37 protein-coding genes and 1 pseudogene are annotated in these 53897 nt (G+C 70.5%); 20 read left to right on the plus strand and 18 right to left on the minus strand.

All coding sequences use genetic code 11. The annotated features are described in order from the left end of the window. The first annotated feature begins 161 nt into the window (after window positions 1-161). Window positions 162-2513, plus strand: a complete 2352-nt coding sequence (locus tag ACF1G2_RS33905; protein WP_391801997.1) for an arylsulfatase — start codon at window positions 162-164, stop codon at window positions 2511-2513. 130 nt (window positions 2514-2643) lie between these two features. On the opposite strand, the gene ACF1G2_RS33910 is transcribed toward ACF1G2_RS33905, so the two are convergent. Continuing rightward, a complete protein-coding gene (locus ACF1G2_RS33910) occupies window positions 2644-3570 on the minus strand; it encodes a LysR family transcriptional regulator (RefSeq protein ID WP_391801998.1) in 927 nt (308 codons plus the stop codon). Between the two features lie 137 nt (window positions 3571-3707). On the opposite strand from ACF1G2_RS33910, the gene ACF1G2_RS33915 reads away from it, so the two are divergent. The 3 genes from ACF1G2_RS33915 to ACF1G2_RS33925 all read left to right on the plus strand — a co-directional run bounded on the left by ACF1G2_RS33915 (window position 3708) and on the right by ACF1G2_RS33925 (window position 6958). After that, window positions 3708-4526 (plus strand): inositol monophosphatase family protein, encoded by an 819-nt coding sequence (locus ACF1G2_RS33915; RefSeq protein ID WP_391801999.1) that lies wholly within the window; start codon window positions 3708-3710, stop codon window positions 4524-4526. 40 nt (window positions 4527-4566) lie between these two features. Continuing rightward, window positions 4567-5163 (plus strand): NADPH-dependent F420 reductase, encoded by a 597-nt coding sequence (locus ACF1G2_RS33920; protein ID WP_391802000.1) that lies wholly within the window; start codon window positions 4567-4569, stop codon window positions 5161-5163. Window positions 5164-5488: 325 nt separating this feature from the next. Then, window positions 5489-6958 (plus strand): aminotransferase class III-fold pyridoxal phosphate-dependent enzyme, encoded by a 1470-nt coding sequence (locus ACF1G2_RS33925; protein WP_391802001.1) that lies wholly within the window; start codon window positions 5489-5491, stop codon window positions 6956-6958. A 236-nt stretch (window positions 6959-7194) separates the two neighbouring features. Here the strand turns inward: ACF1G2_RS33925 and ACF1G2_RS33930 are convergent, their stop codons facing one another. The 5 genes from ACF1G2_RS33930 to ACF1G2_RS33950 form a co-directional block, all read right to left on the minus strand. Further along, entirely contained in the window at window positions 7195-8724 is a 1530-nt protein-coding gene (locus ACF1G2_RS33930; protein WP_391802002.1) for an aminotransferase class III-fold pyridoxal phosphate-dependent enzyme, read from the minus strand. Continuing rightward, window positions 8721-10259: an aminotransferase class III-fold pyridoxal phosphate-dependent enzyme gene (locus tag ACF1G2_RS33935; protein ID WP_391802003.1), complete on the minus strand. Its 1539-nt coding sequence runs from the start codon at window positions 10257-10259 to the stop codon at window positions 8721-8723. Before ACF1G2_RS33935 ends, ACF1G2_RS33930 begins: the two co-directional genes overlap by 4 nt. Further along, on the minus strand, window positions 10252-12918 hold the full coding sequence (locus ACF1G2_RS33940; RefSeq protein WP_391802004.1) for a phytanoyl-CoA dioxygenase family protein: 2667 nt from the start codon (window positions 12916-12918) through the stop codon (window positions 10252-10254). Before ACF1G2_RS33940 ends, ACF1G2_RS33935 begins: the two co-directional genes overlap by 8 nt. Then, a complete protein-coding gene (locus tag ACF1G2_RS33945; RefSeq protein WP_391802005.1) occupies window positions 12908-14512 on the minus strand; it encodes an aminotransferase class III-fold pyridoxal phosphate-dependent enzyme in 1605 nt (534 codons plus the stop codon). Before ACF1G2_RS33945 ends, ACF1G2_RS33940 begins: the two co-directional genes overlap by 11 nt. 136 nt (window positions 14513-14648) lie before the next feature. Further along, window positions 14649-15761, minus strand: coding sequence for a hypothetical protein (locus ACF1G2_RS33950; protein WP_391802006.1), 1113 nt, complete (start codon window positions 15759-15761; stop codon window positions 14649-14651). 330 nt (window positions 15762-16091) lie between these two features. Between ACF1G2_RS33950 and ACF1G2_RS33955 the strand changes: the two genes are divergently transcribed. The 8 genes from ACF1G2_RS33955 to ACF1G2_RS33990 all read left to right on the plus strand — a co-directional run bounded on the left by ACF1G2_RS33955 (window position 16092) and on the right by ACF1G2_RS33990 (window position 29980). Continuing rightward, window positions 16092-17069 carry a hypothetical protein gene (locus ACF1G2_RS33955; protein WP_391802007.1) on the plus strand — a complete coding sequence of 326 codons (978 nt, stop codon included), beginning with the start codon at window positions 16092-16094 and terminating at the stop codon, window positions 17067-17069. Window positions 17070-17575: 506 nt separating this feature from the next. Beyond that, the gene (locus ACF1G2_RS33960) at window positions 17576-19450 is read left to right on the plus strand and encodes an HSP90 family protein (RefSeq protein ID WP_391802008.1); all 1875 of its coding nucleotides are present in this window, start codon (window positions 17576-17578) and stop codon (window positions 19448-19450) included. Beyond that, entirely contained in the window at window positions 19451-22462 is a 3012-nt protein-coding gene (locus tag ACF1G2_RS33965; RefSeq protein WP_391802009.1) for a tetratricopeptide repeat protein, read from the plus strand. A gap of 333 nt (window positions 22463-22795) precedes the next feature. Continuing rightward, window positions 22796-23827 carry a polyphosphate kinase 2 gene (gene ppk2 / locus ACF1G2_RS33970; RefSeq protein ID WP_391802036.1) on the plus strand — a complete coding sequence of 344 codons (1032 nt, stop codon included), beginning with the start codon at window positions 22796-22798 and terminating at the stop codon, window positions 23825-23827. Between the two features lie 512 nt (window positions 23828-24339). Then, window positions 24340-25434, plus strand: coding sequence for a UDP-glucuronic acid decarboxylase family protein (locus ACF1G2_RS33975; protein ID WP_391802010.1), 1095 nt, complete (start codon window positions 24340-24342; stop codon window positions 25432-25434). A gap of 117 nt (window positions 25435-25551) precedes the next feature. Continuing rightward, a complete protein-coding gene (locus ACF1G2_RS33980) occupies window positions 25552-27441 on the plus strand; it encodes a glycosyltransferase family 2 protein (protein WP_391802011.1) in 1890 nt (629 codons plus the stop codon). Window positions 27442-27475: 34 nt separating this feature from the next. Beyond that, complete coding sequence (galE, locus tag ACF1G2_RS33985) at window positions 27476-28498, plus strand: UDP-glucose 4-epimerase GalE (RefSeq protein ID WP_391802012.1); 1023 nt, start codon at window positions 27476-27478, stop codon at window positions 28496-28498. A 45-nt stretch (window positions 28499-28543) separates the two neighbouring features. Beyond that, entirely contained in the window at window positions 28544-29980 is a 1437-nt protein-coding gene (locus tag ACF1G2_RS33990) for a UDP-glucose dehydrogenase family protein (RefSeq protein ID WP_391802013.1), read from the plus strand. 314 nt (window positions 29981-30294) lie between these two features. Here the strand turns inward: ACF1G2_RS33990 and ACF1G2_RS33995 are convergent, their stop codons facing one another. Next, window positions 30295-31971: a right-handed parallel beta-helix repeat-containing protein gene (locus ACF1G2_RS33995; RefSeq protein ID WP_391802014.1), complete on the minus strand. Its 1677-nt coding sequence runs from the start codon at window positions 31969-31971 to the stop codon at window positions 30295-30297. Window positions 31972-32441: 470 nt separating this feature from the next. On the opposite strand from ACF1G2_RS33995, the gene ACF1G2_RS34000 reads away from it, so the two are divergent. The 4 genes and pseudogenes from ACF1G2_RS34000 to ACF1G2_RS34015 form a co-directional block, all read left to right on the plus strand. Then, window positions 32442-33887, plus strand: a complete 1446-nt coding sequence (locus tag ACF1G2_RS34000; RefSeq protein WP_391802015.1) for a lamin tail domain-containing protein — start codon at window positions 32442-32444, stop codon at window positions 33885-33887. Window positions 33888-34067: 180 nt separating this feature from the next. Further along, on the plus strand, window positions 34068-35357 hold the full coding sequence (locus ACF1G2_RS34005; RefSeq protein ID WP_391802016.1) for an alpha-L-fucosidase: 1290 nt from the start codon (window positions 34068-34070) through the stop codon (window positions 35355-35357). 14 nt (window positions 35358-35371) lie between these two features. After that, a complete protein-coding gene (locus ACF1G2_RS34010; protein WP_391802017.1) occupies window positions 35372-36997 on the plus strand; it encodes a glycoside hydrolase family 13 protein in 1626 nt (541 codons plus the stop codon). A gap of 168 nt (window positions 36998-37165) precedes the next feature. Then, window positions 37166-37384, plus strand: a pseudogene (locus ACF1G2_RS34015) (alpha-L-fucosidase); the annotation flags it as partial. A gap of 17 nt (window positions 37385-37401) precedes the next feature. Here the strand turns inward: ACF1G2_RS34015 and ACF1G2_RS34020 are convergent. Continuing rightward, the gene (locus tag ACF1G2_RS34020) at window positions 37402-37557 is read right to left on the minus strand and encodes a hypothetical protein (protein WP_391802040.1); all 156 of its coding nucleotides are present in this window, start codon (window positions 37555-37557) and stop codon (window positions 37402-37404) included. A 437-nt stretch (window positions 37558-37994) separates the two neighbouring features. Here ACF1G2_RS34020 and ACF1G2_RS34025 point away from each other — a divergent pair, with 437 nt between their 5' ends. Beyond that, window positions 37995-40427: a polysaccharide lyase 8 family protein gene (locus ACF1G2_RS34025; protein WP_391802018.1), complete on the plus strand. Its 2433-nt coding sequence runs from the start codon at window positions 37995-37997 to the stop codon at window positions 40425-40427. Between the two features lie 42 nt (window positions 40428-40469). Here ACF1G2_RS34025 and ACF1G2_RS34030 read toward each other — a convergent pair whose 3' ends face one another. The 9 genes from ACF1G2_RS34030 to ACF1G2_RS34070 all read right to left on the minus strand — a co-directional run bounded on the left by ACF1G2_RS34030 (window position 40470) and on the right by ACF1G2_RS34070 (window position 50236). After that, on the minus strand, window positions 40470-41972 hold the full coding sequence (locus ACF1G2_RS34030) for an HAD-IA family hydrolase (protein ID WP_391802019.1): 1503 nt from the start codon (window positions 41970-41972) through the stop codon (window positions 40470-40472). A 183-nt stretch (window positions 41973-42155) separates the two neighbouring features. After that, a complete protein-coding gene (locus tag ACF1G2_RS34035; RefSeq protein ID WP_391802037.1) occupies window positions 42156-42386 on the minus strand; it encodes a hypothetical protein in 231 nt (76 codons plus the stop codon). 40 nt (window positions 42387-42426) lie between these two features. Beyond that, complete coding sequence (locus tag ACF1G2_RS34040) at window positions 42427-43404, minus strand: hydroxyacid dehydrogenase (RefSeq protein ID WP_391802038.1); 978 nt, start codon at window positions 43402-43404, stop codon at window positions 42427-42429. Between the two features lie 86 nt (window positions 43405-43490). Further along, window positions 43491-44426, minus strand: coding sequence for a carbohydrate ABC transporter permease (locus tag ACF1G2_RS34045; RefSeq protein WP_391802020.1), 936 nt, complete (start codon window positions 44424-44426; stop codon window positions 43491-43493). Further along, entirely contained in the window at window positions 44423-45409 is a 987-nt protein-coding gene (locus ACF1G2_RS34050; RefSeq protein WP_391802021.1) for a carbohydrate ABC transporter permease, read from the minus strand. The genes ACF1G2_RS34045 and ACF1G2_RS34050 overlap by 4 nt, the downstream gene beginning before the upstream one ends. A 90-nt stretch (window positions 45410-45499) precedes the next feature. Continuing rightward, complete coding sequence (locus tag ACF1G2_RS34055) at window positions 45500-46810, minus strand: ABC transporter substrate-binding protein (protein WP_391802022.1); 1311 nt, start codon at window positions 46808-46810, stop codon at window positions 45500-45502. A 126-nt stretch (window positions 46811-46936) separates the two neighbouring features. Beyond that, the gene (locus ACF1G2_RS34060) at window positions 46937-48031 is read right to left on the minus strand and encodes a substrate-binding domain-containing protein (RefSeq protein ID WP_391802023.1); all 1095 of its coding nucleotides are present in this window, start codon (window positions 48029-48031) and stop codon (window positions 46937-46939) included. A gap of 108 nt (window positions 48032-48139) precedes the next feature. Further along, window positions 48140-49771 carry a molybdopterin-dependent oxidoreductase gene (locus tag ACF1G2_RS34065; protein WP_391802024.1) on the minus strand — a complete coding sequence of 544 codons (1632 nt, stop codon included), beginning with the start codon at window positions 49769-49771 and terminating at the stop codon, window positions 48140-48142. A 225-nt stretch (window positions 49772-49996) separates the two neighbouring features. After that, window positions 49997-50236: a chaplin gene (locus ACF1G2_RS34070; RefSeq protein WP_391802025.1), complete on the minus strand. Its 240-nt coding sequence runs from the start codon at window positions 50234-50236 to the stop codon at window positions 49997-49999. Window positions 50237-50575: 339 nt separating this feature from the next. On the opposite strand from ACF1G2_RS34070, the gene ACF1G2_RS34075 reads away from it, so the two are divergent. The 3 genes from ACF1G2_RS34075 (at window position 50576) to ACF1G2_RS34085 (ending at window position 52675) form a co-directional block, all read left to right on the plus strand. Next, window positions 50576-51121 carry a flavodoxin domain-containing protein gene (locus ACF1G2_RS34075; protein ID WP_391802026.1) on the plus strand — a complete coding sequence of 182 codons (546 nt, stop codon included), beginning with the start codon at window positions 50576-50578 and terminating at the stop codon, window positions 51119-51121. A 208-nt stretch (window positions 51122-51329) separates the two neighbouring features. Further along, complete coding sequence (locus ACF1G2_RS34080; RefSeq protein WP_391802039.1) at window positions 51330-51935, plus strand: CBS domain-containing protein; 606 nt, start codon at window positions 51330-51332, stop codon at window positions 51933-51935. A gap of 53 nt (window positions 51936-51988) precedes the next feature. Continuing rightward, complete coding sequence (locus tag ACF1G2_RS34085; RefSeq protein ID WP_391802027.1) at window positions 51989-52675, plus strand: response regulator; 687 nt, start codon at window positions 51989-51991, stop codon at window positions 52673-52675. Between the two features lie 15 nt (window positions 52676-52690). Here the strand turns inward: ACF1G2_RS34085 and ACF1G2_RS34090 are convergent. Continuing rightward, on the minus strand, window positions 52691-53897 hold a 1207-nt coding region (locus ACF1G2_RS34090), incomplete at its 5' end, for a GAF domain-containing sensor histidine kinase (protein ID WP_391802028.1).

Raw genomic sequence — 53897 nt, forward strand, 5'->3', positions numbered from 1 at the left:
TTCCGTTTGAGCATGCGCAGTTCCCATGCGGCCGTCTTTCGGCGACAGCCCTTTCGGCGCGGCCGACGCATGCGAGATCGCGAAAGTCAGCCGTGGGGCCGCACACATGGCTTCACCGGGCGGAGCCGATCAACGGCTTGACACGAAGAAGGACGGGCGCGATGGCAGTCAACGAGTACAAGCCGGGGAGTGCCTTCTCCGGAGTGATCGGGCGAACCACGGACGTGTCCAGCCCGGCGTGGCCCGAGCCGCTGAGTGCGGTGCCGGGATCGCCCAACGTCCTGACGATCGTGCTCGACGACACCGGTTACGGGCAGCTGGGCTGCTACGGCAGCCCGATGAAGACTCCCCGCCTCGACGGACTGGCCGCGGGCGGGCTGCTGTACAACAACATGCACACCACGGCGCTGTGCTCGCCCTCGCGTTCGTGCATCATCACCGGCCGCAACCACCACGCCAACGCCATGGCGGCGATCACCGAACTGGCCACCGGCTTCCCCGGTTACAACGGCAACATCCCGTTCGAGAACGGGTTCCTGTCCGAGATGCTGCTGGAGCGCGGATACAACACGTACATGCTCGGCAAGTGGCACCTGATGCCCTCGGCGCAGGAGTCGCCCGCCGGCCCCTACACCCGCTGGCCGCTGGGCCGCGGCTTCGAGCGCTTCTACGGCTTCCTCGGCGGCGACACGAACCAGTGGTATCCGGAGCTCGTGTACGACAACCACCAGGTGGAACCCCCCGCCTCGCCGGAACAGGGCTACCACCTCACGCCGGACCTCGTGGACAAGGCGATGCTCTTCATCTCCGACGCCAAGCAGGTCGCCCCCGACAAGCCGTTCTTCCTCCACTTCTGCCCCGGTGCCACCCACGCACCGCACCACGTACCGCGGGAGTGGGCCGACCGGTACCGGGGCCAGTTCGACGACGGCTGGGACGCCTACCGCGAGGTGACGTTCGCCAACCAGAAGAAGCTCGGCGTGGTCCCCGCCGACGCGGTGCTCTCGCGCCACGACCCGGACGTCCCGGAATGGAGTTCCCTCTCCCCCGACGCCCGACGTCTCGCCGCGCGCATGATGGAGGTCTACGCCGGCTTCCTCTCCCACACCGACCACCAGATCGGGCGGCTGCTGGACTTCCTGCAGGAGACCGGCGAATTCGACAACACGCTGATCATGGTCGTCTCCGACAACGGAGCCAGCGCGGAGGGCGGCGTCACCGGAACCACCAACGAGTCGCAGTTCTTCAACAACGCCCCCGAGCCGCTCGAGGACAGCATCAAGGGGATCGACGAGCTCGGCGGCCCGACCATGTTCAACCACTATCCGTGGGGCTGGACATGGGCAGGCAACACCCCGTTCCGTCGCTGGAAGAGGGAGACCTACCGCGGCGGCGCCAGCGACCCGTTCCTCGTCCACTGGCCGCGCGGCATCAAGGCACGAGGTGAGGTGCGCACCCAGTACGCCCACCTCGTGGACATCGTCCCCACCGTGCTGGACGTCCTCGGGATCGAGCCGCCCGAGACCATCAAGGGCGTCACCCAGTCGCCCCTGCACGGTGTCAGTTTCGCCCACACCTTCGACGACCCGGCCGCGCCGACGCGCCACCGGACGCAGTACTTCGAGATGCTCGGCCACCGGGCCGTCGACCACGACGGATGGCGCGCCGTATGCCCCTGGCCCGGCCCGTCCTTCACCGAGGCACGCCAGCCGTTCGGCACCCCCATCAGCGCGGAGACCCTCTCCGAACTCGATGCCCACTCCTGGGAGCTGTACCACATCGACGAGGACTTCGCGGAGACCCGTGACCTCGCCGCGGACCACCGCGACAAGGCCATCGAGCTGATCTCCCTGTGGTACGTGGAGGCCGGCAAGTACGGCGTGCTGCCCATCGACGGCAGCGCCCTCGCCCGGATGACCGTCGAACGGCCGACGATCGCCACGGCACGAACCAGCTACACCTTCCGGCCCGGCACCCAGTCCCTGCCGCCGTCCGTCGCCCCCAGGGTGCTCAACCGTCCGCACAGTGTCACCGCCGACGTGGAGATCCCCGGCGACGGCGCCGAAGGCGTCCTGATGAGTCAGGGCTCGATGGCCGGCGGCTGGAGCTTCTACCTCAAGGACGGCAAGCTGACGTACGTTCACAACTACCTGCGGCGCGGCTTCTACACGGTGACCTCGACGGACCCGGTGCCCACGGGCCGCCACGAGCTGCGGTTCGAATTCGAACCGACGGGCAAGCCCGACCTCGCCGCCGGCAAGGGCACACCGGGGCTCGCCCAGCTCTACGTCGATCGCCGTCTGGTGGGGGAGGCGAACTTCCCGGTGACGACTCCCGTCATGTTCAACCCCGGCGGTCTGACGTGCGGCGCCAATCCCGGCCAGCCGGTCACACCCGACTATCAGGCGCCGTTCCGTTTCAGCGGCACGCTCCACTCCGTGACCATCGATCTGTCCGGCGAGCTCATCGTCGACGCGGACAGCGAGATGCGCATGCACATGGCCCGGCAGTAGACATAGTGCCACCGGCCAGGACGGCGGCACCCTCGAAAGGAACCCGGACGCAGTGCTGGGCGCATCGACTCGGTGGCCCCATCTGTGTTGCCAGTCATCAGTCACGAGGGCGCAGGACCCCACGAAGCCATCATTGCGGGGTTGGGGGGCGGCTTGGTGCGGCGACCGAAGCCAGCGCCTCTCGCGCCAGTTCGCGCAGCCAGGCGTGAGCGCTGTCGGTGTCGTAGCGCTGATGCCATGACAGGTATACCGGAGCCGATGGCAGTTCGAGTGGCAAGGGGAGTACGACCAGGCCGAGGTCGGCAGCCGCAGAGCGCGTGGTGGCTTCGGGAACGCTGATCACCAGATCGGAGCCGCGCGCGAACGCGAACGCGGCCGCTTCCGTGGGCGCGGTCGCCACCACACGGCGGCTCAGGTCCAGCCGGGCGAGGGCTTCGTCGAGGGCGTTGTTGAGGTTTCCACGTCGCGAGACGGTGACATGGTCGGCTGCGGCGTACCGCTGCGCGGTGAGTGCCGTGTCGCGGGTGAGGGGGTGCCCCTGCCTCACGACGATGACCAGGCCGGTCTCGCCCACGTTCTCGCTCCGGATGTCCGGCGCGCTCGGGCGGTTGGCGTTCGCCTCCAGGTCGACCTCGCCGCGCCGCAACTCGTGCGTGTCGACGCTCGATTCCGCGACGAAGCGCAATCGCACGCCGGGCGCCTGCGCGTGCACGGACGTGAGCAGCGCGGGTCCGCTCAGGGCGACCAGGGACTCGTGCCAGCGAAGCGTGAACGTGCGCTCCAACGCTGCCAGATCGAGTTCGCGGCTCGGCGCCAGTACTCCCTGGACCTGGTGCAGCAGCTCGTGCACCTGTGCCCGGACGGCGATCGCGTACGGCGTCGGGGTCATCGTACGGCCGGTGCGCACCAGGATCTGGTCCCCGGTCGTGCGCCGGATACGGCCCAGGCTCCGACTCATCGCGGGAGCGGTGACGTGCAGCCGCGCGGCCGCCCCGGCCACGCTCCCCTCCTCCAGCAGCGCGTCGAGCGCGGTCAGCAGATTCAAATCCAATTGCATGGGAGTAATCCTAGGCGTGCTTTACATGCATTTGAAGTTAACTCCGAGGCTCCATACCGTTGAGGTGCAAGCGGACGAAGGAACGCGGGCCAGGCCCGATTCCACCCACCAACCCCTCTTCAGTCAGGAGCACCTCCATGTCCGAAACCCTGCAGACCGCAGCCGTCACCGACTCCGACGCCGAGCTGCTGGCCCAGACCGAGATCGCTGTCCGTACGGCCGGTTCGGCGCTGCGCGAGCGCTTCGGCGAGGTGGTCGGATACGAGACCCGCGAGGAGCTGATGCGCGCACTCGCCGCCAATGACGACACGGCCCTCGACGTCCTGCGCCCCTCCCTCACACAGCTGCGCCCGAACGCCGGCTGGGTGGAGGACGAACTCGACGGCGGAGCCCTGCCGCCCGGCGAATGGTGGGTCGTGGATCCGGCCGAAGGCAACGTCAACCACCTTCACGCCCTGCCGGAATGGGCGGTCACCGCCACCCTCGTGCGCGACAACCAGTCGGTACTCACCGTGGTCCACCTGCCGTTGACCGGCGAGACCTACACCGCGCTCACCGGAGCGGGCGCCCACCTCGACGGCCGGCCCCTGCGCGTCTCGCAGACCGCGAACCTCGACCTGAGCATCGTCGCCACCAGCCAGGCCCGGCCGGACGAGGACGAGGAGGTCGTACGCCGCGTCGGCGCTTCGATCACCGCGATGCTCTTCGACGCACTCGTCGTCCGCACCTCTGTGCCCGCAACCCTGCACCTGGTGAATGTGGCAGCAGGCAGGACCGACGTCTTCTGGCAGTTCGCCGGAGCCCGCGCCGACCTGCTCCCCGGGGCGCTCCTCGTCACCGAAGCGGGCGGACGGATCTCCGACGCCGAAGGCCGGCCCTGGTCCCCGCAGAGCAACAGCTTCCTGGCCGCCGCACCCGGCGTCCACGCGGAGGCCGTCTCGACGCTGTCCCGCTGACCCCTGACGAGAACCGAAAGACCAAGAGGGACGAATCATCATGAACGAGATCGCAGTACTCGGGAACGGCCGCGTCGGCGGCAACCTGGCCACCGCCCTCACCCGCGCAGGACATCAGGTCACCGTGGCGGACCGCACACAGGGAGCCGCCGCCCACGCCGCCCGCACGGCCCGGGTCGTCATCAACGCCACCCCGGGCGCCGGCTCGCTGGAACGTCTCACCGCGCTGCGCGAGGAACTGCGGGGCAAGATCCTCATCGACGTGTCCAACGCCACCACCGACGACCCCGACGGCCTGCCCGCCGATCTGCTCTACCCCGGCTCCAGCCTCGCCGAACAACTCCAGGAAGCACTCCCCGAAACCCGCGTCGTCAAGACACTCAACACCATGCTCTTCCCGGTGATGACCGCGCCCGCCGTCCTCACCCACCCGCCCACCGCGTTCCTCTCCGGCAATGACCCCCAGGCCAAGCAGACCGTCCACGCACTGCTCACCGACCTCGGCTGGCAGAAGGAGTGGATCACCGACCTCGGCGGAATCAGGACCGCCCGCGCCACGGAGGCCGCGATCCTGTTCGTGCCGCACGTGATCCGCTCCAACGGATTCGCACCGTTCGCGCTCTCCATCGCCCGCTGACCCCGCACCCCCGCAAGCGGGCTCCGCTCCTCACGGTTGGTCGAGAGCGGAGGTGAGACCCGCGGCAGGGCGGAGCTGGAGAGGGAGGCCCTCCGAGGACCCGGGCCGCTCACAGGACTCGTCCGGGCGGAGACCGGTCAAGTACCTCGTAATTTACAGAGGTTGTGCGGCTTCGGCGCTCGGTCGGTCATCATCAACCCGGTGGAATCAGCCACTCCCCGCAATGCGGGTAATGCACCTCTCCTCACACCGGTCAGACCCTGCCGGCATGTGCTAGAACCGTCGTATGCCGGTCAACGAGAGCTCGTTGTTCCACCTTGAGACGTTGAATCCCATCCACAGATTCGCCGAGGCGTTCGCCGGTTCCTGTCTCGACCCCCACCTGCCGAGCTCCGAGGGAGATCCTCGAGAGCTGGTCGCGAGAAACCCGGACCTTTTCACCCAGGGCGGTTCCTGGCCACGAGATGTGTGGGTCACGGGTGGGCTGGGGGCCACGCTCGACACCGTCCTGGTCGACACGGGTGATCGGCAAGAGCTGATCGACCTCTGCACCATCCTCACGGTCCTCGGGATCAACGATCCGTGGGTGAAACTCAAGCAGCTGGCGTACGTGCTGTGCCGGAGTCCGCACCACGTCACGATCCGCCTGGGATGCGACATGTACTACAGAGTCGCCCGGCGGATTCTGAAGTGCTTCGACGGGCTGGGCGAACCCGGCGACTACGTCATCAACATGCGCCAGTGCAATGGGTCGGACGCGGTCGAGCTGGCTCTGCACTCGGCGTGGAATGCGGCTGGAAATGCGCCGAGTCGCCGCAGACTGGGGACGTTCCTCGGGTCCTACCACGGCGAGAGCCTGACGGCCAGCCTCATCAGCGAGCACCAGCCTCAGCACGGTTCCGGACGACTGCTCGTCGAAAAGGCGGGCAACGTGACGTTCTTCCCCTCCCCGAGGTGTGAGGAAGACGGCTCGCTGAGTGCCGAGTCCCTGGCCACACTCGATGCCCTGGAGCGTGACGGCGACGACTACTTCGCCGTGATCATCGAGCCGATCCAGTGGCGCAACTCGGTACACGCCGTTCCGCTCGAGTTCCTGCGACGGTTACGCGACGTCTGTACACGCAAGTCGATCTGCCTGATCTTCGACGAGATCCACAACGGCTTCGGCTACACAGGGACCATCAGCTTCGCGGAGTACAGCGGAGTGTGCCCGGACATCTCGGCGATGAGCAAGGGGCTGACCTCCGGGCACGGTTCCCTCGCGATCATGGTCGCCAAGAGGCGATTCAGCCAGATCGACGGACCGTTCGCGGGGAAGTCCAACGCCGCTGACATGACGTCACTGGTCGCGATCGACGCGGTGCTCGACCGGCTTCTGGGAGTGGAGCCCGACGACATCGACGCGATCCCCGACTGGCTGCCGGAGGAGTTGGCCGCGGAGCTCCGCGCAGGTCTGCTCGACACCGCCTACCACCGCACCGTGGCGCTGGTCGACTCGCTCTTCCTCGAACTGAGGCGAAGGTTCCCCCGCGTTGTCGGTACGTCTACCGGGTTGGGGCTGGTGCGCGGGCTGGTGATGCTGGACGAGTTCGGCCGGCCGTCCGAGGCGGTCGCGTCAGCGGTGGCGAAGCAGGGCCTCGCCAACGGGATCTACGTGCGGCAGGCGGCCACCGCCCTGTTCGTCAAGCCCAGCCTTGTCCTCAGCCCTGCCGAGGCGGACATCGCGCTCGACGGTCTCTCCCGGACCCTGACCCAGGTGACGCAGGGCCCCAGTGAAGAGGCGAAGTCCGAGTGAGCCCAGGAGCGTCGAGCGGCCGCCCCGGCTGAGCGTCACGATCGGCGGACCGCAGACGCCGGAGAGTCGACCGTCCCGCGTCCGACCGACCGGCACCCCCACTGCGACGCGATCCGAAACCGGTTCCCGCCGGACTTTCGGTCGCTTCCCGTCGCGGCCCGGGACGGCCCCGGACCGCACTGGCACATCAGCCCAAGGACGTCCAGCCGACAGCGTCGGCACCTGGGCCGGTGATCTCAGCCGGGCTGCTTCGAAACCGGGCAGCGGGGCCTCGACAGGTCTCCATCGGCTCGCGAGTCGGCCACCGCCTCGAGCGTCCGGGTCAGCGCGGTCAGCGCCCGGTCGACCTCCCCCTGGGTGATGACCAGACAGGGCTTGAGGAAGAGTGCGGTGCCGGCCTGCCTGACGTGGACACCGTGGCCCGTGCCCACTCTCGCCACCTCGCCTGCGATCGCCGAGGACGGAAGCCCGTCGCCGCCGAGCATCACCAGCCCGCGCATCAGTCCGAGCCCCCGCACCTGCCCCGCCATCGCAGGGAAGCGGCGACGCAGCTCGGTCAGCATCTCGTCGATCATCCTGACGGCACGGGCGTAGGCGGTCGCGAGAAGGCCCTCGCGCAACTCCTGCTCCAGACCGGTGGGGAGCCATTCCGGAAGCGGCTCCGCATCAGGCCCTTCCACTCCGAGCAGCCGGTCGAGCACCGCGTCGACCGCCACGAGCGAGAGCATGTTCGCCGAGTTCGACTTGAATCCGAAGGGTGACTCAACGGTGCCGAACGCCCGGTCGGCGACGATCATGGACAGCGTTCCGTGTCCGGAGGTCAGCCCCTTGCCCAGCACCGCGATGTCAGGGTGCACACCTGCTGTCTCTCCGTACCAGACGGCCCCGGTGAATCCGAACCCGTTCTGCACCTCGTCGAAAACAAGGCAGATCGATTTCGCGGTACAGATCTCGCGAAGTCTCCGGAGGAACTCGACCGGAACCACATGGACAGCGTTGCGCCACGGAATCGGTTCGATGATCACGGCGAAGTACTGCTCACCGTCACGCTCGAGGGCTGCCAGCGTCTCCAGGGCGGCCGCACTCAGCCGTCCGTCCGGACCGGCTTCCGGGATCGGGAACTGCTCGACGTTGTCGGCACGGTCCAGGAGGACTCGGCCGGAGCCTCGTTCGGGCTGGTGGTCGCTCGCGAGAACGCCACCGAGATTCGACCCGTGGAACGCGCCCACGAATGAGGCCAGCTTGCGGCGCCCGGGAGAGTTCCGCGCCGCCGTCCAGGCGGCGTGGAGCCCCAACTCGACCGCACCTGATCCCGTGCACTCGCGCATGTTCAGGACGTAGTCCCTGCCTCCTCCGGTCTGGTTGAAGTGCCGCGAGAGTCTGTGCGCGACCCGGTAGTAGAGATCGTTCCCGAAGCGGACGGTCACATAGTGCGGGCGTTCCGACAGCACGTGTGAGACCTGACGAAGTTTCACCCAGGGGTCGTTGAGACCCAGCACGGTGTTCTCGGTCATCGAACACAGGTCGATGAGCTCCGATCCGTCGGACAGTCGGAGGGTGGCTCCGCGGCCGGCGACGGCGGTCAGGGGCCGCGGCGCCGACCCACGCGTGAACATGTCGGGTTCGTGGTCGTACGAGAGGCCGTCTGATCGTCGGTACTGCGGCTGCATGGGGTCGAGTACGGTTCCCTGGAGCGCGGTCACCAACGGCTTGAGGGCCTGTACGTCGGCCAGTGCGGGCTCCGTGTCCTCGGCGTCACCGCTCATTTCCCCTCCTCCCGAGCTTTACGGTGCAGAACTTCCTCGAAGGTGGCCGCCAACCGGGCTCCGGCGAGCTCGAAATCCGCCTCGGTCGTCGACAGACTGGGTTTGATATAGACGCAGTGGCCCGCTCGTCGGACGTATACGCCGTGCTTCAGGCAGATGTCCGCGACTTCGCCGGCCACCGCCCCGGACGGCCGACCGTCCCGCCCCAGCATGGCGACGCCGCGCATAAGGCCGGCGCCGCTCACGGGCCCGACGAGCGAGGGGAACCGGCCCTGCAGATCGGCCAGGAAGTCCTCCAGCATCCCGGCCACATGGGGATAGGTGACCGCGAGAAGGCCGTCGCGCAGGTCCCCGACCAGGCCGGGTGGCAGCCAGGTGGGCAGATTCCCGAACTCCTCCGGGAGCATGCCCGTGAGCCGGTCCATCACCGCGTCGACGGCGACGAAGGACAGCATGTCCCCCGAGTTGGTCTTGCTCCCGAACGGAGCCTCCACCTCGGCGAATTCCCGGCGGGCGACGACGATCGCCAGCGCGCCGTGGCCCGAGGTCAACGCCTTGCCCGTGGCCACGATGTCCGGGCAGACATCGCTGCTCTCCGCGAAGAAGACCGTCCCTGTGTATCCGAACGCGTTCTGCACCTCGTCGAAGACCAGGCAGATCGACTTCCGCGTGCACACCTCGCGCAGCCGTCGGAGGAACTCGAGGGGTACGGCGTGCACCGAGTTGCGCCACTGGATCGGCTCGATGAGCACGGCGAAGTACTCCTCGCCGTCTCGCTCCAGGGCGTCGAGCGTGGCGAGCGCCTCGGCACTCAGGCGGCCGCCGTCCCCGCTTCTGGGAGAAGGGAAGTGCACCACGTTGTCGACACGATCGACCAGCGCACGCCCGGCACCGTAGCCGGGATCGTCCTCGCAGACGAGGCTGGCCAGCACGCTCTCACCGTGGTATCCCCCCTGGAAGGTCGCGAGTCTGCGTCGGCGCGGAGCGCCACGGGCCGCGAGCCACGCGGCGTGGAGCGCGAGTTCCACCGCGTCCGAGCCGTTGCACTGGCGCAGGTTGATCGCGAAGGCGTCGGGCGGCCCGAAGCGACTCAGCCGGCTCAGGATGCGATGGGCGACACGGTAGAAGAGGTCGCTTCCGATCCGGGCCGGGAGGTAGTGGGGGTGCGAGGAGAGCAGGAAGGCCGCCTGCCTGAGCTTCACCCACGGATCGTTGACGCCCAAGACCGTGTTGCAGGTCATCGAGCACAGATCAACCATCTCGAGGGGTCTCGCCGTCCGGGCCGACGTGCCCTGGATCCGCGAGCCGAGCGCTGTGTCCGCCCAGAACTCCCGCGCGAGTGAGCCGCCCGCGGTGAAGAGACTGGCGTTGTCGGCCAGGTGCTCCTGAGGAGTGCGCCCGGTCAGGCGGCCTCGGGGGTCCAGGTGACCGCCTTCGAGTTCTGTGACGACCTGACGGATCGGCTCGACGTCCGAGAGGTGGAACGGCGTGTTGCCGAGGGCAGAGGGCTCCTCCCCCGCGTGCGGATCACGCATCTGATCGGATCGCCTCCCCTGTCTGTGTGAAGGTGTCCGCAGCCACCATGTGTGCGAACAGGTCGAGAAGTTGCCGGCACTCCTCCTCCAAGCCCTCACCCCCGTGCGCCACGAGCAGCCGATGAGCAGACGCGCACGTGAAGTACAGGTAGGCCGCGGTGGTACGGAGGCGCTGAGCTCCATCGCAACGCCCGAGTGCGTCGCGGAGGTCGCCGAGCAGGGCAGAGCAGTTCGCCGCTCCCTCTCCGCGCGCGTGGGAGGACAGAGCATCACGCGCGCGTTGGGCCGTCTCACCGGCAGCGGCCGGCGGATCGCTGTTCCTCCAGAGACACGGCCCGATCCCTGCCACCCCCTGAAGGCGTGCCGCGGCTTCGGCGTACTGCTCGTCGTCCAGGGCTGCATCCCGGATTCTCACCAGGGCGATGTCGCGACCGCGGTCGTCCTCGAACCGGGCGGACAGGCGCAGGTCGAGGTCTGCGTTGAGATCCGCTGCCATGATGTCGACCAGGTCCAGCGAATCGCCGGTCCACCGGAGTCTCGTGGCCGACAGGTCGGGAGTCGACCTGTACTCGGCGCACATCGCGGCCAGGCGATCCTCGTTCTCCACCGAAGTGCGCCAGGCGGGAGATCGGCCACCGAGAACGGCGGTGGCATCGGCAGGGGCCGATCCGACCAGGATCGGGTCGGAGAACATGAAGAAGGTTTCAGGGGACTCGCGTGCGAAGTTGAGGGTGAGCACATCGCGGGTCTCCGAGAGGTTGCGGTGCCCCGAGTGAATACCGTTCGTGTCGAACAGGACGCAGGTTCCGGAGGCTCCGTAGCCGATGAACAGATCGCCGTTCCCGCACCGGAGTGCCTCGTCGAGCGTGAACTTCGTCTCTCGTTGCGTCTCGAAGTTCCACTCGACCTTCTGGCTACCGCAGGCGTAGCGCAGGGCCTGACCGTCGGGTGTCACGTCCGTCAGCAGGACCATGACCTTCACTTCTTCGAACGGCCCTTGGGTCTTCATGTCCTGGTGGTAGTCCCACGCACGGTATCTGAGCGGCTTGCACGGGCCTTGCCGGTATCCCCGCGCCGACACGAACCGGGACGGGGCGTCGAAGTACCGGTCCAGGATCTCCGTCAGGGCGGGGAGGCAGGCGAGGTCTCTGATCATCTCGACGGTGTGACGCGCGCATTCGTCAACTGCGAGGTTGAACGAGAGCTGTTGCAGGGGAGTCGTTCCGCCCTTCTTGCCGATCTCGGCTTCGAAGCGCTCACGCAGTCCGAGGAGCATGACGTCGTCGACGAGACCGCCGACTGCGACGATTCCGTTGTCCCGGAATAGGCTCTCCTCGGACACCCCGTGTCGCCTTCGCGTCGACTCTCCGGTCGAGGTACGGCCAACACCCCGTCGCACGGGCGTCTGCTCGTGCGCCAGGATGGACAGCACAGGTCCCCCCTCACGCACCAGGGGTTCGGGAGCGATGCTGTCCGGCAGGTCGACGAGGCAGCGGGCCGGCGCACGGCTTTCGGCGATCGACACGGCCTCGTCACGGTTCCAGGCGTCTCCGTCCAGGGTGGCGAGCAGCAACCGCTCGCGGTAGGTCAGCGCCTGCCAGTCGTGGTGGTCGGTGATCCAACTGTGGTCCCAGTGGCAGATGACCTCCGGCAGGAAGTCGGGCCACAGCTGCGCTCGTTGTTCCGCCCGGACGCAAGCGGCCGGCGGCGCCCCGAAGTCGAACGGCTCGTAGGCGAGGCTGGTGGAGGACGCGCCTGCCACCAGAGCGTGCGGCACGTGGTCGGACGTGAGCTCGCCCGCCTCGACTCCACGCTCGACTCCGCGCTCGTATCCGCAGAAGAGCCCCGCCTCGTGGAACGCGATCGCGAGGTTGTCGGGTCCCCCGGCGAGGCTGAACCGCGCCGTTCCCGTCAGCGCTGGGTCGTGCCGGAGATTGCGCAGCTGGAAGAAGCGCGGATGGTCGCTGACCACGCTGGGGTCGACGGAGTCGCCGTGGACCGCAGCCAGGAAACGGCAAGCAGCCTCGCGGTAGCCGGTCACGAGGGCGGCGATGTTGCGTCTGGCCTCCCGAAACGGTTCCGACCAGGGGATGCCTGCCGTCACGTCATTGCTGAGACAGCCGTTGTCCTTGAATCTCGCGAGGATCCCCAACGGGCAGGGGGTACTCGCCGCGGCCGGGACCAGGGAGCTCGTGAACTCGACGTCCATGTCGGTGCACAGGCCCCGTTCGATCACGAAGCTGAGCAGCCGCGCATAGTCCGACACCACGGAAAGATTGCCCTTGGCGTCCTCGGGCCTGAAGAAGTGCGCATCGATCTCGGCGTGAATGTGCTCGAGAATGAGGCGCTCGTCCGCGTCGGCGGCCGGGATCGTGCTCACGTCACGCACGTGGATGTCGAGCCGACTCGCGAAGTCGAAGACCTCCTTCGCGGCGGCCGGCTCGAGAACCGAACCGGCGACGATGAGCAGGATGCGACCGCCGCCGTTCATCGCACGCAAACGAGTGAGGCGGGCCCGGTGCTTCGCCGGGAGGCCGTCGGAGCTGATCCAGATGCGCACTTGGTCCAGACAGTTCACCGTCGGCGTCTTCGCCGTGTGCGCTGGAGCGCCGATCACCGGGTCGAAGTGATCGGACCGCTCCTCTGCATCAGTGCTCATCACGAAGCCGCAGGACGTCGTCGAACGTCTTCGTGAGTGCATCCAGAGCGACCGCTGTCTCCGCAGGGTTCAGCACGATGCAGGGCTTGAGCAGAACGGCGGTATCGGCCTGACGGACGTACACCCCGTGGGCCAGACAGACCTTGGCTGCCGCCACAGCGAGACGCGTGGATGGCTGACCATCCGCGTCCAGCAGGACGAGACCCCGCACGAGGCCCACGCCTCGGGGCGCACCGATGAGTGTCGGGAAGCGACGGCGGAGCTCGGCGAGCAGCTCGTCGACCAGGGCGACGGCGCGCGGGTACGCGGACGCGAGCAGGCCGTCCCGCAGCTCGGCCGCCAACCCGGACGGGAGCCAGGCAGGCAGCATGCGCCCCTCCGCCCGCTCCACTCCCAGGAGCCGATCCAGAACGGCGTCGACAGCCACGAGTGCCAGCATGTTGCCGGAGTTGGACTTGGCGCCGAACGGGCTCTCTATCTCCCGGTACTTGCGCCTCGCAACGATGATGGCGAGCGAACCGTGTCCCGAGGTCAGAGCCTTGCTGATCGCACTGATGTCGGGGCTGACGCCGGATGTCCGCGCATAGCTGATGGAACCGGTGTATCCGAACGCGTTCTGCATCTCGTCGAAGATGAGGCAGACCGACTTCCGCGTACACACATCCCGTAATCGGCGAAGAAACTCCAGCGGCACCGTGTGCACCGAGTTGCGCCACTGGATCGGCTCGATGATCACGGCGAAGTAGGAGTCGCCGTCCCGTTCGAGGGTTTCGAGGGTCGACAGGGAGCTCGCGCTCAGCTCCTGGTGGTCGTCCGTTTCCGGGGTGGGGAAGAAGACCACGTTGTCGGGCGCGTCGGCGAGCAGGCGACCGGGTTGGTGCTCGCTCACCCAGTTCGCGGTCAGACTCTCCCCGTGGTACGAGCCACGGAAGGTCGCCAGCCTGCGGCGTTCGGGAGTCGGCTCAGCGGCCTTCCAAGCGGCGTGGAGAGCGAGCTCGACGGCATCGGAGCCATTGCACTGCCGTAAGTTGACCACGTAGTCGTCAGGACCGTCATCGTCCTGGAAGCAGCCGAGGATCCGCCGCGCTATCCGGTACGTCAGGTCGTGCCCCATCCGAGCGGTCAGGTAGTGCGGCTGGGACGAGATCAGGAACGACGCCTGCTTCAACTTGACCCACGGGTCGTTGATCCCCAGGATCGTGTTCGCGGTCATGGAGCACAGGTCGATGAGGGTGAGCGGAGTGTCCGTGGCCACCACGGTCGCGTCCACCGTCGCGCCCAGACCGGAGTGGGCCCAGATGTCCCGTGGAGCAGATCCGGTGGTGAACAGCGCGCTGTTGCTGGCGAGTTGCTCCAGCGGCCCGAAGGCCGACCTGGGCCGATCCGAATCCAGACACGTGCCGTCGAAGTCGGACAGAAGGGCGCGGACGTGCGTCAGGTCCTCCAGGTGGAATCGTTCTGCACACTCGACGCTCTCGGACGATGTCAGCCCATCCCCTTTAGCCACGGGGGCGAGCGTACAGCGGCCTTTCCATGCTGAACAGGTCTCCGAACAGCCAAGCACACTACCGGACAACCCGGACAACCCGCCCACGCCGCAAAGCCCCGGGATGCGACGGTTTCTTCCCGTGGTCGACCCAGCAGGCATCTGGTTCCACCGCGAGCGGGCGCGCGATGAGGTCGAGTGGAAAGGGAGGCTTCGCGTGCCGTCCGCGGATCGGTGCCTGTGGTCAACGGACGATGCCGTGGGTCCGGGGTGCCGGCGTGGGGCGGGTGCGGGAGAGTTTCGCGGCGGTTCCGCGAGCGTTCTCGAAGGCCACGACCGCGTTGCCGTCCTTCCGCCACGGCGGGGCTCCGCACCACGGTCCGATCTGGCGGAACTGCTCCAGGGCGCCCGCGTACAGCATCGATCTCAGCATGCGGTGGGCCAGGAGGTGCCGCAGGAGCGGCAGACGCTCGTCGTCGGGCGCGACCTGGTCGAACGAGACGGCGACCCGCTTGAGCATGTTCCTGGACCACGGAGTGACGGGCACGGACTCGAAGGAGGACCGCTCGGTGAGTTCATCGAGCGCGTGCAGGTAGATACCGGCGAGCGGGCTGCCGACCGGGGCCTTGCGGACCGCCTGACGGGCGAACCGCATCATGCGCCGGTCGCTGCCGAACCACTTGGCGCACCAGTACTGGAGAGCCTGCCAGTGTCCTTCGTAGTGGTGCGGCGCGCGGGCGACGAGCCCGTCCCAGAGCGGCCTGAACTGCGCCCGGCGGTACTGGGCACCGCGTGCCGCCGTGATCATGACGACCCACGGGCCCGGGTTCGCGGGGTCGAGCAGTGCCGCCTTCCGCGCCTCCTCGATCGCGGCCGGGAGCAGTGCCTTGAAACGTTCCATGTCCGAGGTCATGACCTCGTGGGCGTACCCGCTGCCCCGGATCGCCCACGCGCGGTGGACCATCAGGCTCGCGTTGAGCGTCGCGGCGTCGCAGTTGTCCGGCTCGGCGCTGCGCCAGGCGTCGAGCCAGGCGGAGTCCTCCTCAGCGACATGCTGGAGGAGCTCGAGCCGGGTCCAGCGCTCGTCCCAGTCCTCGCCCGCCTCGCCGACGTAGCGCGCGGCGGTCTTCCAGTTCCCCTGCCAGGCGGCGTCCGCTACGGCCTGCCGCTCCTCCTGACGGTGCTCCGCCGGCGGCGGGCCGGGGCGTCGGGAGTCGAGTGCCTCGCGGGGCGGAAGCCCGAAGTCGGTGGCGACGAAGTGCTCCGCGACCCAGGTGGTGGCGCGATGGGGGCTGACCAGGACGCGGTAGAGCCCGCCGAGGAGCACCGCGAGCACGGCGCCGAGGAAGAGTGTCACGGCGGGAGATCATTCCCGACCCGATCACTCTCCGCAATAGTTCAGGCCAACGAAAAGGGGAGGTCAGAGTCCAGGAGGCAGGCTGCCCTCCTCGGCGGCCGAGCGTGCGGTGACCGTGAGCGAGCGCATCACGCAACCCCGCGGCAGCGCTCCGTCCACGGTTCGCGCACGGTTCGGACGCGACTCGCGGACAGCCGGATCACGCCGCACTTGAGCGCACCCGTCATCGCCTGGATACAGGTGTGCGATTGTCGGCCGCGCGTGATAGTCACTACACCCACGGGTGGGGTGATCATCAACCACCTGTGCGCTACAGCAAGGGGTGGGAATATGGCGTTGCTCCGGGACTTGGGGAACACGCTGGGACGATGGACGGGCAGGCCCGTCGCGCACGTCGACAAGGACTCCGGCGATCCGGACGCCCGGCGCGTCCGCGTGGCCGCCGAGGCCGCGGACTGGACGACCGTACGGGACGTGCTCGACGCACGGCCCGAGAGTGAGGACCGGACGGGCCTGCTGTGGGCCGTCGGCGACGTCGCCGGCACGGAACGGTGGATCGCGGACGTCGTGGCGGCGGACCCCCAGGCCCCACTGCCGCGGCTGGTGGCTGCCGTTCGCCACATCAGCTGGGCCTGGGAGGCCCGGACCGGCGCCCGTGCCTCACAGGTGTCCCGCGAGCAGTTCCAGCTCTTCCACGACCGGCTGGCCACGGCCGAAACGTGGCTCTACGAGGTCGCCGAGCGCGAACCCGGCTGGACCTCACCCTGGTACGGCCTCCAGGTCACCGGCCGGGGGCTCCAGGTCGAGCGGGACGTGGCACGGCGTCGCTTCGAGGCGACCGTACGCCGCGACCGCCATCACCTGGGCGCACACCTGCAGCGGTTGCAGCAGGTCTGTGAAACGTGGAGCGGCTCCCACGAGGAGATGCACTCGTTCGCTCGCGCCTCGGTCTCCGCGGCGCCCGGCGGGACGCTCCTCGGCCAGCTCGTCGCCGTCGCGCACCTGGAGCACTGGCTGGCTCTCGACTCCGGCGCCGACGCCCGCTACATCACGCGCCACGAGGTGGTCGACTCGCTCAACGAGGCGGCCGACCACTCGATCCGGCATCCGGACTTCGTACGGGGACACGGCTGGCTCCAGGTCTACAACACCTTCGCCATGGCGTTCTCGCTGGCGGGCGACGTCGCCTCCGCGCGCGAGTGCTTCCGGGCCACGGAGGGACGGGTCACCGAGTTTCCCTGGTACTACCTCGACGGCTCCGACCCGGCCAAGGCGTACAAGAAGTACCGCGCCTACACCGGAGGCTGACCCGAGCGGGACTGGCACGGGTCGGTCGGGGACCGGGAGGAAGCCGGGTGCGGGAGCGGAGCCCCCGCTCCCACGGCACGCCGCCCCGGAGCCCGGGGGTCCTCCGGCGGACCTCGCCACGCACGCCGTCGGATACGACGCTCCGCGCGGCGCACGGGCCGTGTCCCGGGCCGCGCACCAGGCGGGTTCGAGCTCACCCACGGTCTGAATCCCAGGCCTTTCGTAGCCCGAGTCCCAGCCGCTACAGCCCGGACGCCACGCCGCCCGCAGCCCGGGCCGACGACAGCCCCCCGCGTGCAGCACCCAGTTCGGCCCCGCCCCATCCGTGCGCCGTTCTGCCCGGTCGTCCGGGACAGCGCCTCCTGACGCACACATCATCCGTTCACCGCGACCGCCCGCCCCACCCCGCAAGCCCGGCCCACCGCCCCAACCCGCCCGCACGACACACCCGATCACACCCCCGCCGCGCCACCGAGCGGCGGGCACGCACCGAAGGACCGCCCCAGGTGTTCCAGACTCCCGAGACCTCCCCGACCGCCCACGCCTTCCAAGTGGATCTGCGCGGCCTGGTCGACCTGCTCTCCCACCACCTCTACTCCAGCCCCCGGGTCTATCTGCGCGAGCTGCTGCAGAACGCGGTCGACGCCATCACGGCCCGACAGGCCCTCACGCCCGACGCCGCCGGCGCGATCACCGTGCGCACCGGGGAGACCCTGACCATCACGGACACCGGCATCGGCCTGTCCGAGGCCGACGTGCACCGGTTCCTCGCCACCATCGGACGCAGCTCCAAGCGGACCGTGGACGGCTCGCTCGACGGCGCGGGACTCGACGCGGCGCGCGGCGAGTTCATCGGCCAGTTCGGCATCGGCCTGCTCGCCTGCTTCGTCGTCGCCGACGAGATCACCGTGCTGAGCCGGTCCGCCGCCGACCCGGGCGCGCCGACGGTCGAATGGCGGGGCCACTCCGACGGCCGCTACACCATCCGCACCCTGCCGTCCGCGACGCTTCCCGAGCCCGGCACCACCGTGACGCTCGTCCCGCGCGCCGACAACGCCGAATGGACCACTCCCCAGCGGGTCATCTCCCTCGCCCGGCACTACGGCGGACTCCTGCGCCACGACGTCACCGTCATCGACACGCGTGGCGAGAGCCACCGGATCAACGCGGCGCCGCCGTGGGAACAGACGCATCGTTCCCCGCTCGCCAAGCGGGAGGCCTACACCGCGTACTGCCGCGAGCTCTTCGACTTCGCCCCGCTCGACACCATCGAGCTGGACCTGCCGGCAGCCGGCCTGCGCGGTGTCGCCTACGTCCTGCCGACGGCGGTCAGCCCGGCCCAGCGCGCAGGGCACCGCGTCCACCTCAAGGGCATGCTCCTCACCGACCAGGCTCCCGAACTGCTCCCCGAATGGGCGTTCTTCGTCCGCTGCGTCGTCGACACCACCAGCCTGCGACCGACCGCCTCCCGCGAGTCGCTGTACGAGGACGGCACGCTGTCCGCAGTGCGGGATGCCCTCGGTGACCGGATCCGCGAGTGGATCACCGGACTCGCCGCTCGTGACCCCGCTCTCCTGCACCGCTTCATCGACACCCACCACCTCGCGGTCAAGGCGCTCGCCCGCCACGACGACGAGCTGCTGCGCATCGTGCTTCCCTGGCTGCCGTTCGAGACCACCGACGGCAACGTCACCCTGGAGGAGTTCGCCCGGACGCACCCCACGCTCCTGGTGACCCGGAGCGTCGAGGAGTTCCGCCAGGTCGCGCCGATCGCCTCGGCGGCCGGACTCGGCGTCGTCAACGGCGGCTACACATACGACCGCGATCTCGTCCACCGGCTGCCCGAGGTCAGGCCCGGCACCACGGTCGTCGACCTCGACCCGACCACCGTCACCGCGCACCTCGACGCAGTCGCCCCCGGCGCCGAGCTGCGGGCCGCCGCGTTCCTCGCGGTCGCCCGCGAGACGATCGGCGTCCACGACTGCGACGTCGTCCTGCGCGACTTCCAGCCCGTCACCGCCCCCGCCCTGCTCCTCGACAACCGCGACGCCCGGCATGAACGGACGCGATCGAGCCTCGCCGCCGACAGCGACGGCCTGTGGGGCGACATCCTCAACTCCCTCCGCGACGAGACCCCGCGCGCCCAGCTCGTCCTGAACCACCTCAACCCGCTGGTCCGTCAGGCCCTCACGATCGACGAGCACGGTCTCGCGGTCGCCACCGCCGAAGCCCTGTACGGCCAGGCGCTGCTGCTCAGCCGACGTCCACTGCGCGCCGGCGAGAGCGCCCTGCTCAACCGGGCCTTCATCGGCCTGCTCACCCACGCCATGCACCAGCCCGGCGAGGCGACCCCCGGCTCCGAGCCCCGGAAGGAACTGTAAATGCTGGACACCCCCGAGGCGGTCGTCGAGGCGCTCCGCGAGAACCACGAGCGCCCCCATGGACTGGCGCGCACCGTCACCGCCGAGGAACTCGTCGAGGCCGCCGAAGTTTTCGAGAAGTCCGACGTGCTCGTCACCGCGCTCCTGGAACTCATGACGGCGTACGAGTCCACCGGCGAGCACCGCAAGTCGCCCGTCGTCTTCGCCCGCATCCTCAAGCTGTGGGACGGCACCTCCGAGTCCTTCAGCCCCTACGAGGCCCACCAGGTCTTCTGGCGCTTCAAGTGGGTGACCACGTCGCTGTTGCAGGTGCCCGAGGTGCCCCTGGCGTCGATCGGCGGCTGGATCGACCAGATGCGCAGCCGGTACGAGGCCGCCGACCACGCCGTCCAGCCCGTGGCGGCCATGCGTTACCACCTTGCGCAGCACACCGGCAGCGGCGTCGCCGACGCGTACGAGCTCTGGGCCACCCGTTCCCGGACCGACCTCAGCGACTGCGAGGCCTGCGAGACCCGGCACCACGCCTGGCACCACCTCGCCCAGGGCGACGACACCGCGGCCCTCGACATCTGGCGGCCGGTCCTCGACCGCGAGCAGGGATGCACCGAGGAACCGCAGATGAGCCAGGCCCGGGCGCTGCTCCCGCTGCTGCGCGCAGGACGCACCGACGAGGCGCGCTCCCACCACCTCACCGGCTACCGGAAGGTGCGGGGCACCACCGGCATGCAGGCCGAAGTCGGCTACCACCTCGAGTTCTGCGCCCATTCCCGCAACGAAGGCCGCGGCCTGGAGATCCTGGCGGAGAACCGGCCCCTCTTCGAGGCGAAGGGCGCCCCGCTCGACCACCTGAACTTCCTCACCGGCGCGGAGGTGCTCATCGCCCGGCTCGTCGAGGCCGGCCACGACGACACCGCCGTCGCCGGTCCGCCCGGCCGCGCCTGGACCGCCGCCGAGCTCCTCACGCACGTTCACCGGGAGGCCGAACTCCTCGCCACGGCCTTCGACACCCGTAACGGCACCACGGCCGTCGGCGACCGCCGGCGGGCCCGGCTCGCCCTGGCCCCGCTGCTCGACGAGCCCCTGCCGCTCGGTCTGCGCGCGACGGCGGCTCGCACGGCGTCGGCCGGCGCCGCGCCCGCCCCCGCCCCCGCCCCCGCACGAATCGGAATCCCCGACGACTTCGCCGCCCTGGTGCGCGAGGCCCGCCGCCTGGCACGGGACGGCCACCCCGGCGACAGCAGGCTCTGGACGTGCGTCGCCGAACGCCTCGCCGACGCCGCCGAGCCGTACGACGACACTCTCGGCCCCGAAGACCTCCTGGCCGCGGAGCTCGCCGAACACAGGGCACAGCAGCTCTGGTTCAAGGATCGCCACGTGAGCGGAGCCGCCGAACTGGACACGGCCGTACGGCACTTCGAGCGGCTGGACATGCCCTGGCACGCGCTCGCCGCCAAGGCCCGCTCTCGCGCGTGGACGACCGCCCCGGGCTCCCGCGACGGTGACGGGGCCGCCCCCGACCTCGCCGCGATCCGGACCGCCCTCGACGACATGCTCCGCGAGGCGGACAAGCTGGTCACCTCGACGCCCTTCGACGCCGAGCCCCTCGGGGAGGCCGAGGCCGCCTTCGGCACCGACCTGCGCGCCGAACGCATCCTCGCGTACCTCTCCCTCCACTACTCGGTGGCCTTCGCCGCACACCAGGAGCTGCACGCCGCGCTCGCCCGCGGGGAGGAGGATCCGGAGGGCATGGACGACGTCGACAGCCTCACCGAGCGGTTCGAGAGGAGCGTCGACACCCTCTGCTCCGAGGCGTCCCGCCTCGGGCACCCCCAGCAGGCCGCCACCGCACGTCAGTTCCGCGCCGATCTGCTGGCCCGCCGTGGCTCCCTCGCCGACGCCGAACGGGAACTCCGCACCGCCCTCCAGGAGATCGAGTCCGCCGGCCGGCCCTGGCGACGACCGCGCCCGTCCGTCCATCTCGCGCAGGTGCTCCTCACCCAGGACCGGCCCGAGGAGGCGACGGACCTGGTCCACTCCGCGATCGCCGACGCCGTCGCCCATGACGACCCCACCTTCCCGCTCGGCCCGGCGTACCTGCTGCTCGGCCACGCCGCCACACACCTCGACGACGTCAAGGGAGCCGTACGCCACCTCTCAGAGGCCGCCGCCCGTTTCGACCAGGCGGACGACCCCGGCAGTGCCGTCGAGGCGCGCCTCCAGCTCGCCGACGTCCTTGCCCGGTCCGGCCGGCCGGACGACGCCGTCGCGGTGCTGGAGTCCGCCCTCACCGACGTGCCGCCCACCGTCGACGAACGCATGCTGGCCCAGGGGCGCCTGACCCTCGGCCGCGGCCTGCGCGACCTGGAGGAGTACCTCCCGGCGGCCGAGGAACTGCTCCGTCTCGCCGACACCGTCGCGGGCTGGTCCGAGGAGGACCGTGGCGGAGTCCTCACACTGGTGGCGGCCGAAGCGGCGACCACCCTTGCCCTCGCCGAGCGCTGGGAGGCGGCGGACACGGCGTACGATCGCGCCCTCGTCGCCCACGCCGAGGCCCCCAACCCCCCGCTCATCACCCTGATGATGCGGGAGTTCGCCCGCCTCACCCTCCAGACCCGCGACGGCGAGGGCACCGAGGCGGCATTGCAGCACCTGGCCCGCGCCGACGCCGTCCTCGCCGACCTGCCCTCCGGCGAGCAGGACTTCGCGGTCTGGTACGAACGAGGCGAGAACCACTACCGCCGCGCCCGGATCCTCTCCGAGGCGGGTCGCTTCGACGAGGCCCTCCCGGAGGCCGAGGCCGCCATCGCCGCACACGAGGAGGGCGGCGAACGGGGCGAACTCCCACGTGCCGAGGCGGTCCGCCTCGCGGCCCTGATCGAAGGCAACGGCCTCGACCGCGCCGCCGACGCCGTCGTCCGTCTGACCGCTGCCTCGGCCCGCTGCCGGCAGGCGGGCCACCCCGAGGCGGCCCACGTCCTGGACACCCTCTGCCAGGACCTCCGCACCCGCTGAGTGACGGCAGGACGACGAAGGGGGCGGCGCACCGGTCCGGATGCCGGTGCGCCGCCCCCTTCCGGGACGAAACCGGCCTCGGGAGCGTGCCCCGCGGCGCACCGCCTCCACGCGGCCGGCTCAGATCCGAGCGACGCCGGCGGTCGGCGGGTCGCGCCGGAGAGGCGCATGTTCCACCGCCTCCGCCGCCCTGACCGTCGAGACCGCCCGCGATCTGCGTGCCCGGTCCCACCGTGGACCCGCCGTGGACCGTACCGAGACCGGCGCGTCGTGACTCCCGTGGGCACTGGGACGGTAGCGACGGGCGAGACGGGGTATACGACCTGCGTGAGTATGGAGGGACGGCGCGGGCCAGAACCGCAGGAGGCGTTGCTCGAGGGCTTGAGCGTGGACGCGAGCCGGCCCGAGCAGCCAGTGCTGCTGGACGGGGCCGGAAAGCCCATCCGCACCTGGCGGGAGAACTACCCCTATGAGCGCAAGATCCGGCGCGCCGAGTACGAGCGGGCCAAGCGGATCCTCCAGATCGAGCTGCTGAAACTCCAGCGCTGGGCCAAGGACACCGGAGCACGGCTCGTCGTGATCTGCGAAGGCCGTGACGCCGCAGGCAAGGGCGGCACGATCCAGCGCTTCACCGAACGCCTCAACCCCCGCGGCGCCCGCATCGTCGCCCTCGACAAGCCGAGTGAGCGGGAGACGGGCCAGTGGTACTTCCAGCGCTACGTCGCCCACCTGCCCGGCCCTGGGGAGATCGTCTTCTTCGACCGCTCCTGGTACAACCGCGCGGGTGTGGAGAAGGTCATGGGCTTCTGCACCGACGACCAGTACAAGCTCTTCCTCAACCAGTGTCCGGCCTTCGAGGCGATGCTCATCGAGGACGGCATCCTGCTGGTCAAGTTCTGGTTCTCCGTCTCCCGGGCCGAACAGCGCACCCGTTTCGCCATCCGCCAGGTCGATCCCGTGCGCCAGTGGAAACTCTCACCCACCGACCTGGCTTCGCTGGACCTGTGGGACGCCTACACCACCGCCAAGGTGGACATGTTCCGTGCCACCGACACCGCCCATGCCCCCTGGACCGTGGTGAAGAGCAACGACAAGCGACGTGCACGCCTGGAGGCGATGCGCAGCCTGTTGTGGCGGATCGGCTACGCCAACAAGGACGAGGCGGCGGTCGGCCGCCCGGACCCCTTGATCGCAGGGGCCGCCGCCACCCTCCTCGAAGCCGGTGAGGACTCTGCCGACCTCTCCCCCACGCCCCTGGCCGGTCTGACCGTCGGCCCCGGCCACCACCCTTCCCAGGCCACCGGCCCCTCGGCTTCCGGCCCTCCGCCGCAGGAGGGCGATCCCTCCGATCGAACCTCTCCCTGACCAGGACGACGGGCGAGCACGGAGCGAAGATCTTCCGCGGCGGTGTGCCTCCGCTCACGCCGTTTCCACCTGAATCCCCGGCGCCAGGGCCCGGCCACGGCTCCGCCTCTTGGATTCACCCGCTTTCGGGGCACACATGATTGCCTCTCGCGGACTCCATCCCCGGAAAGCATCCGGAGCGGTGGGGATCATCGACGTGGCGTGCCATTGAGTTGTCTCCGAGGGTGGCCTCGGACGCCGATGCAGACACGTGCGGGTGACACCGTCCTATTGCGCCGTTCGACATACGGCATAAGCGCGAACTAGTCGGTGGAGGCGCATACTCCCCGGCGACCGACCCGCCGATCAGCCCAGCTCACGAGTCACTCCGCAAAAATGACTACGTATGCCCATACTCTCGTTCTACATCTTCCGGGATGGCTCGGCTTTCCGAACAGTCAGGCCATTCTGGCATTCGATTGTAAGCGCGAGCGGATCTAGAGGTTGTTCCGCTTCTCATTCCTGGAGAACACATGCGCGTTGCCGTGACCGGTGGCGGTGGTTTCCTTGGCTCACACCTCTGCGAGGCGCTTCTACGGCGCGGCGACTCCGTGGTGTGCCTCGACAATTTCTCGACGGGCGACCCGGAAAACATCGCCCATCTCGTGGCCCACCCGGCCTTCGAGTTCCAGCACGCCGACGTGAGCGTGTCCGTGAAGGTCGCCGGCCACATCGACGCCGTCGCCCACCTGGCCTCCCCGGCCTCCCCTCCCGACTATCTGCGCCACCCTCTGGAGACGCTCGCGGTCGGGAGCCGCGGCACCGAGAACGCCCTTCGCCTGGCCATGCGTCACGGCGCGCGCTTCATCCTCGCGTCGACGAGCGAGATCTACGGCGATCCGATGGTCCACCCGCAGGAGGAGACGTACTGGGGCAACGTCAACTCGATCGGCCCGCGCAGCGTCTACGACGAGGCGAAACGATACGCCGAGGCGGTCTCCGCCGCGTACCGCCGCACGCACGGAGTGGACGTCGGCATCGCCCGGATCTTCAACACCTACGGGCCCCGCATGCGCCCCCACGACGGTCGTGTGGTGTCCAGCTTCATCACCCAGGCCCTGACGGGCGAGCCGCTCACCATCTACGGCGACGGCGGCCAGACCCGCAGCTTCTGCTACGTCGACGACCTGGTCCGCGGCCTGGTCGCGCTGCTCGACTCCTCCGAACTCGGACCCTTCAACCTCGGGAACCCTGTCGAGCGCACCGTCTCCGAACTCGCGGACATCGTGCTGGAGATGACCGGCTCGGCATCCGAGGTGAAGCACCACCCGCTGCCGGTCGACGACCCGGTCCGTCGCCGCCCGGTCATCACCCGCGCCCGCGAGGTACTGGGCTGGGAGCCGGAGATCGACATCACCGAGGGCCTGCGTCGCACGGTCGCGTACTTCGCCTCCCACATGGACCGCCTCGCCGCCTCGGCCGCGTCGATCCGCGGCGGCCAGGACGAGACGGTGCCACTGGCCGCGGCGACGCCGGCGCCCCTCACACCGCAGACGATCCCCGGTCCGGCCGGCACTCCCACCGGCGTCGCGTCCTCCGCCCCCGGGGCCCCTGTCGCGGGTGGCTGATCCACGCGCCGCGGCGGGCCTTCCGCCGGTCCCGCCGCGGCCCTGAGTCCGTCGATCCTGCTCCCCCGGGCTCCCCCGTGCTCCCACCCCGTCGCACCGCCTGGAGAACCTGCTGCCATGACGTCCTTGGAGCAAGGTCCCGCCCACGGGACCGGCACCGCCCTGGAACCCCCGCTCCCCTCACCGGCTCCCGGCTCACCGGCGGAGTGGGAGACGCTGGGGGCGGAGATCCACGCCCTGTCGAACGGCGCGGTCGCCTCCATCGGCCCGGACGGCCCTGTCCTCGCGCTCCCGGCGCGCGGGCTCGTCCCTCGCCCGTCCAGCTTCGTCCGGGCGTTCTCGCGCCCCGACCGCTTCCTGGTCGCGCTGCTGTCCCTCGGCTGGATCGCCTGCCTGGTCTGGTTCTGGGTCTGGTGGCTCGAACCCTCCCACCGCATCGGTTGGACGGGCCTGATCATCAACAGCGCCCTCCTGCTGTACCTGACCTATCTCCCGGTGCATTTCCTCGTCGCGCTGCTGCGGATTCGACGCTTCGACCCGACCGTCCAGGTGCCCCCGCTCCGCACCGCGTTCGTGGTCACCCGGGCCCCGTCCGAGGGCTGGGACGTCGCCCGCCGCACCCTGGAGGCCATGGTCGCCCAGGACTTCCCGCACCGCTACGACGTCTGGCTCTGCGACGAGGACCCCAGCGAGGAGATCCTCCATTGGTGCCGCACCCATGACGTGAACGTCTCCTGCCGGCGTGGCCGCGCCGACTACCACCGGGCCGACTGGCCCCGGCGCACGCGCTGCAAGGAGGGCAACCTCGCCTTCTTCTACGACCACTGGGGTTACGAGCTGTACGACGTGGTCGCCCAGCTCGACTGCGACCACGTCCCCGGGCCCACCTACCTTTCCGAGGTCGTCCGCCCCTTCGCCGACCCGGCCGTCGGCTACACCGCGGCCCCCAGCGTCTGCGACTCCAACGCCGACGAGTCCTGGGCCGCCCGCGGACGGCTGCACCGCGAGGCCATGTTCCACGGACCCGTGCAGTTGGGCCACTCGGCAGGCCTCGCCCCGGTCTGCATCGGCTCTCACTACGCAGTCCGCACCAAGGCGCTGCGGGACATCGGCGGCGTGGGCCCCGAGCTCGCCGAGGACTTCTCCACGTCGTTCCTGCTGACCTCGGCCGGCTGGCAGGGCGCGTTCGCCATCGACGCGGACGCGCACGGCGAAGGCCCCCTCACCTTCGGCGCGATGGTCACCCAGGAATTCCAGTGGTCCCGCAGCCTGGCCGTGATGCTTCTGGGCATGCTGCCGCGCCACCTGGGCCGGATGCCTCTGAAGCTCCGCGTGCGCTTCGCCGCGGCCCTGATGTACTACCCGCTGCTCGCCGGCGCCACGATCATGGGCGTCCTCCTGCCGCCGATCGCCGCGATCACCGGCGCTCCGTGGATCGACGTCAACTACTTCGCCTTCCTGACCCACTTCTGGAGCATGTCCGTCTGGCTGATCCTGCTGACGCTGCTCTGCCGCCGCCGGGGCCTGACGCGCCCCAAGGACGCGCCCATCTTCAGCTGGGAGATCTGGCTCTTCGGGCTCTCCCGGTGGCCGTTCGTGGCCTGGGGCGTGCTGGCCGCGGTGACCCAGAAGCTGCGGCCCCGCCAGATCACCTTCAAGGTCACCCCGAAGAAGCGCGACGGCCTGGAGCCACTCCCCCTGCGCGCCGTCGCCCCGTATCTGATCATCACGGTCTTCCTGTCGGGCTCGGCCCTCGTCGGCCAGTTCACCGGCCCCGCCGTCGGTTACGTCTTCCTCTGCCTCCTCGGCTCCGCCTCGTACGCCGCGGTGACGCTGGCGATCGGCACGCTGCACGTCAGGGAGACTGCGCGAGCCACCGGCGTCCCCGCCCTCCGGGCGCTGCGCACGGCCGCGCTGCCGCTCCTCGGGGGCCTGATGTCGCTGTTCCCGCTGGGGCTCGCGGCCGTGGTCTTCCCCACCTATCTCACCGGCTTCTACGCCTGGTGACGCCCTCTGCGACCGATCGAGAAACGAGGTTCCCGTGCCCCAGACCGTCCTGGTCACCGGAGGCGCCGGCTTCATCGGCAGCCACACCTGTGTCGAGCTCCTGCGCGCCGGCCACGAGGTCGTCGTGCTCGACGACCACTCCAACAGCTCGCCCGAGGTCCTCGAACGGGTCGCGAAGATCGCGGGCCGCCCCATCGCGGCGGCCCACGTCGCGGACGTACGCGACCGGCGGGCTCTCGACACCGTGTTCACGAGCCACCCCATCGAGGCGGTGATCCACTTCGCCGCGAAGAAGGCCGTCGGCGAGTCGGTGCGGATCCCGCTCGCGTACTACGACATCAACGTCGGCGGCACGACGGCCCTGGTCTCGGCCATGCACGAGCACGGCGTGCACCGCTTGGTGTTCTCGTCGTCCTGCTCCGTCTACGGCGACGTCACCACCGTCCCGCTGACCGAGGAGTCGCCGGCGGCCCCGACCAACCCGTACGCCGCCACGAAGTGGACCTGCGAGCAGATCCTCGCGGACGTCTGCCGGCATGTGCCCGAGCTCCGGGTCCTGGCCCTGCGGTACTTCAACCCGGCCGGCGCCCATCCGACCGGACTCCTCGGCGAGGACCCGAGCGGCGTGCCGAACAACATCATGCCGTTCCTCACCCAGATCGCCGTGGGCCGCCGCGCCGAACTCAGCGTCTTCGGCGACGACTTCCCCACACCGGACGGCACCGGGATCCGCGACTACGTCCACGTGGTCGACGTCGCCGAGGGGCACCGCACCGCCCTGGACCACATCGACGACGAGCCGGGCATGCGGGTCTTCAACCTGGGGACCGGGCGCGGTGCGTCCGTCCTGGAGCTCGTGCGCACCTTCGAGGAGGTGTCGGGGCGGCCGATCCCGCACCGCGTCACCGAACGCCGCCCGGGCGACGTCGCCGAACTCGTCGCCGACCCCACGAAGGTCGCCTCGGCCTGGAACTGGACCGCCCGGCGCGATCTGGCCGCCATGTGCCGTGACGCGTGGACCTTCCAGCAGCAGAACCCGAACGGCTACGCGCCCTGACCCCTGGCGCCGTACCCCACCCGCGTTCAGACAGGAGAACACCGCATGCGGTTGACCGTCATCGGAACTGGATACCTCGGAGCTGTGCACGCCGCGTGCATGGCCGACATCGGGCACGACGTCCTCGGCGTCGACGTCGACGCCGAGAAGATCGCGGCCCTCGGCGAGGGCCGGCCCCCCTTCTACGAACCCGGCTTCGACGAAGTCCTCACCCGCGCCCTCGACTCCGGACGACTGCGCTTCGGCACCAGCCTCCGCGAGGCGGCGGCGCACGGCGAGGTCCACTTCATCTGCGTGGGCACTCCGCAGCAGGCCGGCTCCCACGCGGCCGACCTGCGGTACGTCGACGCCGTCGTCGACGGGCTCGTGCCGCACCTGCCGGCCCCGTGTCTGGTGGTCGGCAAGTCGACGGTGCCGGTGGGCACCACCTCGCGCCTGGCCGCACGTATCGAGGAACTCGTCCCGACGGGCGTACGGGTCGACCTGGCGTGGAACCCGGAGTTCCTGCGCGAGGGCTTCGCCGTCGAGGACACCCTGCGACCGGACCGGATCGTCGTCGGCACGGTCGGCCGGGAGGCGGACGAGACTCTGCGCCGGCTGTACGCTCCGATTCTGGACGCGGGCGTCCCGTACATCGGCACCGACCCGAGCACGGCCGAGCTCGTGAAGGTCGCGGCCAACTCCTTCCTCGCCACGAAGATCTCCTTCATCAACGCGATGGCCGAGGTCTGCGACGCGGCAGGCGCGGACGTGGTCACCCTCGCCGACGCCATCGGCCACGACACCCGGATCGGCCGGCGGTTCCTCAACGCCGGACTCGGCTTCGGCGGCGGCTGCCTGCCCAAGGACATCCGGGCGTTCACCGCCCGCGCCCAGGAGCTCGGCGTCGGCCCCGCGGTGGCCTTCCTGGACCAGGTCGACGAGATCAACGAACGGCAGCGGAAGCGGACCGTCGAACTCGCCCGCCAGCTCGCCGGGGGCGACCTGACCGACCGCCGCGTGACCGTCCTGGGCGCCACCTTCAAGCCGAACAGCGACGACGTGCGTGACTCGCCGGCGCTGGCGGTGGCGGCGGCGCTGCACCGGCAGGGCGCCGACATCCGGGTGCACGACCCGGAGGGCACCGTGAACGCGCGCCGCGTCCACCCGGAACTGCGCTGCGAGGCGGACCTTCTGACGGCATGCCAAGGGGCGGAGCTCGTACTGCACCTCACCGAGTGGGAGCAGTACCGCGCGCTGGATCCGGTGAAGCTGGCCCAGGTGGTCCGCAGGCCGGTCCTCGTCGACGCGCGCAACGCGCTGCCGCACGACGAGTGGCGGGCCGCCGGCTGGACCGTCAAGGCGCTCGGCCGTCCCGCGCCGGCGGACCGGCCGCCGGCCGCCCGGGCGGGGAAGCCGCTTCGGACCACGATCGCCTCGCCGGCCGTCGAGGCGAACCACCCCGACCTCCTGCCCCCGGCGCTGCCGACCGGCAGGGCCTAGAGGTACCGACCCCCAGCACGCCGACGCCGCCCCGCCCGCCCGGTCATGGACCGGGCGGGCGGGGCGGCGTCACGGCACCTCGGGCGGGCGACGACGCGTGGGCATGCGCCGGGAGGATCGAGGGGAGCCTGCGCCGGCTCCGGAGGCGTCGACGGCGCCGTCGTCGCCGGTCTCCGGGCGATCGACGGGGCCGTCCGCGCCGCGCTCGCCGGGCGATCGACGGGGCCGTCCGCGCCGCGCTCGCCGGGCGATCGACGGGGGCGTCCGCGCCGCGGTCGCCGCGACGCCCACGCCTCGGCCGGGTGGGCGGTGCGCTACTGCGCGGCGCCGGGGCGCAGAGCGTCCGGGAGCCGGTTGCCGAAGTAGTCGACGAGGCCCGCGTCGACGCCCGAGTCCTGCGGGCCCATGCTCACGGACACCTCGTCCTCACAGCGCGGCACCAGGTTCTCGGCCCCGACCGGGTCGGTGACGGGTACGGCCAGAGCGCGCAGGCACGGGTCGTCCCCGGTGCCGGTCGGCTCACCGTCGAGGAGCTCCTGGCCGGAGGCGGTTCGCCAGTCGGCGAGGTCGGTGAAGCGCCGGCTCCCCCAGCTCAGCGACCAGGGGCCCGTGCTGTGGTAGACGTTGCCCCGGAACTGGTGCGTGCTCGGGCGGTACGAGGACTCGGTGTCGATCAGGGGGCCCCCGTCGGTGGCGAGGATGTTGTCGTGGACCTTCACACCGCGCATGCCGTCGCGCAGCCGCAGAGCCGGGGGCCGGATTCCCGCCGCCTCCGCGGAGGCAAGATCCCCCGTCCGCATCACGACCGTGTTGTTGTGGATGGCCAGGTTCCTCAACCGGGAGCCGTAGGCGACGATGCCACCGTACTCCGGGAGCTTCCGCGCGTCGTCCCAGCTCATGTTGAAACGGACGACGTTGTCCCGGTGGGCGCCGGTCGCCTGTCCGGAGTAGACGAGGAACCCCGGCCCGTCGTTGCCGTAGGCGAGGTTGTACTGCACGACGGAGTGGGACACGTTGTTGTCGAGGCCGAATCCGCCGCCGTCCACCCGGGATCCGGTCCGGTTTCGGTAGGAGCGGTTGTTCTCCAGTACCACTCCGGTGGAGTCGTACACCCAGATGCCTTCGGGCCCCTCTTCGGCGTCCGCCGCGGAGCGCGCGCCGTTGTCGTGGGCCACCGAGAGCCGCACCTGCGCGTCCCGCACGCTGCCGAGGGCGATGCCGCTGCCGGTGTTGCGCCTGTCACTGCGCGGGTCGCCGGTGTTGGAGGACGCCGTGACCCGCTCGATACGCAGCCCGGAGTGCGCGTAGACCGGACTGCCCGCATCGAACTCCGGGCCGTAGAAGGCGAGTCCGGCCTCCAGATTGTGGTGCACGCTGACACCGCTGATGCGTACGTCGCTGTAGCCCGTGACGGCGTCGCCCTCCGCGCCGACGCTGATCCCGTTCTGGAAGCCCCGCGCCTCCACGTTCGCGATCCTGACGTGGGCGAGCGGCCGCTTCCCGGGACGGGTGGCACGGAAGGAGATCCCGACCCCGTCGCGCAGCGCCTTGCGGTCGCCGACCAGCGCGATGTTCCTGATCTCCACGCCCGCGGTGTCGTGCACGGTGATGCCGGAGGTTCCGCGGGGAGCGATCGTGGCGCGACCCGTTCCGTACGAGTCGATCACGACCGGACGCGCCGCGCTACCCGCCTCCCCCTCTTCGAGGGTGACGGCGCCGCGGAACCGTTCGCCGCCCTTGAGCCGGAGCCTGTCACCGGGCCGGAAGTTCGCGGTGTTCGCGTGGTCCAGGGTCTTCCATGGCTTCTCCGGCGACATGCCGTCGTTCCGGTCGTCGCCGTCCGGACTCACGTAGAAGGTGAAGGGACCGCCGCTCACGGGGCGGGCGGGCCGGTAGACCCCCGGCACGTCGCACCCCGTGAGCAGCAGGAGCACCAAGGCCGAGACTCCCGCCGCGGCCCTCGTCGTCCGGCACCGTGTCACCGCGTTCACCCGCACCCCCTGAGGGACGTTCCAGCGCCATATCAGGCAAATGAAGCAACAGACTGTCACATTCCGGACGTACGAGGCGTCAACGAACGTGTGGCATCCGAGTCACGTGGCGCGTCGCACCTTCAGGGTGATCTCGTTCTGACCCCTTCACTCCCGTGCGCCGCCCTTCCCGGTCGCCCGGTTCGACGCCCCGAGCGCCCGCTGCGGCCTGTCAGGCCCCCGCGGTCAGGCGGGCGGCCGCGCGAGGGCGCCGGCCTCTGAGACCTCGCTCCCCCACGAGGATCTGTCGGGTGCCGCAGGCAGCGAAGCCGTTCCGGCCCGGGCGCCGGTGAGCGGGCGGACGGACCGGTCGGTCTGCCGTTCGGCGTGCGTTCACATGGCAACCGGGCGAATGCCGAACGGCGTTCGGCATTCGCCGGGACCCTCGTCTCGCCCAGCCCCAATCCTTCGCTTCTCCCTGGACGGACACCGTGCTCGAAGTACGCGCTCCTCGCGGGCGTCGTCGCCTCGCCCCCTTCCGCCGCGCCTCTCTCCGCCTCACCGTCGCCGGCTCCACCCTTGCGGCCGCCGCGACGCTGCTCGCGCCCGCGGCGCACGCGGCCCCGGCGGACGACATCCGCATCAACGAGGTCGTGACGACCGGCAGCGTCAACGACTCGATCGAGCTCTTCAACAAGGGCACGGCGGCCGTGGACCTCTCGGGCTGGATCCTCAAGGACGACAACAACAGTTCGAGGTTCACCGTGCCGTCCGGGACGACTCTCGCCCCGGGAGCGGCCCGCGCGTTCGACGTCTCCGCGGCCTTCGGCCTCGGCTCCGGCGACAAGGCCCGTCTCTACCTTCCCGGCGGCAGCGCTCTCGTCGACAGCTTCAGCTGGACCAGCCGCTCCGCCCCGTCCTGGTCACGGTGTCCCGACGGCACCGGTGCCTTCGGCCGGACGGCTGCCCTGACTCTCGGGGCGCCGAACAACTGCGGATCCGGCGGAGGTACGAGCGCGGAGGCCTGGCCCGGTGGCACCTCCGTGGCGACGGCCGACGGCTCCGACGTATTCGGTTCGGACCTCAGCGGCCTCTACCAGGAGGGCTCCGTGCTGTGGGGCGCCCAGAACTCCGGCAGGCTGTGGCGGATGGTCCGCGACGGCTCCGGCGGCTGGCGGCCCGACACAACGAACGGCTGGACCTCCGGCAAGACCCTGCGGTTCCCCGGGGGCACCGGCACGGCGGACAGCGAGGCCGTCACCCTGACCGGCGCGGGGGCCACGGGCGGCGCGTACGTCGCGAGCGAGCGCAACGGCGACGCGTCCGGCACCAGCCGCCTGTCCGTCCTCCGCTACGACGTCGCCACGGGCACCGGCAGCAGCCTGACCGCCACGAGGGAGTGGAACCTCACCACCGATCTGCCGGCCGTGGGCTCCAACCTCGGCTTCGAGGCGATCACCTGGATCCCCGACGCCACGCTCGCCGCGGCGGGCTTCCAGGACGAGTCGACCGGCGCGGCCTATGACCCGAGCCGGTACGGCGCGCACACCGGCGGCGTCTTCTTCCTCGGGGTCGAGGGCACCGGCACGGTCCACGGCTACGTGCTCGGGGACGGCGGCTCCGCCACCCGGATCGCCACGATCGGCAGCGGCATGTCCGGCGTGATGGAGCTCCAGTGGGAGGCGCAGGCCGCACGACTGTGGCTGGTCTGCGACGACACCTGCTCCGGCGCGCACAGGACCATGAAGATCGGCGCCGGCGGCACCTTCACCCTCGCCGCGGTCCACAACCGGCCGAGCGGCATGTCCAACCTGAACAACGAGGGCTTCGCGCTCGCCGGGGCCGACGAGTGCGTCGGCGGAACCAAGCCCGTGTACTGGGCCGACGACAGCAACACCGGCGGTCACGCGATCCGCAGGGGCACCGTCACCTGCTGAGCCGGACGCCGTGTCCGTGGCTGCCGAATTCCGCACGGGCGCTCTGGACCGGTCGAGCCGGAGGCGGTAGCGTCAGACGCAGAGGGGAAAGCGCTTTCTATCCTCGCTGGATCCGACGCACCGGTCCGGCCCGCCCGACCCGGCGGGTGGCCAACCCGCCGCGCCCTGAAGGACGACCCGATGCCTCTTGCCCCCACACAGGGCCAACTGGAGTGGCAGGAGGCTGGATTCGGCCTCTTCTTCCACTTCGGTGTCAACACGTTCAACGGCCGGGAGTGGAGCGACGGCACCCTCGATCCGGCGACGTTCGCACCGAGTGCGTTCGACGCCGGACAGTGGGTGGAGACGGCGGTCGCCGCCGGGGCGGCGTACGTCGTCCTCACGGCCAAGCACCACGACGGATTCTGCCTGTGGCCCACCACGACGACCGACTACTCGGTGGCCTCCTCGCCCTGGCGTGACGGCCAGGGCGACGTGGTCGGCGAGGTGGCCGCGGCCTGCCGCGCCGCCGGAGTCAAGTTCGGGCTCTACCTCTCCCCCTGGGACCGCAACGCCCCGTGCTACGACGATCCGCCGGCGTACGACGCATTCTACCTAAGCCAGTTGACCGAGCTGTGCACCCGCTACGGACCCCTTCACGAGCTCTGGTTCGACGGCGCGGGCTCCGAGGGCCGTACGTACGACTGGGACGCCGTCATGGCCGTCATCGACACCCACCAGCCGCAGGCCATGGTCTTCAACATGGGGCGCCCGACGATCCGTTGGGTCGGGAACGAGGACGGTCTCGCCGCCGATCCCTGCGCGTACGTCGTCCAGGCCACCGGCGTCTCCGTCTACGACGACGCCGCCAGGGCCCTCGACCGGGCGTGCTACCTTCCGCCCGAGTGCGACGTACCCATCCGCCGCAACTGGTTCTGGCAGCCGGACGACCGTCATACCCTCAAGAGCCGTGACCACCTTCTCGCCATCTGGTACCGCTCGGTCGGCCTCGGAGCCGGGCTGCTGCTCAACGTGCCGCCGGACCGGCGCGGCCTGATCGACGACGCCGACCGAGTCCGCCTGCTGGAGTTCACCGGCGAGGTGGCCCGCCGCTTCGCCCACCCGGTGCCTGCCCGCCTGACCACCGAAGGCGAGGACATCGTCGCCCGCTTCCCCCGGCCTGTCCTCATCGACCATCTCGAACTGCGGGAGGACCTGGTCTCGGGCCAGCGCGTCACGGACCACGAGATCCGTGCCGACGGCACGCTGATGGCCTCCGGCCACACCGTCGGCGTCCGTCGTGTCCACGCCTTCGAGCCCGTCACCGTATCCGAGGTGCGGATCAGGCTTGTCGGAGAAGGCGCGCGGATCGGCCGGGTCACCGGCTTCCACGCCGGCTGCTCCTCGGCTCCGGACATCGAGGAACAGCCGGAGGTCATGACCGACAAGTTCGTTCCCGCGCCGGACATCGCCGCCGGCACGCCCACGTAGGAGGTGACACGTCCGTGTCCTTCACGCCCAGCCCTCCCTGGTGGCGCAGCGCCGTCATCTACCAGATCTATCCACGCAGTTACGCCGACGGGAACGGGGACGGGATCGGCGACATCGCCGGTATCCGGGCCCGGCTTCCGCACCTGAAGGACCTCGGGGTCGACGCGGTGTGGATCTCTCCCTGGTACGTGTCGCCGATGGCCGACGCGGGTTACGACGTGGCCGACTACCGCGATATCGACCCACTCTTCGGCACCCTCGAGGAGGCCGAGGCCCTTGTCGCCGAGGCCCATGAGTCGGGCTTGCGGATCATCGTCGACATGGTGCCCAACCACTGCTCGGATCAGCATCCCTGGTTCCGGGCTGCCCTGGCCGCCGGTCCAAAATCGCCGGCGCGAGAGCTGTTCCACTTCCGCCCCGGCAAGGGCGGGCACGGTGAACTTCCCCCCAACGACTGGCAGTCCTGCTTCGGTGGCCCGGCCTGGACCCGCACCACCGACGCGGACGGCACACCGGGCGAGTGGTACCTACACCTGTTCGCGCCGGAACAGCCCGACTGGAACTGGGCGCACCCCGAGGTCCGTGAGGAGTTCGAGTCGATCCTGCGCTTCTGGTTCGACCGAGGGGTGGACGGCTTCCGCATCGACGTCGCGTCCCTGCTGATCAAGCAGGACGGACTGCCCGACAAGGCCTCGCTGCCAGAAGGCGCACCCTCGCCGGACGCGGACCGGCCGGGGGTGCACGAGATCTACCGCGCCTGGCGGAAGATCGCCGACTCCTACGCGGGCGAACGCGTCTTCGTGGGCGAGCTCTGGGTCTCCTCCGAGTCCCTGCCTCGCTACCTGCGGCAGGACGAACTCCACACGGGCTTCAACTTTCCCTTCATGCAGGCCCCGTGGGACGCGTCCGGGCTGCGCTCGGTGATCGACGAGACGATCGCCCAGCACGCACCGGTCGGGGCCCCGGCCACCTGGGTGCTCGGGAACCATGACATCACCCGAGTCGTCACCCGCTACGGCCGCACCGACACCTCGTACGTCGAGCGGCGGCACGGCCTCCCCGTCGATCTCGGCCTCGGTCTCCGCCGCGCCCGCGCCGCGGCGCTCCTCAGCTTCGCCCTGCCCGGCAGCGTCTACGTCTACCAGGGCGAGGAACTGGGCCTGTGGGAGGTCGAGGACATACCGCTCGGCCACCGCCAGGACCCCACTCTCCACCAGTCGGGTGGGGAGGACCTCGGCCGCGACGGCTGCCGCGTCCCACTGCCGTGGGAGGGCGACGAGGCGCCCTTCGGCTTCAGCCCGGCCGGTACGGAGTCGGAGCCGTGGCTGCCCCAGCCGCCGGCGTGGAAGGACCACACCGTCGCCGCCGAGAGCGGCGACCCGGACTCGGTACTGGAGCTGTACCGCACCGCGCTGGAGATCCGCCGCACGGAACCCGCCCTCGGCGACGGCGGGTTGGACTGGCTTCCCGCGCCGGACGGAGTCCTCGCCTTCACACGTGGCTCCGGCTTCGCCTGCGCCGTCAATTTCTCGGAGTCCCCCGCCGACCTGCCCGCCCACACCGAGCTGCTGCTGGCCAGCGGTCCGCTCGACGACGGCCTGCTGCCGCCCGACACCACGGTCTGGCTCCGAACCGACTGACGCCGGAATCCCGGGAGTACGCGAACGGAGCCGCGCCGATCCACCACAGACGGCGGTCGAAGCGGACCGGTGAGGGTCGGCGCCGCCCACGCGTGCGACCGCCGGCCCGGCCCAGCCGAGCCCGGGCGCCGCGGAGCCTCTCCGCATCCACCCCGCTCCCGGCTGCACCGAGGACCGGTCTCGCTGCGCGGCGTGCGCAACGCGGTGGAGCGGGTGACGGTGCTCGGTACCGGCGCGCAGCTGGGCCATCAGGTGACCGGCGGCCTCCACGAGGTTCCCGGTGTGCTGTGGATCGACGCTCCGGACGCGTCGGACGTCGACGATGATGCGACCGTGCTCGCGGTCGAACTCGACGGGGAGCTCGATCTCTGCCGCGGAACGGGCCGGGACCGAGTCGTTCCGGCTCACGCTCGACCGCCGGCGCGGACCACGCGGGGAGAGACGCCGAGTTCGCGCCCGCACGCCTTGTCGGACGCCTCCGGATCGCCGATTCCGACCGCCGCCGCCACCGCGGGGTTCGGCAGGGCCGACGGGCTGAGCAGGTGCCCTGCCCGTTCCATGGCGCCGGTGCCGGATGTACCCCGCGACGGCGGTGCCGGTCTCGGCGCGGAAGGACGACGTGGAGCACGCCGTCGGCGACGAGTTCGGCGGTGTACCGGTAGAGGTGCAGCTGCACAGGTCCGGCAGCCGGAACACCTCGACCGGACTCGTCGTGCCGTGTACTCCGGCACCGAGGCTGAGCACCCGCGGCGGATCGTCGAGCCGTACCGCGCAGGGCCGTCCCCGGCGCACCCGGACGCCCTCCGTCACATCAGGGATCCACCAGCAGAGCGAAACGATCAAAACGCTCAACTTCGTCACCAGTATGGATCGTTTGACTGTTCGCATGTTAGAAACCAGCCAGCCGCGACTTGTTTCCTCCGCTCTCCGGTGCACACGCCCACCCGCGCCCCCGGGCACTCGCCGCAGTGTCCCCCTCACCCAGCAGGAGCCCGCAATGACGCGATCCTGGTCCCGCCGCACCTTTCTGCGCACGACCGGCGGCACGGCGCTCGCCCTCGGCCTCGTCGGAAGTCCGCCGCTGTCCGGACGGGCCATGGCAGCCGACGAGTTCGGCACGCTGCGTGCCGTCTGGCGCACCCTGCTGCTCGGTGAGGGCTTCAGTCCCACCGCCGAACCGTTCAGGACGAAGCTGGCCACGCTCGGCACCCGAGCCGCCGAGCTCCGGTCGACGATGGCTCCCGCCACCGGGTCCCTCTGGCCCGACGCGGTGTGGACCGACCCCGAGCCCGACACCGACCAGGAGTCGTACGGCTACTCGGCCAAGATGAACGAGAGCTACTACCGCCTGCTCACGATGGCCCAGGCGTACTCCCAGCCGGGCACCGGTCTGACCGGCGACTCCTCTCTCGCGGACGACATCGTCGCCGGCCTCGACCACATGTACGCCCGGGTCTACAACGAGGGCCAGGCACGCTTCGGGAACTGGTACAACTGGCAGATCGGCGCACCCCAGGCGCTCCTCGACACCTGCGTGCTCCTGTACGACCGGCTGTCGGCCACGCAGATCGCGAACTTCGGCCGTTCCGTCGACCACTTCGTCCCGGACTCCGCCGTCGCGAGTTACAGCGGCACCAGCACCGGGGCCAACCGCGTCGACCTCTGCCGGGTGCTGATCCTGCGTGGCGTCGTCGGCGGCAGCTCCGCCAAGATCGCCCTCGGCCGGAACGCGCTCTCGCCCGTCTTCCCGTACGTCACCACCGGCGACGGCCTCTACGCCGACGGCTCCTTCATCCAGCACTCCTCGGTCCCGTACGCCGGCACGTACGGCGCGGTCATGCTCGGCGGCCTCGGCATACTCTTCGCGCTGCTCACCGGGTCCAGCTGGGCCGTCACCGACCCGAACCGCCAGCTCGTCCTGAACGCGGTCGAGAACGCCTGGGCCCCGTTCCTCTACAACGGGCTCGTCATGGACAACGTGTCCGGGCGCGGAATGAGCCGCGGCGTCAGCCTCGGCGACCCCAGCCAGGTCCAGGCGGACGACCATCTGCGCGGCCACGCCATCCTCGCCTCCATCGTGCTGCTCGGGCAGGGTGCGAGCGCCGCGGAGAACGCGCGCTGGAGGGGCCTGGTCAAGGGCTGGATCCAGCGCGACTACTACAGCCCGCCGCTGAGCGACCCCTCGCTCGGCCTCGTGGGACTCGCACGGCTGAAGTCCGTCGCGGAGGACACCTCGGTCTCCGCGATCGCCGAACCCGTCGGGCACCGGCTCTTCCCGGCCATGGCACGGGCCACCCACCGCCGCCCCGGCTGGGCCGCCTCGATCAGCATGGCCGGCAAGCGCATCACCCACTACGAGACCGGCAACGGCGAGAACCTGCGCGGCTGGCACACCGGCTCCGGAATGCTCTACTGGTGGGGCGACACCTACGCCAACGGGCAGTACAGCGACGCCTTCTGGCCCACCGTCGACCCCTACCGGCTGCCCGGCACCACCACCTCGCGCATCGCGCTCGCCGACGGCGCCGGTGGCGACTGGGGCGCGTCCAAGCCCGACGTCAACTGGGTGGGCGGCGCCACCGACGGCACCCGGGCCGCCGTCGGTCAGTACCTCAAGGGCCTCCAGAGCACCCTGATGTCGAAGAAGTCCTGGTTCTGCCTGGACGACGCCATCGTCTGTCTGGGCGCGGGCATCAAGAGCACCGACGGCGCCGCGGTCGAGTCCGTCGTGGAGAACCGCAACCTCGGAGCCGACGGCACCCACGCGCTCACCGTCGACGGCACCGCGAAGCCGGTGAGCCACCCCTGGTCGGAGACGCTGACCGGGGCGACCTGGGCGCACATCGGCGGCATGGGCGGATACGTCTTCCCTGGTGGCGCGACGGTCAAGGCGCTGCGCGAGGAGCGCACCGGCCGGTGGAGCGACATCAACCGGGGCATGGCCACCACCGCGATCACCCGCCGGTACCTGACCCTGTACGTCGACCACGGCACCAACCCGTTCGACGCGACCTACGCGTACGTCCTGATGCCCGGTGCCGGCACGGGCCAGACCGCGGCGCGCGCGGCCGACACCGGCTGGGTGCAGGTCCTCGCCAACACGGACGCCCAACAGGGCGTGCGCGTGCCCTCGCTGGGCTTCACCGGCGTCAACTTCTGGTTCGGCGGCACCGCCGGGGCGCTCACGGCGAGCGCGCCCTGCTCCGTCATGATCTCCGAGAAGAGCGACGGCACCGCGGTGATCTGCGTCAGCGATCCGATGCGCATGCAGACCGGTCTCACCCTCACCTGGAACCGGGCCGTGGCCTCCGTGACCTCCAAGCCGTCCACGGTCACCGGAACGACCACGGGCTCCTCGCTCGGCCTGACGTTCGGCGACCTCAGCGGAACTCTCGGCGCCACCCAGAGAACCACCGTCCGCCTGGGCTGAGCGGAGGGGCACCCGCCGTCGGGACGGGCGCCCCTCTCTCCGTCACCCCCGTCCGCGCGGCCTACGGCCCGCCTCCAGGAGCGCCACCAGCTCCTGGAGGCCGGTCAGGACGCGCCGGCCGGGGCCCGACTCGACCGGTACGAGCGAGGGGACGGCGGCGACCCTGCAGCCCGCGGCCTCCGCCGCGGCGATGCCCGCGGGGCTGTCCTCCACGGCGAGACAGCCCGCCGGGTCGACGCCCAGCGCACGCGCGGCGGCCAGATACGGCTCGGGATGCGGCTTCGTCCGGTCCGTGTCGTCCGCGGTCACCGTCACCTGGAACGACTCGGCGCCGAGCAGTTTGAGCACCGACTCCACGACGGTCCGGGGCGAGGCGGTGACGAGGGCCACGGGAATGCCCATGTCCCCCAGCGTGCCGAGGAGTTCCCGGGCTCCCGGGAGCACGGTCGTCTCCGCCTCGACCGCCGCGAGGAAGCGTGCCTCCAGCTCGGCGACCAGGGCGTCGAGCGGGCGCTCGGTGTCCGAGACCCGCCGCAGGTGGACGGCGGTGTCCTCCGCACAGCGCCCCACCACCTCGGAGGTGTCCGCGTCGGTCAGCCGGTGTCCGACCCCTTCCGCCACCTCCTGTGCGGTGCGCCACCACAGGGCCTCGGTGTCGACGAGCGTGCCGTCCATGTCCACCAGGACGGCGCGCGGTTCGGTGCCGAACGGGCGCCCGTCCAGAGTCCAGTGCGAGTCCGGGCGGTGGTCCAGGGCCGCGAACACCTGAGCTGCGACATCCTGGTGCCGGAGCGCCTCCACCCGAGCACCCGCCGGGACGTCGGGTCCCGCGCACGCGATCCATGCGGTGCGCTCAAGCTCCGAACGGCCGCCGTGACCGCCCTCGTCACGGTGACCGTGGTCCGTGACGACGATGAACGTCCAGGCCTCCTCGGCGTAGGAGGACCGGCCGCGCACCGCGGCGAGGAGGCGGCCGAGCCGCTCGTCGGCGCGGACGGCGGCCCGCTCGTACTCCTCGCCGCAGCCGAGGACGTGGGCCGTCTCGTCGACGGCTCCCAGATAGACGAAGGACGCCTCGGGGTCGTACTCGGTGAGGACGCGCACGGCCTCGGCGGTGATCAGTTCGTCGGCCTCCTCCCACCCCTCGCAGTCCTCGGCGGACGGGGCGACGTGGGTCACCCGGCCGGGGCCTCGGAAGAGGGGCCCGCCGTACGCCACCGTCATCAGCGGCTCCCAGGCGGCCGCCACGTAGGTGCGACGGCCGGCGTCCCTCAGCCGGGTCGTGAAGTCGGGGAAGACCGCGAGGCGGTTGCCGCTGAAGTCGTTGCTCCAGACGGCGTGCTTGTCCACGGTCACCCCCGTCACGATCGTCGCCCAGCACGGCCCCGACATGGTCGGGGTGCCGGGCTCGACGACGACCGGCGCGAGGAACCCGTCCGCCTCGAGGGCGTCCAGATGCGGGGTGTCGAGCCGCCCCAGGATGTCGAGGCGCACACCGTCGATGCCGACGACGAGGACGCGGCGGCGGCGAGCGGCAAGGTGCATGGGTTTCCTCCGGATCGGACGGTACGGACGGGACGGGCAGTACGGACGGGGGGTGGTACGGGTGACTGAGTGGGCCGGGCGGTAGGAGCGGCATTGGCGCGGGCGGCCCCGGACGGCGTGCGGGTCGCCCCGAAGGACGCGCGGCCCGGATCGCGGTCGTGCCGCGCTGCGGCGCGGCGCCGTTCAGAGAGCGCGCAGCACCAGTCGCAGCACCGCGGGTCCCGCCTCCAGCGTGTGCTGCGGCAGCGGACCGGGACCGCACGAAGCGGTCCCGATGCCGTGGTGCGCCACGTCGACGTTGACGTGCACCCTGTCTCCGGCCCTCAGATCGGTGGTGTGCCGGGCGGATTCCAGTTCCGCGCCGGTCCAGCGGCGGACGGTGAGGTCGTACGAAGGCCGTCCGCCGATCCGCAGTCCGCCCCGGTCGCCGGAGACCCGGCCGGAGCGGTGGTCGTCAGGCGGAGCGGGCGAGCTCGTCGGGGCCGACGCCGTGGGCGAGCGGCCGGCCCTCGGCGTAGCGCTGCACCTCGTCGGTCGCCCAGTGGGCCATCCGTACGAGCTCGTTGCCGAGCGATCCGGCGATGTGCGGGGTGAGCAGCACGTTGGGCAGCGTGTAGAGCGGCGACCCGGCGGGCAGCACCTCGGGCTCGGTGACGTCGAGGACGGCGTGGATCCGGCCGTGCAGCAGCTCCTCGGTGAGCGCCGCGGTGTCGACGAGGGAGCCGCGTGCGGTGTTGATGAGCGTGGCCCCGTCCCGCAGCAGTCCGAGCCGCCGCCGGTCGAACATGTGCCGCGTCTCCGGGAGCTGCGGAGCGTGGATGGAGACCACGTCGCTGCGCCGTACGAGCTCGTCGAGGCCGACGGAGCGCGCGCCGAGCGTCCCGGCCTCGTCCGCCTCCACGTACGGGTCGTACAGCAGGACCTCGAAGTCGAAGGGGCGCAGGAGCTGCAGCACCCGGCGGCCGATCCGTGACGCGCCGACGACGCCGACGGTACGGCGGTAGTTGCCGTGCCCGGCGAAGTACGGCAGGAGGGAGACCTGGTCGCGGGCCTCCCGGTAGGCCCCGGCGCTGTCGAGGATCCGCTTGCCGGTGAACAGGATCGCGGCGAGTGTGAACTCGGCGACCGGGAGCGCGTTGGCGCCCGCCGCGGTCGAGACGGCGATTCCGCGCTCCCACACCGCCTCGGTGACGTGGTGCTTGACCGAGCCGGCGGCATGGACGACCGCCCGCAGCCGGGGCATCGCGCGCACCGCTTCCGCGGTGAGACGCGGTGCGCCCCAGTGGGTGAAGAGCACTTCGGTGTCGGCGAGTGCGGCCGGGTCGGCGTCGGCGAAGTCGCTGACGAAGCAACCTGTGTCCACGGCCGCGACAGCGGCCAGCCGGTCGAGGGCGCCTTCGGCCAACAGCTGGGCGTGGATGGCGGCGCCCATGGCCAGCAGGGTGCGCGGACGGTGCGCGCGGGGCGCGGGTGCCGTACGACCGTCGTGGAGGAGGGAGGTTTCCGGTACGGGCACGGTCACTTCACCGCGCCCGCGGTGAGGCCCGAGCGCCAGAAGCGCTGCAGGCAGATGAAGGCGATGATGAGCGGCACGACTGCGACGAGCGAACCGGTGATCACGAGGGAGTAGAACTCGGGCTGCAGCTGCGTGGTGCTGTTCCACATGAACAGGCCGAGATTGACCGGGTACAAGGTGTCGTCGTTGAGCATCACGAGCGCACCGAAGAAGTTGTTCCAGCTTCCGGTGAAGGAGAACAGGAAGATGGTCATGAAGCCGGGCGAGAGCATCGGCAGGGCGATCCGTGTGAACGTGCCCAGTTCGCCGGCGCCGTCCACGCGGGCGGCCTCCAGCACCTCGTTCGGCACGTACCCCTCGGAGAAGACCCGGGCGAGGTAGACGCCGAACGGGTTGACCAGCGCGGGCAGGAGGAGCGCCCAGTACGTGTTGACCAGGCCGACCTTGGAGGCCAGCAGGTACATGGGCAGCTGGATCACCGTGGCGGGGACGAGCAGGCCGCCGAGGACGACGCCGAACAGTTTCTCCTTGCCACGGAACTCGTACTTGTCGAAGGCGTAGCCGGTGGCGACGCACAGGAGCGTCGAGGCGGCCGAGCCGATCACGGAGTAGATGACGCTGTTGCCGAGCCAGCGCAGGTAGATGCCGTCGTTGAAGGTGAAGACCGCGGCGAGGTTGGAGAAGAGGTTGAAGTCGGCGAAGGCGAAGCCGTCGCTGGAGAAGAGGTCGCCGTGGTCCTTGGTGGCGGCGAACAGCAGCCAGCTGACCGGCATCAGCATGTAGAAGGAGGCGATGAGGAGCACGCCGTTGACGACGCCCTTGGAGAGCAGGTTGCCCGGACGCCTTCTGCGGGGCTCGCGGCGCTTGCCTGCCGCGGCGGCCGCGGCGGGGCGGGCTTCGCCGACCGCGGGTTCCTGGATGACCGTGTGCGTGCTCATGCCGCCCTCCACCGGTTTCCGATCTTGGTGACGATGTACGAGAGCGCGACGCCGAGCGCGGCGAGCAGGAGGGACGCGGCGGCGGCGAGGCCATAGTCGTGCTGCAGGAAGGCCGCCTTCCAGATGTACATGGTGGGCGACCACTCGGTGTCGACGGCGGAGGTGCCGCGCTGGCCGAGGAGCTTCGGTTCGGTGAAGAGCTGGATGGCGCCGACACAGGTGAACAGGACGGCCATCACGACCGCCGAGGTGATCATGGGCACCTTGATCTGCAGTGCGGTGCGGATCGGCCCGGCGCCGTCCATGTCCGCGGCCTCGATGAGCTCGCGGGGGATGGCCTGCAGCGCGGCATAGAAGATGATCATGTTGTACCCCGTCCACTGCCAGGCCGTGAGGTTCACGATGGACGAGTACACGTGGTCGGAGCTGAAGAAGTCCCATGAGCCGCCGGCGGCCTCGATCCAGTCGAGCACCGGGCTGAGCCCCGGGGTGTAGAGGTAGATCCACAGGATCGAGGCGATCAGGCCGGGGATGGCGTGCGGCAGGAAGAGCGCGAGCTGGAAGAAGCGCCGGGCACGCGCCACGGCCGAGTCGACCAGCAGCGCGAGGGCGAGCGCCCCGCCGATCATCACCGGGATGTAGAGCGTGCAGTACAGGGCGATGTGCAGGAACGACCCGCGGAAGCCCTCGTCCGAGAGCGCCCTGAAGAAGTTCTCGAGGCCGGTGAACGCCCGCTCGGTGCCGCCGAAGCCGAGTCCGGAAGACCGCTCCGTGAAGAGGCTCATCCACACCGCGTACACGATGGGCGCCGCCGTCATGGCGGCGAAGAGCACGAAGAACGGGACGATGAACAGGGCGGCCGCCGCGCGCTGGTTGCGCCTCAGCGGTGAACTGCCTCTGGGGGTGCGGCCGGTGCGCGGGCCGCCGGTACGGCTGCCGTCGGCCGCGGGCGGGGGTGCGACCTTCGCGAGTGGTGCTGCCACGGGTGCTCCTTGGCGTGTGGGCGCTGCGGGTCCGGGGGTGTGGGACGGCGGGGCCCGGCCGGGGTCAGGGTGCGGCCGGGCCCCACCGGGTCACTCGGCGAGCTTCAGCCCGCGCTCCTGGATGCCCGTCGTGGCCTTCGCCTGACCGGCGGCGACGCCGCCGGTGAAGCCGCTATTGGCGCTCGCGTCCTGGATGGCGGTGTAGACGTCCATCTGGTTCGGGCCCCAGGTCCAGCCGGGGACGATCGTGTCGACCTGCTCGGAGGCCAGCTCGTAGAGGTCCTGGCCGTTGAAGTAGGCGGTGTCGAACTTCGCGGCGGCCACGGCGCGCATCTCCGGGTTGGCCGGCAGGGCGCTGCTGGGCTTGGTCGGGTCGCTCAGCCGCGCCTCGACCGCGTCAGCGTTGGTGGTGATCCACTTGATGAACTCGGCCGCGGCCTCGACGTTCTTGCTGCCCTTCAGCACGCCGTAGGAGCTGCCCCCGTAGTTGCCGCTGGCAGGGGTGCCCCAGTTCGGCATCGGGGCGGCGGCCCACTTGCCCTTGAGGTCCGGCAGGTTGGTCTTCATGCCGGCCGCGGACCAGGAGGCGCCGAGTATGGAGAGCGTCTTGCCCTCGACGCGGGCCTTGGTCTCCTCCGGGCTCCAGCCGGTGTAGGTCTGCACGAGGTCGTTCTTGACCAGGTCGTCCCAGTAGGCCGCGACCTTCTTGGACGCGGCGTCGTCGACGCCGGGCTTCCACGCGTCGCCCTGGGTGCTGAACCACTTCCCGCCGGCCTGCCAGGAGAGCGCGGCGAGGAGGGCGGGGTCGGCCTTGGTCATGTTGGCCAGACGGACGTTCTTGTCGGCCTTCTTGACCTTCTCCGCGGCGGCTCTGAACTCGTCCCAGGTCTTGGGCACCTCGATGCCGTACTTCTTGAACAGGTCCGTGCGGTAGTAGTAGACCTGCGGCGCGGCGTCGAACGGCACGGTCCAGGTCTTGCCGCCGAAGGTCACCAGGTCCTGGATGGCCTTGGGGAACTTCTCCTTGACGGTGTCACCGGCGGGCTCGGTGAGATCGACGAGGTATCCCTGGCTCGCGAACTCGGGAACCATCTGGTACTCGATGGTGGCCACGTCGGGCGCGTTGCCCGCCTTCACGCCGTTGGCCAGCTTGCCGTAGCCCTCCGCGCCGCCGGGGATCTCGGTGAACTCGACCTGGATGTCCTTGTGGGTCCGGTTGAACTCGTCGACCGTGGCCTTGGCGCCACCCGTCCAGGTCCAGTAGGTGAGGGTGACCGGCTTGCCGTCGGAGGCGGAGTCGGCCGAGTCGCCTTCACCGCCACCGCACGCGGTGGCGAACAGGCCGAGAGCGGCGAGGGTGGCGATGGCGGCTGTACGGAACGATCGTGAAGTGCGCGGCATGGCACGGCTCCTACGGAAACCTCGACGGGGAGAGAGGCGAACGAGGCATATCCTTTTCGCCAACTCGATCACCGTCAAGAGCAAACGCACAAGACAATCAAAATGATCGCTAGACGATCAACAAGGTCACTCACTCTCCGGCGACTCGCGAAGAGCCCCGCAGGAGGCCCGGACCCTCAACTTCGGCAGCAGGTCCACGTGTTGGCGGGGCTCCGGCTCCCTGCCCGTGCTCAGCTCGGCCAGGCGCTGGAGCAGGAGCCTCGCGGCCAGCTCACCGACCGCCTGCTTCGGCGGGGCGATCGCCGTCAGCGGAACGTCCGCCAGGTTGGCCACCTCGTCCTCGTACGCGATCAGCGCGAGGTCCTCCGGGACGGCGATACCGCGCGCCTGCAACCGGGGGACGAGCACGATCGCGTCCTCGTCGCTGTGCACCAGGGCCGCCGTCACCCCGTGCCGCTCGACGGCCTCGACGAGATACTCCGCGACCTCGTCGTACTCCTGCCCGGACAGCCGCACGCACGGCGACCCGGGTACGGTCTCCAGGCCGAGCGACCGTACCGCGTCCAGGTATCCGGACGTGATGCCCGCGGCGTGCGGGCCCTCCTGGAGCACGGCGGCGACCGAACGGTGGCCGAGCGAGGCGAAATGGCTCACCGCGAGCGCGGCCCCGTGCGCGCGGTCGGTGCGCACCCGGTCGAGCAGGGCCGCCGGGTTGGCGGCCTGCGCCGTACGCTCCACCAGTACGGTCGGCGCCCCGCAGGCCGTCAGCCACTCCTCCTGGCCGTCGGCGGGCGCCCCGGCGAACCAGCTGGGCGCGACCAGCAGACCTTCGGCGCCGCTGTTCAGCAGATGCTCGGCCTGGACGGGGTCCTCGCTGTCGACGTACCCGGACACACCGAGCACCAGCCGGCCCCCCTGCGCCTCGACGGCCTTGCGGGCGCCGCTGACGACGTCGCCGAAGATGTACCTCGTCGTCGGCACGATCATTCCGATCACCCGGCCACCGGTGTCCGGCTGTTCGGCTCGGGCCGCCTCGCCCGGCCAGACGACCGCTCCGTGCATGCGCTGCACCTTGCCCTGGTTGGCGAGCGTGTCCACGTCCCGGCGCAGGGTCACCGGGGAGACACCCAACTCGGCCGCGAGCTCGGTGACGCGGATGCTGCCCCGCTCCCGGACCAGCTCGAGGACCCGGTCGTGGCGATGGTCGACATGGTGTCGCATGGCTCCCCCTGGAGCGTTCACGGAGGCGTCACCGTACGCCTTTGGCGCAAGCGTATCGATCGATTGCGATCGAATCGATCAGAATCGATGATGCGGAGATTGTGAAAATCACGCATCGTCGGGGCGCCCGGTCTGTTCGCGTCCGGGCTGAGGGACGGTGACGAACACGCTGTGCCGGCCGCTCGCTCCGTCGGGGACGGTGCGGGCCCTCCGCTCGGTCTGCACGCTTCCCGTACCGTCCGTGGCGCGGACGGTGATCGTGTGGCCGCCGGGGACGGCGTTCCAGCGGTAGGACCACTGGCGCCAGGTGTCGACGGTGTCCCGGACGGCGAGGTCGGCGTCCTGCCAGGGCCCGTCGTCGATCCGGACCTCGACGCGGGTGATGCCGCGGCGCTGGGCCCAGGCGACGCCCGCGACGGTGACGGTACCGGCGGCGGGGCGGGCGAACGGCTTGGGTGTGTCGATGCGGGACTGGGTCTTGATCGGCGCCCGGCGGGCCCATGAGCGCCTGACCCAGTACGGGTCGTAGGCGTCGAAGGTGGTGAGCTCGACATCGGTGATCCACTTGCAGGCCGAGACGTAGCCGTACAGCCCGGGCACGAGCATGCGAACAGGGAAGCCGTGGTCGAAGGGCAGGGGTTCGCCGTTCATCGCGACGGCGAGGATGGCGTCGCGGCCGTCCATGAGGTCCTCGACCGGGGAACCCAGCGTCATGCCGTCCACGGAGCGGGCCACCAGCTGGTCAGCTGCGCCTCCCTTCGAGGGCGGCAGCACGCCGGCGTCCTGGAGGAGGGCGGCGAGTGGGATGCCGAGCCAGCGGGCGTTGCCGATATAGGGGCCGCCGACCTCGTTGGACACGCAGGTCAGCGTGATGTCGCGTTCGATGAGCGGACGGGCCAGCAGCTGCTCGAGGGTGTAGGTGCGGGGGCGGGTGACGCCGAGCCCGTGGATCCTCAGCCGCCAGGTCCGGGCGTCGACCTTGGGAACGGTCAGTGCGGTGTCGACGCGGTAGAAGTCGCGGTTGGGGGTGGTGAACGGGCTGATGCCGGGCACCTTCGACCGGGCGCCGGCCGGGACAGGAGGAGCCGGCGAGACCGGCTCGGGGAGGACCAGGGCTTCGCGGGAGGCGATGGCGCCCCTGCCGTGCTGGGCGGAGAAGAAGCGCCCGAGCACGCCCGCCGAGGTCGCCGCGGCGGCGGTCACTGCGGCGGCGGTGAGGAAGCCGCGCCTGTTCCACCCTCCGCCGCGGCTCTCGTCGCCCTCAAGTGCCGTGTCCTGTGCGGAGGTTGCCCGGGAGGACAGGAGGTGCACAGCGAGTGCGCCGGCGACCGCTCCGGCGATCGAGGGGAGCACGTCACCGATGCCGGTGGAGTCGGGCCGGCTCAGGGCCGCGGCCGCGGCGACGACCCCGAAGAGCAGTACGCCCGCGGCGCCGGCAGAGCGGTGACGCAGGCTGAGCACACCCAGTCCGACGGCGATGACCGCGAGAACGGCGACGATGCCGAGCTGGAGGACGGTCTTGTCGTGCTCCCCGAACGTGCGGATGGCGAAGTCCTTCACCGCGGCCGGAGTCCGGTCGATCACCGCACCGCCCACCACCGTCACCGGTCCTGCGGCAGGCCGCAGCAGTCCGGCGACGAGCTCGGCGACGGCCAGTGCGGTGAAGGCGGCCAGCAGTCCGGCCGTGGCGCCCAGGACGGCGCGGGAGAGGGTGCTGCGGAAGCTGCTCACTCCCGGCATTCGGCGGCACCCGACCGGCGGATTGGTCCGACGCCCGAAGGAGTGAGCCGCCCACGGCTTCAGTGCCTGCGGGTGGCTGTCACGACAGCCACCCGCAGGCGACCCGACCGGCTCACGGTTGCGCGCAACACCTCACCTGAGGCGTTCCGCGACCGCTGCCGGGCGGGTCACCGGTCCGCCGCCACCTGTCGGGCGGCGGACCAGGGTGCTTCTCGCGCCGCCTGGTCAGGCGTTGACGCAGGTGTTGCCGAAGGACGGGTTCAGCAGCCCGATGACGCTGACGGTGTTGCCGCAGGCGTTGACCGGAACGTGGATCGGCACCTGGATGAGGTTGCCCGAGCCCACGCCCGGGGAGTACGCGGCCACACCCTGAGCCCCGGTGTCGGCCGAAGCCATCGACGCGCCACCCACCACGACGGCTCCAGCCGCCACCGCCACCGCGAGACCTCGTCGCACACGAACCATTTCCACTACCTCCTAGGGGGATTCCTCGCGCCGCACGGAGGGTCCGCACGGCGCCGTGAGGAACGGCGGAACGCCGTCCCTCACCCGTGCCTTCGGCGCCGCCGGCCCGGCGGCTGGGTCAGCGGGCCCCGCTTCCCTCGAACGGGGGAATCGACGTGGGTGGGGTGACGGAACGAGGTCGACGGAAATGACCTCCGGTCGGTGCGCTTCGTCCACACAAGTGGGGACCGTTCGACCCCAGCGACGTGCACGTCCCCTGGAACAGACTGGTGGTGTCGGACCCGGGAGGTCCTCATGCACACCGACCGGTGAGGGAATCAACCGAGGAGATGAGTCGTGATGCGTGCTGTGATCGTTTACGAGAGCCTGTTCGGCAACACGCGGGAGATCGCCGACGCGATCGGCGAGGGCGTGAAGCAGGCGCACCCGGACGCCGATGTCGAATGCCTGGCAGTGGATGACGCGCTGCCGGGGCGCGTCGGCCCGACCGACCTGCTGGTCGTCGGCGGGCCGACGCACATGCGGGGCATGACCACCGGGACGAGCCGGAAGATGGGGCTGAAGTCCGAGGAGAGCGAAGCGAAGAAGGAGCAGCGGACGTTCACGCCCCTGCCGGACGCCGCCGGCCCGGGCGTCCGCGACTGGTTCCACGACACGCTCCCGAAGGCCCACACGGGTACCCATGCCGCCGCGGCGTTCGACACGCGGGCGGACATGCGTCTGGCCGGTGGCGCCGCCCGCGGCATCGCGCGCCGACTGCGCGGCCATGGCTACGAGCTCGTGGCGGAGCCGGAGGGATTCGTCATCGAGGACACCGAGGGCCCCCTGCGTGCGGGCGAGCGGGATCGGGCAAGGGCGTGGGGCGCGGCCCTTCAGATCGTCTGACCGACGTCGGACCCATACCCCTCGCGCGGGCCGAACAGCGTCCCGAGGGGACCATCCGGTCCTCCTGTCCCCTTGTGGAACCAGGTCAGACCGGGATGGGACATCGATGAGGAGGCACCCCATGAGCACTCCCCCGAACCCGCGGCCCACCGCGGCTCTCTCCGCCGATCGACGTGACCCCGCCTCGCGCTACACCGTCGGCGACGTCATGACCCGCACCGCCGTCGCCGTGGGACGTGACGCGTCCTACAAGGAGATCGTGGCCCTCATGGACGAGTGGAAGGTGAGCGCCCTGCCGGTCGTGGCGGGCGAGGGGCGGGTGATCGGGGTCGTCTCGGAGGCCGATCTGCTGCCCAAGGAAGAGTTCCGCACGGACGAACCCCGCCCGGACGAGTTCGACGCGGCGTCCAAGGCCGGAGCGGTGAGGGCCGGGGAGCTCATGTCCAGCCCGGCCGTCACAGTCCACCCGGACGCGACGCTCGCCGAGGCGGCACGGATCATGGCGACGCGGAGGGTGAAGCGGCTGCCCGTGGTCGACGGCATCGGCATGCTGGAGGGCGTCGTCAGCCGGAGCGATCTGCTGAAAGTGTTCCTCCGTACGGACGCCGAGGTCGAGGAGGACATCCGCCGGTCCGTGCTCGGCGAACCCGCCACTCCCCCCGGGCTCGATGTGACGGTCGCGGACGGTGTGGCCACGATCCGCGGGCTTCTCTCCGACCGGTCGATGGTGCCGCTGGTCGCGCGCGCCGTGTGGGCCGTGGAGGGTGTCGTGGACGTACGGATGGATCTCGGAGTACCTCGAGGCGCTCCATGACGGACAATCCTTATGGGGGCGGGGTGCCTATCCGACTCGCCACAGGGGTCGCCATGACCGAGCTGCCCTCAGCCACCGAACCGACGCGGATCTTCCTGGTCGACGATCACGAGGTCGTCCGCCGGGGCCTGCGCGACCTGCTCGACGACGAGCCCGACATGGAGGTCGTCGGCGAGGCGTCCACAGCCGGGCAGGCGCTGGCCAGGGGGCCCGCACTCAGGCCGGACGTGGCGGTGCTCGACGTACGGCTGCCCGACGGCAACGGCATCGCCGTCTGCCGGGAGCTCCGCTCCCGCATGCCCGAGCTGGCCTGTCTGATGCTGACGTCGTTCGACGACGAGGAAGCGCTCCTCGACGCGATCATGGCGGGCGCCGCCGGGTACGTGCTCAAGCAGATCAAGGGTTCCGATCTGGTGTCGGCGGTGCGGACCGTGGCCACGGGTCAGTCGATGCTCGATCCGGCCACCACCGCCCGGCTGATGCGTTCGCTGCGCGATCCCGAGGCGGTGAAGCCGCCGGAGGACGAGCGGCTCGCGGTGCTGTCCGAGAGGGAGCGATCGGTACTCGAACTCATCGGCGAGGGACTTACCAACCGGCAGATCGCCAAACGCCTCTATCTCTCGGAGAAGACGGTCAAGAACCACATCTCACGGCTGCTGGGCAAGCTCGGGGTCGAGCGACGGGTGCAGGCCGCCGTCATCGCCGCGCAGGTCCACGAGCACGACGCGCGGCAGAGGTGAGGCGAGGCAGCGCGCTCACAGGTCCGCCGTCGGCAGCGGGATCCGCCACTCCAGTTCCGTGCCGCCACCGGGCTCGGCCCGACCACTGACCGACAAGGTGCCTCCCAGCCTCCTGGCCCGCTCGGCCAGGTTCCGCAGTCCGCTACGGCTGACACCCTCCGGCATGCCCACGCCGTCGTCACTCACCGCAACCGTCAGCGCGCCGTCGCCCGCGGCGACGGTGACCTCCACCCTGCGGGCCCGGGCGTGCCGCGCCACGTTGGTCAGCGCCTCGCCCAAAACGGCGAGCACCTCGTCGGCGGCCTCGGGAGGAACGTCGGTGTCCAGCAGGCCCTCCATGCGCAGGGCCGGGGCGAAGCCGAGCATGGACGCGGCCACGTCCACCGCCTTGACCACACCGTTGCGGAGCCTCGGTGCACCTCCGCCGGTCTCGTGTTCCCGGAGGCCGAAGATGGTCGACCGGATGATCTTGATGGTGGCGTCCAGGTCGTCGATGGCCCGGGTCAGCCGGTCCACCGCCTCCGGGTGCTCGACGAAGCGCCGCGCGCTCTGCAGCGTCATCCCGGTGGCGAACAGGCGCTGGATCGCCAGGTCGTGCAGGTCGCGGGCGATCCGGTCGCGATCCTCCAGCAGGCTCACCTGCTCCGCGTCACGACGGCGGTCGGCCAGTTCGAGCGCCAGGGCCGCCTGCCCCGCGAATCCGGGAAGAGCGGTGACCTCGGCGGACGCGAAGGGCGGCCGCCCATGGCGCCGGGCGAGGATCAGCACCCCGCTCAGTCGCTCCTTCGTGCCGACGGTCACGGCCACCGCCGGGCCGAGCCCCTTCCACCGCTCGGGCTGCACCGTGATGCGGGGCTCGTTCTCGACGTCGCCCACCATGACCAGGCCCTCCTGCGCAAGGGCGGCCTCGACCAGCGTCCCCTCGCTGCTCGGCAGCACGACGCCCCGGTGCGCTTCGGCGCCCGCACCGCACGCGAGCGAGCCCCGCAGCTCACCGCCCGTACCCACCAGGTAGAAGACCCCCATGTCGGCCCCCGCGATGTCCACCGCCTGCTCCAGCATCCCCTCGAGCACCTGGGACTCCTCTACCCCGGACAGAAGGGCGCTGGTCAGGTCGGAGTTCGCGACCAGCCACCGCTGACGCAGTCGTCCCTCCTCGTAGAGGCGGGCGTTCTCGATGGCGATGCCGGCCGCGACGGCCAGCGTCGTCACGACCGCCTCG

The organism is Streptomyces sp. NPDC013457, from assembly GCF_043089925.1.
Taxonomy (GTDB): Bacteria; Actinomycetota; Actinomycetes; order Streptomycetales; family Streptomycetaceae; genus Streptomyces.

What these genes read in the sequence shown, in the direction of transcription:
- ACF1G2_RS34005 (WP_391802016.1), top strand. Translation starts at nt 34,068, where the DNA reads ATGCCTCTTGCCCCCACACAGGGCCAACTGGAGTGGCAGGAGGCTGGA.
- ACF1G2_RS33955 (WP_391802007.1), top strand. Translation starts at nt 16,092, where the DNA reads ATGGCGTTGCTCCGGGACTTGGGGAACACGCTGGGACGATGGACGGGC.
- ACF1G2_RS33905 (WP_391801997.1), top strand. Translation starts at nt 162, where the DNA reads ATGGCAGTCAACGAGTACAAGCCGGGGAGTGCCTTCTCCGGAGTGATC.
- ACF1G2_RS33975 (WP_391802010.1), top strand. Translation starts at nt 24,340, where the DNA reads ATGCGCGTTGCCGTGACCGGTGGCGGTGGTTTCCTTGGCTCACACCTC.
- ACF1G2_RS34070 (WP_391802025.1), bottom strand. Translation starts at nt 50,236, where the DNA reads ATGGTTCGTGTGCGACGAGGTCTCGCGGTGGCGGTGGCGGCTGGAGCC.
- ACF1G2_RS34075 (WP_391802026.1), top strand. Translation starts at nt 50,576, where the DNA reads ATGCGTGCTGTGATCGTTTACGAGAGCCTGTTCGGCAACACGCGGGAG.
- ACF1G2_RS33980 (WP_391802011.1), top strand. Translation starts at nt 25,552, where the DNA reads ATGACGTCCTTGGAGCAAGGTCCCGCCCACGGGACCGGCACCGCCCTG.
- ACF1G2_RS33935 (WP_391802003.1), bottom strand. Translation starts at nt 10,259, where the DNA reads ATGCGTGATCCGCACGCGGGGGAGGAGCCCTCTGCCCTCGGCAACACG.
- ACF1G2_RS34060 (WP_391802023.1), bottom strand. Translation starts at nt 48,031, where the DNA reads ATGCGACACCATGTCGACCATCGCCACGACCGGGTCCTCGAGCTGGTC.
- ACF1G2_RS34020 (WP_391802040.1), bottom strand. Translation starts at nt 37,557, where the DNA reads ATGGAACGGGCAGGGCACCTGCTCAGCCCGTCGGCCCTGCCGAACCCC.
- ppk2 (WP_391802036.1), top strand. Translation starts at nt 22,796, where the DNA reads ATGGAGGGACGGCGCGGGCCAGAACCGCAGGAGGCGTTGCTCGAGGGC.
- ACF1G2_RS33965 (WP_391802009.1), top strand. Translation starts at nt 19,451, where the DNA reads ATGCTGGACACCCCCGAGGCGGTCGTCGAGGCGCTCCGCGAGAACCAC.
- ACF1G2_RS34055 (WP_391802022.1), bottom strand. Translation starts at nt 46,810, where the DNA reads ATGCCGCGCACTTCACGATCGTTCCGTACAGCCGCCATCGCCACCCTC.
- ACF1G2_RS33910 (WP_391801998.1), bottom strand. Translation starts at nt 3,570, where the DNA reads ATGCAATTGGATTTGAATCTGCTGACCGCGCTCGACGCGCTGCTGGAG.
- ACF1G2_RS33920 (WP_391802000.1), top strand. Translation starts at nt 4,567, where the DNA reads ATGAACGAGATCGCAGTACTCGGGAACGGCCGCGTCGGCGGCAACCTG.
- ACF1G2_RS34045 (WP_391802020.1), bottom strand. Translation starts at nt 44,426, where the DNA reads ATGAGCACGCACACGGTCATCCAGGAACCCGCGGTCGGCGAAGCCCGC.
- ACF1G2_RS34085 (WP_391802027.1), top strand. Translation starts at nt 51,989, where the DNA reads ATGACCGAGCTGCCCTCAGCCACCGAACCGACGCGGATCTTCCTGGTC.
- ACF1G2_RS33940 (WP_391802004.1), bottom strand. Translation starts at nt 12,918, where the DNA reads ATGAGCACTGATGCAGAGGAGCGGTCCGATCACTTCGACCCGGTGATC.
- ACF1G2_RS34065 (WP_391802024.1), bottom strand. Translation starts at nt 49,771, where the DNA reads ATGCCGGGAGTGAGCAGCTTCCGCAGCACCCTCTCCCGCGCCGTCCTG.
- ACF1G2_RS33930 (WP_391802002.1), bottom strand. Translation starts at nt 8,724, where the DNA reads ATGAGCGGTGACGCCGAGGACACGGAGCCCGCACTGGCCGACGTACAG.
- ACF1G2_RS33915 (WP_391801999.1), top strand. Translation starts at nt 3,708, where the DNA reads ATGTCCGAAACCCTGCAGACCGCAGCCGTCACCGACTCCGACGCCGAG.
- ACF1G2_RS34030 (WP_391802019.1), bottom strand. Translation starts at nt 41,972, where the DNA reads ATGCACCTTGCCGCTCGCCGCCGCCGCGTCCTCGTCGTCGGCATCGAC.
- ACF1G2_RS34080 (WP_391802039.1), top strand. Translation starts at nt 51,330, where the DNA reads ATGACCCGCACCGCCGTCGCCGTGGGACGTGACGCGTCCTACAAGGAG.
- ACF1G2_RS34025 (WP_391802018.1), top strand. Translation starts at nt 37,995, where the DNA reads ATGACGCGATCCTGGTCCCGCCGCACCTTTCTGCGCACGACCGGCGGC.
- ACF1G2_RS34040 (WP_391802038.1), bottom strand. Translation starts at nt 43,404, where the DNA reads ATGGGCGCCGCCATCCACGCCCAGCTGTTGGCCGAAGGCGCCCTCGAC.
- ACF1G2_RS33990 (WP_391802013.1), top strand. Translation starts at nt 28,544, where the DNA reads ATGCGGTTGACCGTCATCGGAACTGGATACCTCGGAGCTGTGCACGCC.